The 56,930-nt window shown below is 59.9% G+C and carries 54 protein-coding genes (2 of these 54 only partly in view); 22 read left to right on the plus strand and 32 right to left on the minus strand.

Annotated elements, in window-relative coordinates; genetic code table 11:
- The 4 genes from pssA to EXN68_RS02300 all read right to left on the minus strand — a co-directional run.
- Positions 1-517, minus strand: the 5' portion of a protein-coding gene (gene pssA / locus EXN68_RS02285) for a CDP-diacylglycerol--serine O-phosphatidyltransferase (protein ID WP_142839469.1). 353 nt of this gene lie to the left of the window's left edge; only the first 517 of its 870 coding nucleotides appear in the window; its start codon is at positions 515-517; its stop codon lies beyond the left edge, outside the window.
- A 24-nt stretch (positions 518-541) separates the two neighbouring features.
- On the minus strand, positions 542-1,276 hold the full coding sequence (locus tag EXN68_RS02290) for a phosphatidylserine decarboxylase (protein WP_142839938.1): 735 nt from the start codon (positions 1,274-1,276) through the stop codon (positions 542-544).
- A gap of 128 nt (positions 1,277-1,404) precedes the next feature.
- Entirely contained in the window at positions 1,405-3,291 is a 1,887-nt protein-coding gene (locus EXN68_RS02295) for an ABCB family ABC transporter ATP-binding protein/permease (RefSeq protein ID WP_142839470.1), read from the minus strand.
- 106 nt (positions 3,292-3,397) lie between these two features.
- Positions 3,398-5,431 (minus strand): LysM peptidoglycan-binding domain-containing protein, encoded by a 2,034-nt coding sequence (locus EXN68_RS02300; RefSeq protein ID WP_142839471.1) that lies wholly within the window; start codon positions 5,429-5,431, stop codon positions 3,398-3,400.
- A gap of 156 nt (positions 5,432-5,587) precedes the next feature.
- Here EXN68_RS02300 and EXN68_RS02305 point away from each other — a divergent pair, with 156 nt between their 5' ends.
- Positions 5,588-6,208 carry an LOG family protein gene (locus tag EXN68_RS02305; protein ID WP_080842185.1) on the plus strand — a complete coding sequence of 207 codons (621 nt, stop codon included), beginning with the start codon at positions 5,588-5,590 and terminating at the stop codon, positions 6,206-6,208.
- Between the two features lie 242 nt (positions 6,209-6,450).
- Positions 6,451-8,211, plus strand: a complete 1,761-nt coding sequence (locus EXN68_RS02310) for a peptidoglycan D,D-transpeptidase FtsI family protein (RefSeq protein ID WP_142839472.1) — start codon at positions 6,451-6,453, stop codon at positions 8,209-8,211.
- 54 nt (positions 8,212-8,265) lie between these two features.
- Here EXN68_RS02310 and rarD read toward each other — a convergent pair whose 3' ends face one another.
- The 14 genes from rarD to alr all read right to left on the minus strand — a co-directional run bounded on the left by rarD (position 8,266) and on the right by alr (position 20,448).
- Positions 8,266-9,174, minus strand: a complete 909-nt coding sequence (gene rarD / locus EXN68_RS02315) for an EamA family transporter RarD (RefSeq protein WP_142839473.1) — start codon at positions 9,172-9,174, stop codon at positions 8,266-8,268.
- A gap of 241 nt (positions 9,175-9,415) precedes the next feature.
- Positions 9,416-10,372 carry a prolyl aminopeptidase gene (gene pip / locus EXN68_RS02320; protein ID WP_142839474.1) on the minus strand — a complete coding sequence of 319 codons (957 nt, stop codon included), beginning with the start codon at positions 10,370-10,372 and terminating at the stop codon, positions 9,416-9,418.
- On the minus strand, positions 10,369-10,854 hold the full coding sequence (locus EXN68_RS02325) for a GFA family protein (RefSeq protein ID WP_142839475.1): 486 nt from the start codon (positions 10,852-10,854) through the stop codon (positions 10,369-10,371). The genes pip and EXN68_RS02325 overlap by 4 nt, the downstream gene beginning before the upstream one ends.
- Positions 10,854-11,315: a GFA family protein gene (locus EXN68_RS02330; RefSeq protein WP_142839476.1), complete on the minus strand. Its 462-nt coding sequence runs from the start codon at positions 11,313-11,315 to the stop codon at positions 10,854-10,856. The genes EXN68_RS02325 and EXN68_RS02330 overlap by 1 nt, the downstream gene beginning before the upstream one ends.
- Positions 11,312-11,788, minus strand: a complete 477-nt coding sequence (locus tag EXN68_RS02335) for a GFA family protein (protein ID WP_142839477.1) — start codon at positions 11,786-11,788, stop codon at positions 11,312-11,314. Before EXN68_RS02335 ends, EXN68_RS02330 begins: the two co-directional genes overlap by 4 nt.
- Positions 11,785-12,153, minus strand: a complete 369-nt coding sequence (locus tag EXN68_RS02340) for an endonuclease domain-containing protein (RefSeq protein WP_142839478.1) — start codon at positions 12,151-12,153, stop codon at positions 11,785-11,787. Before EXN68_RS02340 ends, EXN68_RS02335 begins: the two co-directional genes overlap by 4 nt.
- A gap of 251 nt (positions 12,154-12,404) precedes the next feature.
- Entirely contained in the window at positions 12,405-13,790 is a 1,386-nt protein-coding gene (gene cysS, locus EXN68_RS02345; RefSeq protein WP_142839479.1) for a cysteine--tRNA ligase, read from the minus strand.
- A gap of 216 nt (positions 13,791-14,006) precedes the next feature.
- Complete coding sequence (locus EXN68_RS02350) at positions 14,007-14,747, minus strand: SDR family NAD(P)-dependent oxidoreductase (RefSeq protein WP_142839480.1); 741 nt, start codon at positions 14,745-14,747, stop codon at positions 14,007-14,009.
- 146 nt (positions 14,748-14,893) lie between these two features.
- Positions 14,894-16,402, minus strand: coding sequence for an amidophosphoribosyltransferase (gene purF / locus EXN68_RS02355; protein WP_003502024.1), 1,509 nt, complete (start codon positions 16,400-16,402; stop codon positions 14,894-14,896).
- 138 nt (positions 16,403-16,540) lie between these two features.
- Positions 16,541-17,128 carry a CvpA family protein gene (locus EXN68_RS02360; protein ID WP_046798795.1) on the minus strand — a complete coding sequence of 196 codons (588 nt, stop codon included), beginning with the start codon at positions 17,126-17,128 and terminating at the stop codon, positions 16,541-16,543.
- Between the two features lie 89 nt (positions 17,129-17,217).
- Positions 17,218-18,624 carry a DNA repair protein RadA gene (radA, locus tag EXN68_RS02365; RefSeq protein WP_142839481.1) on the minus strand — a complete coding sequence of 469 codons (1,407 nt, stop codon included), beginning with the start codon at positions 18,622-18,624 and terminating at the stop codon, positions 17,218-17,220.
- A gap of 6 nt (positions 18,625-18,630) precedes the next feature.
- Positions 18,631-18,921, minus strand: a complete 291-nt coding sequence (locus tag EXN68_RS02370; RefSeq protein ID WP_142839482.1) for a type II toxin-antitoxin system RelE/ParE family toxin — start codon at positions 18,919-18,921, stop codon at positions 18,631-18,633.
- Positions 18,922-18,937: 16 nt separating this feature from the next.
- Positions 18,938-19,207 (minus strand): type II toxin-antitoxin system ParD family antitoxin, encoded by a 270-nt coding sequence (locus EXN68_RS02375; RefSeq protein ID WP_142839483.1) that lies wholly within the window; start codon positions 19,205-19,207, stop codon positions 18,938-18,940.
- Between the two features lie 65 nt (positions 19,208-19,272).
- Positions 19,273-20,448, minus strand: a complete 1,176-nt coding sequence (gene alr, locus EXN68_RS02380) for an alanine racemase (protein WP_142839484.1) — start codon at positions 20,446-20,448, stop codon at positions 19,273-19,275.
- 86 nt (positions 20,449-20,534) lie between these two features.
- Here alr and EXN68_RS02385 point away from each other — a divergent pair, with 86 nt between their 5' ends.
- The 3 genes from EXN68_RS02385 (at position 20,535) to EXN68_RS02395 (ending at position 22,488) form a co-directional block, all read left to right on the plus strand.
- Entirely contained in the window at positions 20,535-21,392 is an 858-nt protein-coding gene (locus EXN68_RS02385) for an AraC family transcriptional regulator (protein ID WP_161991166.1), read from the plus strand.
- 92 nt (positions 21,393-21,484) lie between these two features.
- A complete protein-coding gene (locus EXN68_RS02390) occupies positions 21,485-22,189 on the plus strand; it encodes an AzlC family ABC transporter permease (protein ID WP_142839485.1) in 705 nt (234 codons plus the stop codon).
- Positions 22,186-22,488 carry an AzlD family protein gene (locus tag EXN68_RS02395; protein WP_142839486.1) on the plus strand — a complete coding sequence of 101 codons (303 nt, stop codon included), beginning with the start codon at positions 22,186-22,188 and terminating at the stop codon, positions 22,486-22,488. Before EXN68_RS02390 ends, EXN68_RS02395 begins: the two co-directional genes overlap by 4 nt.
- Positions 22,489-22,590: 102 nt before the next feature.
- Here EXN68_RS02395 and EXN68_RS02400 read toward each other — a convergent pair whose 3' ends face one another.
- Positions 22,591-24,078, minus strand: coding sequence for a replicative DNA helicase (locus EXN68_RS02400; RefSeq protein ID WP_046798803.1), 1,488 nt, complete (start codon positions 24,076-24,078; stop codon positions 22,591-22,593).
- 309 nt (positions 24,079-24,387) lie between these two features.
- On the opposite strand from EXN68_RS02400, the gene EXN68_RS02405 reads away from it, so the two are divergent.
- The 3 genes from EXN68_RS02405 to EXN68_RS02415 are packed head-to-tail and all read left to right on the plus strand — an operon-like array spanning position 24,388 to position 27,672.
- The gene (locus tag EXN68_RS02405) at positions 24,388-24,843 is read left to right on the plus strand and encodes a MarR family winged helix-turn-helix transcriptional regulator (RefSeq protein WP_046798804.1); all 456 of its coding nucleotides are present in this window, start codon (positions 24,388-24,390) and stop codon (positions 24,841-24,843) included.
- Entirely contained in the window at positions 24,840-26,585 is a 1,746-nt protein-coding gene (locus EXN68_RS02410; RefSeq protein WP_161991167.1) for an MFS transporter, read from the plus strand. The genes EXN68_RS02405 and EXN68_RS02410 overlap by 4 nt, the downstream gene beginning before the upstream one ends.
- 19 nt (positions 26,586-26,604) lie before the next feature.
- On the plus strand, positions 26,605-27,672 hold the full coding sequence (locus EXN68_RS02415) for an HlyD family secretion protein (RefSeq protein ID WP_142839487.1): 1,068 nt from the start codon (positions 26,605-26,607) through the stop codon (positions 27,670-27,672).
- 265 nt (positions 27,673-27,937) lie between these two features.
- Here EXN68_RS02415 and rplI read toward each other — a convergent pair whose 3' ends face one another.
- The 5 genes from rplI to EXN68_RS02450 all read right to left on the minus strand — a co-directional run bounded on the left by rplI (position 27,938) and on the right by EXN68_RS02450 (position 31,753).
- Positions 27,938-28,513: a 50S ribosomal protein L9 gene (rplI, locus tag EXN68_RS02425; RefSeq protein ID WP_046798806.1), complete on the minus strand. Its 576-nt coding sequence runs from the start codon at positions 28,511-28,513 to the stop codon at positions 27,938-27,940.
- Positions 28,514-28,527: 14 nt separating this feature from the next.
- Positions 28,528-29,502 carry a DUF2232 domain-containing protein gene (locus EXN68_RS02430; protein WP_142839489.1) on the minus strand — a complete coding sequence of 325 codons (975 nt, stop codon included), beginning with the start codon at positions 29,500-29,502 and terminating at the stop codon, positions 28,528-28,530.
- 191 nt (positions 29,503-29,693) lie between these two features.
- Positions 29,694-29,942 carry a 30S ribosomal protein S18 gene (gene rpsR / locus EXN68_RS02435; RefSeq protein WP_003496832.1) on the minus strand — a complete coding sequence of 83 codons (249 nt, stop codon included), beginning with the start codon at positions 29,940-29,942 and terminating at the stop codon, positions 29,694-29,696.
- 13 nt (positions 29,943-29,955) lie between these two features.
- The gene (gene rpsF, locus EXN68_RS02440) at positions 29,956-30,417 is read right to left on the minus strand and encodes a 30S ribosomal protein S6 (protein WP_003496829.1); all 462 of its coding nucleotides are present in this window, start codon (positions 30,415-30,417) and stop codon (positions 29,956-29,958) included.
- 292 nt (positions 30,418-30,709) lie between these two features.
- Positions 30,710-31,753 (minus strand): aldo/keto reductase, encoded by a 1,044-nt coding sequence (locus EXN68_RS02450; protein WP_142839490.1) that lies wholly within the window; start codon positions 31,751-31,753, stop codon positions 30,710-30,712.
- 221 nt (positions 31,754-31,974) lie between these two features.
- On the opposite strand from EXN68_RS02450, the gene fabD reads away from it, so the two are divergent.
- The 7 genes from fabD (at position 31,975) to gmk (ending at position 39,031) form a co-directional block, all read left to right on the plus strand.
- On the plus strand, positions 31,975-32,919 hold the full coding sequence (gene fabD / locus EXN68_RS02455) for an ACP S-malonyltransferase (protein WP_142839491.1): 945 nt from the start codon (positions 31,975-31,977) through the stop codon (positions 32,917-32,919).
- Between the two features lie 96 nt (positions 32,920-33,015).
- A complete protein-coding gene (gene fabG, locus EXN68_RS02460; protein ID WP_006314577.1) occupies positions 33,016-33,753 on the plus strand; it encodes a 3-oxoacyl-[acyl-carrier-protein] reductase in 738 nt (245 codons plus the stop codon).
- Between the two features lie 349 nt (positions 33,754-34,102).
- Positions 34,103-34,339 (plus strand): acyl carrier protein, encoded by a 237-nt coding sequence (locus EXN68_RS02465; protein WP_003502080.1) that lies wholly within the window; start codon positions 34,103-34,105, stop codon positions 34,337-34,339.
- A 252-nt stretch (positions 34,340-34,591) separates the two neighbouring features.
- Entirely contained in the window at positions 34,592-35,854 is a 1,263-nt protein-coding gene (fabF, locus tag EXN68_RS02470) for a beta-ketoacyl-ACP synthase II (protein WP_142839492.1), read from the plus strand.
- Positions 35,855-36,182: 328 nt separating this feature from the next.
- The gene (gene mltG, locus EXN68_RS02480; RefSeq protein ID WP_142839493.1) at positions 36,183-37,403 is read left to right on the plus strand and encodes an endolytic transglycosylase MltG; all 1,221 of its coding nucleotides are present in this window, start codon (positions 36,183-36,185) and stop codon (positions 37,401-37,403) included.
- A 72-nt stretch (positions 37,404-37,475) separates the two neighbouring features.
- A complete protein-coding gene (locus tag EXN68_RS02485) occupies positions 37,476-38,363 on the plus strand; it encodes a YicC/YloC family endoribonuclease (protein WP_142839494.1) in 888 nt (295 codons plus the stop codon).
- Positions 38,364-38,368: 5 nt separating this feature from the next.
- Complete coding sequence (gene gmk, locus EXN68_RS02490; protein WP_142839495.1) at positions 38,369-39,031, plus strand: guanylate kinase; 663 nt, start codon at positions 38,369-38,371, stop codon at positions 39,029-39,031.
- Between the two features lies 1 nt (position 39,032).
- Here gmk and EXN68_RS02495 read toward each other — a convergent pair whose 3' ends face one another.
- From EXN68_RS02495 to lptF, 7 genes are all read right to left on the minus strand, one after another.
- Complete coding sequence (locus tag EXN68_RS02495) at positions 39,033-39,656, minus strand: alpha/beta hydrolase (protein WP_142839941.1); 624 nt, start codon at positions 39,654-39,656, stop codon at positions 39,033-39,035.
- A 70-nt stretch (positions 39,657-39,726) separates the two neighbouring features.
- Positions 39,727-40,557: a 16S rRNA (adenine(1518)-N(6)/adenine(1519)-N(6))-dimethyltransferase RsmA gene (gene rsmA, locus EXN68_RS02500; protein WP_046798814.1), complete on the minus strand. Its 831-nt coding sequence runs from the start codon at positions 40,555-40,557 to the stop codon at positions 39,727-39,729.
- A complete protein-coding gene (pdxA, locus tag EXN68_RS02505) occupies positions 40,557-41,579 on the minus strand; it encodes a 4-hydroxythreonine-4-phosphate dehydrogenase PdxA (RefSeq protein ID WP_142839496.1) in 1,023 nt (340 codons plus the stop codon). The genes rsmA and pdxA overlap by 1 nt, the downstream gene beginning before the upstream one ends.
- 26 nt (positions 41,580-41,605) lie before the next feature.
- The gene (locus EXN68_RS02510; RefSeq protein WP_142839497.1) at positions 41,606-42,553 is read right to left on the minus strand and encodes a SurA N-terminal domain-containing protein; all 948 of its coding nucleotides are present in this window, start codon (positions 42,551-42,553) and stop codon (positions 41,606-41,608) included.
- A gap of 299 nt (positions 42,554-42,852) precedes the next feature.
- Positions 42,853-45,234 carry an LPS-assembly protein LptD gene (locus EXN68_RS02515; RefSeq protein ID WP_142839498.1) on the minus strand — a complete coding sequence of 794 codons (2,382 nt, stop codon included), beginning with the start codon at positions 45,232-45,234 and terminating at the stop codon, positions 42,853-42,855.
- Positions 45,234-46,322, minus strand: a complete 1,089-nt coding sequence (lptG, locus tag EXN68_RS02520; protein WP_142839499.1) for an LPS export ABC transporter permease LptG — start codon at positions 46,320-46,322, stop codon at positions 45,234-45,236. The genes EXN68_RS02515 and lptG overlap by 1 nt, the downstream gene beginning before the upstream one ends.
- Complete coding sequence (lptF, locus tag EXN68_RS02525) at positions 46,319-47,488, minus strand: LPS export ABC transporter permease LptF (RefSeq protein ID WP_142839500.1); 1,170 nt, start codon at positions 47,486-47,488, stop codon at positions 46,319-46,321. The genes lptG and lptF overlap by 4 nt, the downstream gene beginning before the upstream one ends.
- Positions 47,489-47,819: 331 nt before the next feature.
- Here lptF and EXN68_RS02530 point away from each other — a divergent pair, with 331 nt between their 5' ends.
- From EXN68_RS02530 to EXN68_RS02540, 3 genes are all read left to right on the plus strand, one after another.
- A complete protein-coding gene (locus tag EXN68_RS02530) occupies positions 47,820-49,313 on the plus strand; it encodes a leucyl aminopeptidase (protein WP_142839942.1) in 1,494 nt (497 codons plus the stop codon).
- A 25-nt stretch (positions 49,314-49,338) separates the two neighbouring features.
- Complete coding sequence (locus tag EXN68_RS02535; RefSeq protein ID WP_142839501.1) at positions 49,339-49,788, plus strand: DNA polymerase III subunit chi; 450 nt, start codon at positions 49,339-49,341, stop codon at positions 49,786-49,788.
- Between the two features lie 141 nt (positions 49,789-49,929).
- Positions 49,930-50,958 carry a sensor domain-containing diguanylate cyclase gene (locus EXN68_RS02540; protein ID WP_142839502.1) on the plus strand — a complete coding sequence of 343 codons (1,029 nt, stop codon included), beginning with the start codon at positions 49,930-49,932 and terminating at the stop codon, positions 50,956-50,958.
- A gap of 24 nt (positions 50,959-50,982) precedes the next feature.
- Here the strand turns inward: EXN68_RS02540 and EXN68_RS02545 are convergent, their stop codons facing one another.
- Positions 50,983-51,909, minus strand: coding sequence for a Gfo/Idh/MocA family protein (locus EXN68_RS02545; RefSeq protein ID WP_142839503.1), 927 nt, complete (start codon positions 51,907-51,909; stop codon positions 50,983-50,985).
- 404 nt (positions 51,910-52,313) lie between these two features.
- Between EXN68_RS02545 and EXN68_RS27560 the strand changes: the two genes are divergently transcribed.
- The 4 genes from EXN68_RS27560 to EXN68_RS02565 all read left to right on the plus strand — a co-directional run.
- Positions 52,314-52,583, plus strand: coding sequence for a hypothetical protein (locus tag EXN68_RS27560; protein WP_193559491.1), 270 nt, complete (start codon positions 52,314-52,316; stop codon positions 52,581-52,583).
- A gap of 54 nt (positions 52,584-52,637) precedes the next feature.
- A complete protein-coding gene (locus tag EXN68_RS02555) occupies positions 52,638-54,578 on the plus strand; it encodes an EAL domain-containing protein (RefSeq protein WP_142839504.1) in 1,941 nt (646 codons plus the stop codon).
- Positions 54,579-54,948: 370 nt separating this feature from the next.
- Positions 54,949-56,415, plus strand: coding sequence for a sensor histidine kinase (locus EXN68_RS02560; protein ID WP_404944517.1), 1,467 nt, complete (start codon positions 54,949-54,951; stop codon positions 56,413-56,415).
- On the plus strand, positions 56,412-56,930 hold the 5' portion of the coding sequence (locus EXN68_RS02565) for a response regulator transcription factor (protein ID WP_142839505.1). The gene runs 90 nt beyond the window's last position; only the first 519 of its 609 coding nucleotides appear in the window; its start codon is at positions 56,412-56,414; its stop codon lies beyond the right edge, outside the window. The genes EXN68_RS02560 and EXN68_RS02565 overlap by 4 nt, the downstream gene beginning before the upstream one ends.

Consider the following 56,930-nt stretch of genomic DNA (forward strand, 5'->3'; position numbering starts at 1 on the left):
CAGGCAGAAGCACCAGCATGGCGCCCATGGGAGCCGGAACACCCACGAAGAATTCGTTCTGCCAGGGCGCTTTCACCGGCCGTTCGATCATCACGTTGAAGCGCGCCAGGCGCAGGCCGGCGGCAATGACATAGATGAGCGCGGCGATCCAGCCGATGGAGCGCGCCTGATCGAGCAGATAGGCATAGACCACGAGGGCAGGGGCGACACCGAAATTGACGATGTCGGCCAGACTATCCATCTGTTCGCCAAATTTGGAGGTCGCCTTCATCATGCGGGCGATGCGCCCGTCGATACCGTCGAGGAAGGCGGCGAGCAGCACCATGCCGACGGCCAGCTCAAAGCGGCCTTCGATGGCGAGACGCACGCCGCTCAGGCCCGCACAGATGGCCAGAACGGTGATGAGATTGGGTATTACGAGGCGGAAGGGAATTTCCCGCAGACGTGGTCCCCGGCCGCTATCCTTGTGGCCCTCCTGTTTTCCGTTCTGTTGCGGCTCGGCGATCGGCGTTTCCATGGCGCATGCCCTTCCTGATTGTCATCAGCCGCGGCGGCTGATGACCGGGCCTTTGGCGGAGCCGAATTCGGCAAGTACGGTTTCACCGGCAACGGCCGTCTGGCCGACGGAAACGCGTGGCTGGAAACCTTCCGGCAGGAAGATGTCGAGACGCGAACCGAAACGGATAAGGCCGAAACGCTCACCGGCATCAACTGGTTCATTCGGCTTGACCCAGCAGACGATACGGCGGGCAACCATGCCGGCGATCTGCACCACGCCGACCTTGCCATGCGCCGTCTCGATGACGAGGCCGTTACGCTCGTTGTCTTCGGAAGCCTTGTCCACTTCCGCATTGAGGAAGAGGCCGGGGCGGTAAGCGACATTGACGATGCGGCCACGCACCGGCGCGCGGTTCACATGGCAGTTGAACACGTTCATGAATACCGAGATGCGCACCATCGGCTCCTTGCCGAGTTCCAGCTCCAGCGGCGGAACGACGGTCTGGACGGCGGAAACCTTGCCATCGGCGGGGCTGATGATCAGGTCGTCATCCTGTGGTGTGACGCGCTCGGGGTCGCGGAAGAAATACGCGCACCAGGCCGTCAGTACGAGACCGACCCAGAATAGCGGTTCGGAAATCCAGCCGAGCACCAGCGATGCGACGAAGAAGGCGGCGACAAAGACGTAACCTTCCTTGTGGATCGGTACGATGGTGTTGCGAATGGTGTCGAACAGACTCATGAGATTCCTTGCTCCGGTTTCCGTTGTCGCGTCTATATGTGGTCGTGATACGACACGATCCACACGGCAATGCGACAAATTTTGCCTAGCTGGTTACAGCCAAACGACCCGCCCGGCAATGGCCCGGTGGATCTGCGCCCCCGGTTATCAGGGGTTTATGCCCGTCAATGCGCCGGTTCGCCGCGGTCCACGACGCCGAGATCGTCGGTTTCGCGAACATGGCGCAGCATCTCTTCCGCCCGGATGGCTTCGCGCTGACGGCTCCACATCGAGGCGTAGAGGCCGTTCTGCGCCATCAGCGAGGCGTGTGTTCCGCGCTCGGCGATCAGCCCTTCCTTCAAGACGATGATCTCATCCGCGTGGATGACGGTGGAAAGACGATGGGCGATGACCAGCGTGGTGCGGTTTTTCGAGACGATGTCGAGCGCGCTCTGGATCTCCTGCTCGGTATGCGTATCGAGCGCCGAAGTTGCCTCATCGAGAATGAGGATCGGCGGGGCTTTGAGAATGGTTCGGGCAATCGCCACGCGCTGCTTTTCACCACCCGACAGTTTCAGGCCCCGTTCGCCGACCATGGTCGCATAACCCTCCGGCAGTTTGCCGATGAAGGCGCTGATCTGCGCCGCTTCCGCTGCGGCCATCACCTCCTCCTGCGTTGCCAAGGGGCGGCCGTAACGGATGTTGTAGGCCAGCGTATCGTTGAACAGCACGGTATCCTGCGGCACCATGCCGATCACCGAACGCAGGCTCTTTTGCGTCACGTCGCGAATATCCTGCCCGTCGATTGTGACGGCGCCTTCCTGGATATCGTAGAAACGATAAAGCAGCCGCGAGATCGTCGATTTTCCCGCACCCGAAGGCCCGACGATCGCCACCGTCTTTCCGGCCGGTACGTCGAAGGAAACACCCTTCAAAATCGGCCTTTCAGGATCATAGGCAAAATGCACGTCGCGGAACGAGATGGCGCCCGGTCCGGCGCCAAGCGGTTTTGCATCCGCCCGGTCGGTAACCTCGGCCTCGACCTCGAGAAGGTCGAACATCTGCTCTATGTCGGTCAGACCCTGACGGATTTCGCGATAAACGAAACCGATGAAGTTCAGTGGCACGGAAAGCTGCAGCAGCAGCGCATTGACGAAGACGAAATCGCCGATGGTCTGTTCGCCGCGCTGCACGGCGAGCGCCGACATCACCATCATGACGGTGGAACCGATGCCGAAGATCACGCCCTGGCCGAAGTTCAGCCAGCCGAGCGAGGTCCAGATCGAGATCGCCGATTTTTCGTAACGCTCCATCGCAACGTCGAAGCGCTTTGCCTCCATCTCCTCGTTACCGAAATATTTGACGGTCTCGAAATTCAGAAGCGAGTCGATTGCCTTTGTATTGGCGTCGGTATCGCTGTCATTCATGGCGCGGCGGATGGAGATGCGCCAGTTGCTGGCCCGGACGGTGAACCAGATATAGGCCCAGACGGTGATGACGGTGACCAGCACATAGGAAAAACCGTATGACGCCCAGAAAATAACAGCCGTCAGCAGGAATTCGATGAAGGTCGGCGCGGTGTTGAGAATGGTGAAACGGACAATGGTTTCGATGCCCTTGGTGCCACGCTCGATAACCCGCGAAAGCCCGCCGGTCTTGCGTTCCAGATGGAAACGCAGGGAAAGCCGGTGCATGTGCACGAAGGTTCGATAGGCCAGCTGGCGCACCGCATGCTGGCCGACGCTGGCAAACAGCGAATCGCGCAGCTGGTTGAGCCCGACCTGTATCAGCCGCGTCAGATTATAGGCGATGACCAGTGCGACTGCGCCGAGCAGGAAGGCCGGAACCAGCCCTGCCATGTCTAGTTTGCCGTTCAGTGCATCCGTTGCCCATTTGAAGAAATAGGGAACGGCGATCAACACCAGCTTGGCGACGACAAGGAACACGGTTGCCCAGATCACCCGCATCTTCAGGTCCCACCGGCCCTCCGGCCACATATAGGGCCAGAGATTGATCAGGGTCTGGGTCGGATTGCTGGAATCCGCTGAAATGGTTTTTTTCTTCGTGGCCATCATTCTCTCCGGTCACTGCCGGAAGCCGACAGCATGACGGCGGCTTTCGCCGCCGTGCTTGTCACAGATGGGATTGTCGCGGCTTAACCGCAACCTCTTCGGCGCTTTAGGAGCCGCCCTTCAGCCGTTTGCGGTGGAGTTCTTCCGCATTCGGCAGGGCCTTTTCCGGTACACCGAAAATCTGGCCGGGCTCGATGAGGTCAGGATTTTTGATCTGGTCCTCATTGGCGAGGTAGATCGTCGTGTAACGCACGCCCTGTCCATAAACGCGCCGGGAAATCTGCCACAGCGTATCGCCGCGGCGGATGATGACGCTGTTTTGGCTTTCGGCGAGCGGTGCCTGCTCGAAGGTCTGCGGGCCGGCAGGTGCCTGCGGCGCGGGCGCGGCTGGTGCGGTAATGTGCAGTTCGGTCAGTCGGCTTGCGAGCGATGCGATGCCCTTGCCGATGGCCGCCACATCATTCGGCCATGCCTCGACCGATGCCAGCAGATCGCGCGCCTTGGCGGTGATGCCACCTGCAAAGGCGGTGAAGGCCGGCTCTGTTGCCGCGGCGGTGCGGAATTCGGAGAGCGACTTCAGGGCAATCACTACCGCGGAGCGGCCGGCAATCGCCTGATCCAGCGCCGGTGTCGCCTGATCCCTGTAGAGATTGGAAAGAATGCCGAAAGCCTTGGAAACGTCGTCACGCAGCTTTTCAAAGGCGGCGCGGTCGATTGCCGTGCTCTGGTTTTCAGCCGGCGCGGCTGTGGTGGCGGCGGGCGAGGCGGTCGTCGCCTGCATGGCAACGGTTGCCTGATCGGTCTGTGGCCGCTCGAAGGGAACACGCACGCGCAGCTTCACCGTGCCGTCGGCATTCAGTTCCTCGACGGTGATGATATGGCTGCCAACGGCAAGATCGACATCACCTTCGACGACGAAATGACCGGAGGCTTCCGTAATGCTCTTGCCGATTTCCCGGTCATCGACCAGCGCACGCACCGTCGAACCGGCAGGTGCGGAACCTGCGACAAAAATCTTCGATCCCTCAAATTCCACGGCGGTGACCTGAACGGTCGAGGCAGCAGTCTGAGCCGGAGCGGAACCGGCCGGAGGGGGAGCCGTCACTCCGGCAACGGCTGCAGGGGGAGGGGCGGCATTGCCGGTTTCGGCGGTTGCGGCTGCGGGCTGTCCCGATTGTGCGGTCTGCAGTGCTGGAGGTGCAGCCTCCGGCATTGCCAGCACGCGGCTTGCCTCGCCGGGCTTGGAAACCATCGCCAGAAGTTCGCCGGCCTTGCCGTTGGGCACCGAGACGGTTGCCACTTCTTCGGATTGTGTCGCCTTGCCGCTGGTGTCGGTGGAACGCAGCACCAGCTCATGGTCGCCCGGCGGCAGGGGATTGTCGAAAACCGCGGCGAAATCGCCGGTGCCGTCGATGGTCGTCTGGGCGATCACCTTGCCGTTGCTGAGAATTTCGAGCTTGGCACCCGGCTGCGCCTTGCCGGCGACCACGGCCGAACCATCCGGCTCGACGCGCAACACGTCAAAGGTCGGCACGCCGGGCGTTGCCTGCGCAGCCCCGGCAGGAGCCGTGGTGGCAGGTGCAGCGGCGGGCTGTGCCGGCTGCGCTGCGCCATCGTCGGTGCCGGCAAAAACGCCTGCCAGGCGGCGGATCTGGGCTGCGGCGGCTGCCGCATTGTCGGGCAGACCGCGCAGGAAGGCCGTGGTGCGCTCGGCCGCCGTGCGCGCGGTGGTGATCAGCCGCGAGGTCGTTTCGTCCAGCGATTCCGGGATTTCGATATTGGTCAGTTCCTTGAGCGAAGCTTCGACCTTTTTGCGCGCCGCTGCGAAATCGGCGTCGGAGGGAACCTTGCTGTCGGCGAAAAGCGTGGTCAGATCCTTGATCGACTGGGTTGCAGAGGCCGCCAGCCGCCCCACCTTGTCGGCGATATTGGCGGTTTCCTCAGCGGCGTCGGACAGGATGTCGCCCGCCTTGTCGCCACCCATTTCAACGCTGTTCTTCACCGCATTGCCGGCCTCGTTGATGGCCTCGCCGATCGGTTTGCCGTCGTTGGAAATCCTCGGCAGGACGAAAAAGATCATGAGCAGGGACGCAACGCCCAGCACGATCAGCGCCAGCAAACCGGCTTTATTGTTTTTCATCCTGGAATCTCCGGGTATTTCAAGCTTTTCACACGAGTTGAGATTGCTAGCGTCTTACCTGGCGCCAGACAAGCGGCGTGTGGCCAAAAGGCCATATTTACAAGGGATTTCCCAAATTTTCTTGACGTGCAGCATCCCGCATAGTTCCTTCCTCTCATGACGGACAAAAATACAGCGATTCGATCCATCTGCGTTTATTGCGGCTCGCAGCCCGGGCGTGATCCAGCTCACATGGAAGCAGGCCGCGCGCTTGGGAAATCCATTGCCGAAAACGGCATCCGCCTCGTTTATGGCGGCGGCACCAAGGGCATCATGGGCGCGGTTGCCAGCGGCGTTCTTTCCAACGGCGGCGAAGTGACGGGTATCATACCGGAATTTCTGGTCGATATGGAGGCAACGCGCCATTCTCTCGGACAATTGAACGAGCTTGTCGTCACCAAGGACATGCATGAGCGCAAACATATGATGTTTGAGCGCTCGGATGCCTTCGTGACCCTGCCGGGCGGTGTCGGCACCCTGGAAGAGATCGTCGAGATCATGACCTGGGCGCAGCTTGGCCGCCACGCCAAGCCGATGGTCTTTGCCAATATCAACGGTTTCTGGAACCCGATGCTGGAGCTGGTGCAGCACATGCGCGACCAGGGCTTCATCCATCGCGCCCACCTCTTGAACCCGCTTGTCGTCGACGAGGTGAAAGACATCGTGCCCGCCATCATCGACCGGGCGCTGGCGCAGCAGAACCCGGAAGGCGACCCTTCGGTCATTTCCCGCCTCTGAAACTTGTTGCCCTGGAGCGCGCAGCGTTTTCGGGGTAACGGCATGCATCACGCATGGAAAAATCGTTAATGAACCGCCGCGCGGTTCATTATAATTTTAAGTGTATATTAATACAGATTTAACAGCGGCATTGCTCCGCCCGCTCTTTTCATGGCCCCGCGACTGATCCTGTGCCAGCGTCACCAGGACGTTGGCTGTCGCGGAATCTCTTTTCGCCGCCATGAGATTGGGTGCATCAGGAAATGATTGCTTTTGTGGTGCGGCTTAAAAGCCGGGCGCATTTCATTATTCAGAGAAGCCCGCTGAGGGGCAGGGAAGGCGTGCTTGGTTCCGCCGCCCGCCGCCGGGTGGATACGCGCATGCGGCTTGGTATCCTGATCGCCGTCTTCGTCGCCATCTATGCCGTCGTGGCTGCGCGCCTCGTTCAATATGGGCTTGCGCAACCCGTCGCAACCGCCTGGATCAACACCGGCGCCACCGCCGTCGCGTCGCGGCCGGATATCGTCGACCGCAACGGCAAGCTGCTGGCCACCGATCTCAACATGGTGTCGCTTTATGCCGATCCGCGCCGGGTTGTCGATCCGGACGAGGTGGTGGAGAAGCTGGCGACCGTCATCCCCAATCTCGACTGGCGCGACACGCATCGCAGATTGCGTTCGGATAGCGGTTTCCAATGGCTGCGACGCCAGCTTACGCCCCGTCAGCAGGCGGATATCCTCAATCTCGGCATACCCGGCATCGGCTTCCGGCCGGAAAAGCGCCGGTTTTATCCGGGCGGCCCGACGGCCTCGCATATTATTGGCCACGTGAATGTCGATAATCAGGGCCTCGCCGGCATGGAGCGTTATCTCGACCAGCAGGGGCTCGCCGATCTGCGCGCCACCGGTCTTGCAAGCGGCGTGGCGCTGGAGCCGGTGAAACTGTCGATCGATCTGCGGGTGCAGAACATCGTCCGTGAGATCGTCATGAAGGCGAAAACCGACTATCAGGCGGAAGCGGCGGGCGCGGTGATCCTTGACGTGGAGACGGGCGAGGTGCTGGCCATGGCCTCGGTGCCGGACTACGACCCCAACGAACCGTCCCGTACGCTTGCCGATGGCAGCATCGACAGGGAGTATGAAAAGGGCTGGTTCAACCGCATGAGCAACGCCACCTTCGAGATGGGCTCCACCTTCAAGAGCTTCACGCTCGCCATGGGGCTGGAGGCAGGCGCGATCACGCTGAATTCGGTGGTTGACGCGTCGCGGCCGATCCGCATGGGCGGCTTCACCATCAAGGATTTCTGGGGCAAGAACCGCCCGCTTTCAATCGCGGAAGTGTTTCAATACTCATCCAACATCGGCACGGCGGCGGTTGCCGACATGGTCGGTGTCGAAGGCCACCAGCAGTTCCTGACGAAACTCGGGCTGCTGTCGCGCATGGAGACCGAGATGCCGGGCGTGGCCACGCCAACCCAGCCGAGGACATGGAAGAAGATCAATTCCGTCACTATTTCCTTCGGGCACGGTATAGCCACCACACCATTGCAGACGGCGGTTGCCGCCGCAGCGCTTATCAATGGCGGAAACCTGATTTCACCGACTTTCCTGTCGCGTTCAAGGGAAGATGCGGCAACGGTTTCCCGTGCCGTCATCAAGGGAAAGACCAGCGCCGATATGCGTTATCTTTTCAACTGGAATGGTATCAAGGGCTCCGGCAGGCGTGCGCAGGTCGAAGGATTTCACGTCGGTGGCAAGACCGGCACCGCTGACAAGGTCATCAACGGCCGCTACGCCAAGGATATCAATTTCAACAGCTTCGTCGCCGCCTTTCCGATGCATAAGCCGAGATATGTCGTGCTGTCGATGATCGATGCGCCAAAGACGGGTGAGAACGGCGGCCGCACGGCAGCCTCCACCGCAGCGCCGATGATCCGCGAAATCGTCGCCCAGACGGCAGCGCTCCTCGGTGTCAAACCGCGTTTCGGTTACGAAGCGGATCCGCAATTGCTGATGGATTATTGATGTCCGCCTCTCCTCGTTCCCGCAACGGGCACAGGAACGAGGGAAGGAGCCGGATTATCGCTTGAACCGCATCAGGCTTGAGCCGGTATAGATCGCCAGCGCCACCCAGATCATCGCAAACGCCGCCATCCGCACCGTGTCGAAGGGTTCCTTGAAGATGAAGATGGCGATGAGGAAGATCATCGTCGGCGCGATATATTGCATGATGCCGATGGTCGAAAGCCGCAGCAACTTGGCGCCATTGCCATAGAGAATGAGCGGAACGGCGGTGATCACGCCGCTTGCGGCCAGAAGCCAGGTGTCGGCAGAATTGCCGCCCATGAAATGCGCCTGTCCGCTGAAGCCCAGCCAGGCCATGACCAGCACGGCGGGAATGGACAGCAGCATGACTTCGAGCAGGAAGCCCTGCGTCGCGCCAATCGGCAATGTCTTGCGGAAAAAGGCGTAAAAACCCCAGGACATGGTGAGCGCGATGGACACCCACGGCAGGCTGCCCGCATGCCAGGTGAGGATCGCCACCGCGACCGCCACGAGGCCAATGGCGGCGATCTGCGCCGGATAGAGTTTCTCCTTCAGGAGCACGGCACCCAGAAAGATGCTGAACAGCGGATTGATGAAATAACCGAGTGCGGCATCCAGCGCGCGGCCGGCGCCGATCGCCCAGATATAGATGCCCCAGTTGATGCTGATGAGGGCGGCGGTGAGGCTCGCCATGGCCAGCATCTTCGGGCTTTTCAGTGCCGAGCGGATTTCCGTTGTCCGGCCGAGCGCAATCAGCACCGCCGCCGCGATCGGCACCGACCAGATGACGCGATGCACGATGACCTCGATCGGCGAGATATGCGCAACCGCCTTCATGTAGATGGGGAGGAAGCCCCACAAGAGATAAGCGGAGAGCGCGAAAGCAAAACCGCGCGCGCTGTCGCCGCCCTCTTGGGCCGGGAGCGATTTGTCGAGTGCCATGGGGAGTACCGCCAAAATTGTTCGGATGGCGTTTTATAGCGGATCGCCACAGGGGCGGCCAATTCATTTCCGTGAAGGGTTCATGAGAAAAACTGCATGAATAACAGGCGCTTTGCTCTTGAAATAAGCTGCCATCGTAACTGTCCGGATGCTCCACGCGGGAAGCCGCGCGTGGAGCCTTATAGGCACCCCCCCATGAATCATTGTCTCATCCGGCCGTTTCAAACCGCTGAAAAGACTCTTATTTCCCGGCAAAGCGATCGTTGGCGCGGATCAGCTGGTTGAGAATGCCGGGCTCACTCATCGCGTGTCCAGCCGCCTCGATAATGTGGAAATCCGCCTTCGGCCAGGCCTTGGCCAGCTGCCAGGCATATTTCAGCGGGCAGGGCATGTCGTAACGCCCATGCACGATGACGCCGGGAATATCCTTGAGCTTGCCGGCATCGCGCAGCAGTTGCCCTTCTTCCAGCCAGCCGGCATTAACGAAGAAGTGGTTCTCGATGCGCGCAAAAGCGATGGCATATTTATCCTCGCCGAAATCCTCGACGCGGTCAGGATCGGTAACGAGCGCGATGGTCGCGCCTTCCCACTGGCTCCATGCCTTGGCGCATTCAAGCTTCTTTGCCTCGTCAGCGCCGGTGAGATAGCGATTATAGGCCTGCATCATCTCGCCGCGCTCGGCTTGCGGGATGGGCGCGATGAATTTTTCCCACTGGTCCGGATACATTTCGGAAACGCCGAACTGGTAGTACCAGTCCAGTTCCGGCCGGGTGACGGTGTAGATACCGCGCAGGACAAGTTCGCTGACGCGGTTCGGATGGGTCTCGGCATAAGCGAGTGCCAGCGTCGAACCCCAGGAGCCGCCGAAAACCAGCCATTTTTCAAAGCCGCAGAGTTCACGCAGCCTTTCAATGTCGGCGACCAGATGCCAGGTGGTGTTGGCCTCCAGTTCCGCATGCGGTGTGGAACGGCCGCAGCCGCGCTGATCGAACAGGATGACGTCGTAAAGTGCGGGATCGAAAACGCGGCGATGCGTTGGGTTCACCCCGCCGCCCGGGCCGCCATGCAGGAAAACCGCCGGCTTCGCGCCGCGTGTGCCCACCCGCTCCCAATAGATCACGTGCCCATCACCGACATCGAGCATGCCGGTCTCGAAAGGTTCGATCTCGGGGTAAAAGCCGCGCAATTCTTCGGTCATGGATTATTGTCCTCTGATGGCCATCTGGCCGTGTCGTGATCCGGGTGCTGCCGGCTGTTCACCGGCGCGGGCGCGTCATCCGTTGCAGGTTCCGGCTCGACCGGCAAGCCGTCAAGCTCGGAAAACCAGTGCAGCTTGCTGGCAAGATTGGACTGCGCCTCCGGTTTTACCCGCTCTGGCTCATCCAGTGAACCAAGGGTAATATTGATGAAATCGGCGCCCGTAACGTCGTAAAAAAGCGGCGTGCCGCAGCGGCCGCAAAAACCGCGGCGCACATGGTCGGAAGACTGGAACCATGATGCTTCGCCGCGGGTCATCTCAAACTGCGTGAGGGTACTTGCTGCAAGCGGCATGAAATAATTGCCCGATGCCTTCTGGCACATGCGGCAATGGCACAGATGCGGATAACGCAACCCGCCCTTGACCCGATAACGCACTGTGCCGCACTGGCATCCGCCACTGAAGTCCGTCACCTCGTCCATCAGCGGCCTTCTTCAGGAGGCCAGACCTGCGTGTCGTGATCCGGGTGCTGATAGGAGTTGATCTCCGCCTCGTCCACGCCCTGTTCCACGGCTGGTTTGGAAAACAGCTGCTCGATCCACGGCATGCGCTTGTGAAAATTGACCTGCACCTGCGGTTCGATCTGCTCCGGGTGATCGAAAGCGCCGATGGCGATCTCCACGCCTCCCGGATAATGATAGGTCAGCGGCGTGCCGCATTTGTTGCAGAAACCGCGATGGATCTTGGTCGAGGAGCGGAAGAGGGCAGGCTGGCCGCGTGTCCAGACCAGATGCGCCTGATCGGCGCTGACCAGTGCGCCGAAGAAATTGCCGAAATGTTTCTGGCACATGCGGCAATGGCAGATCGAGGCCCGGCCAAGCTTGCCGGCGTGAAAACGCACGGCGCCGCACTGGCAGCCGCCGGAAAAGCCCGCTTCATTCATTTTCCGCTCTCCGGTGGCCAGCTTTCGGTGTCGTGGTCGGGGTGCTGATAGGAGACGAGGTTGGTGAGATAATCCACCGAGGTCAGGTCGTCTTCCGTGGGAACGGCAGGCAGCGTGTGGATGCTGTCGACGAAATCGATCTTGCGCTCCACGCCCCACTGAATGGTTGGCGGCAGCGCCGCTGGATCGTCGAATGCCCCCGCTGCCACCGCCACGCCATCCGGCGCTTCATAGGTCAGCGGCGTGCCGCATTCCGGGCAGAAACCGCGCTTGACGACGCTGGAGGACTGAAAGCGCTTCGGCTCGCCGCGCGTCCATTCGAATTCGACCTCACGCACGGAGACTAGCGGCGCATAATAGGCCCCGAAAGCCTTCTGGCACATGCGGCAATGACAGACGGAGCTGTCTTTCAGATCGCCGGTCGCGCGAAAACGGATCGCGCCGCACTGGCATCCGCCGGTATGGGTGGTCATGCTTGGTTCTCCTTTACCGTTCGGATAATGTGGAGACAAACGTTGTCGATGTCTCCGAGGATATCATCGTTCCAGAAACGGAGGACGGTCCAGCCAAGTTCCTCAAAGGTCTGTGTTCTCTGCTGGTCATAGTTTGCCGCAGCATCTTCCGTGTGCTGAAATCCATCCAGCTCGATGATGATCTTATGAGATGGGCAGGCGAAATCAACGATGTATCCGGCGACAGGCAGCTGGCGTCTGGAAGAGAGGCCGTCTAGGCGGTGAGCACGGACGGCGCCCCAAAACTTCAGTTCTGTGTCGGTCATAGCCTTTCGCATTTGCCGCGCATATTCCCGATGTTGGGGTTTGACCTTGGCGTAGGGCATGAGCGGCTCGCGGCTTGAAGGGATATTGTGAGACTGGAATATGGTATGGGGGAAGCAAGGGCCTGTCGCGTGGCTTTACCCCCCTCTGCCCTGCCGGGCATCTCCCCCTCAAGGGGGGAGATCAGCAAGACGCGCTACTTCAACTTCACTCTCTCACCGTGAGATGGGCGAGACCTCGCCGCAAATCGATCTCCCCCCTTGAGGGGGAGATCCCCGGCAGGGCAGAGGGGGGTAAGCCGCGAATCGCAGCCTTACCGCTTAATCTCCCACGTCGTCGTCCGCTCGCCCGTTTCCTTGTCCTTGCCATCCTTCAACTGAATGCCCTTCTCCGAAAGCTCGTCGCGAACACGATCCGCCTCCGCAAAGTTCTTCGCCTTCAGCATCTCGAGCCGCAATTGCACCAGCGCATCGACAGCCGAAACGATGGCCTCATCCATTTCCGCCTTCTTCGGCAAGACACCGAGCAGTGCAGCGCTGGCGGCAAAGGTCGGCAGCCTGGAAGGGTCCACATTGGCGGCGTGGGCCAGCGCGTGCAGCGCCTGGACGGCGGCGACCGTGTTGAGATCGTCCGCAAGCGCCTCGAGCACGGTTTCATCCGGTGCCGCATCGGAGACATCGGCCGCGGGCCACTTGGCAAGCAGGCGTTCGGCCTCTTCCAGGCGCTTCACCGAAAAATCTATCGGTTCGCGGTAATGCGTCATCAGCATGGCAAGGCGCAGAACCTCGCCCGGCCATTGGCGGCCGCCGAACTTCTCCGTGTGCAGCAATTCGTAGATGGTCACGAAGTTGCCCTCGGACTTCGACATCTTGCGGCCTTCCACCTGCACGAAGCCGTTATGCATCCACACATTGGCCATGACATGCGTGCCGTGGGCGCAGCGCGATTGCGCGATTTCATTCTCGTGGTGCGGGAAGATGAGATCGAGCCCGCCGCCGTGAATGTCGAAGACCTCGCCGAGGTAACGACCGGCCATGGCCGAGCATTCGATGTGCCAGCCCGGACGGCCACGGCCCCAGGGGCTCTCCCAGCCCGGCTCGTTATGCGAGGACAGTTTCCACAGCACGAAATCGCCCGGGGTCTTCTTGTGGGCTTCCACCGCTACGCGTGCGCCCGCCTGCTGCTCGTCCAGAGGCCGCTTCGAAAGCTGGCCGTAATCGGCCATCGAGCGGGTGTCGAACAGCACCTCGCCGCCCGCCGTATAGGCGTGGCCGCGGGCGATCAGTTTTTCGATGAGATCAATCATCTCGGCGATATAATCGGTGGCGCGCGGTTCGACGGTCGGCGGAAGGCAGCCGAGCATGGCCACATCGTCGTGGAACTGGTCGGCGGTCTTTTTCGTCACCGCATGGATGGCGTCGTTGAGCGGCAGGTGCGGATAGTCGCGCAGCGCCCGCGCATTGATCTTGTCATCGAGATCGGTGATGTTGCGGGCATAGGTCACGTGGGTCTCGCCATAGACGTGACGCAGCAGCCGGTAGAGAACATCGAACACGATGACCGGGCGCGCATTGCCGATATGGGCAAAATCATAGACCGTCGGGCCGCAGACATACATGCGCACATTATCAGCGTCGATTGGCGCAAATTCCGCCTTTTCGCGTGTCAGGGTATTGTGGAGTTTGAGGCGCAAGGACATGCGGGTGTTCCCTAAAGGCAGTCAATTGTCCTGACCGGACCGTTTGTCTGTTGGACCTTGCGGGGAGACGAAAACGATCTGGCCGGCGGCGAACCAGCAAAATTTATTCAGCAGCAGGTGCAGATCGTTGTTTTCATGTCTTGCCTTATGGCGCGGCGGTGCCGTGCGGTCAAGAGCATCCGTGGTGACCGCATCGGCTGCCGAGGCATGAAACAGTCACTCCGGCTGGCGGTAGTCGACGAATTTCCTGTCACGCACGACAAAGAGCTTGCCGGTTTCGGTAAGCTCCGGCGAGGCAAGCGGAAGAATGGCGGCGGCAACCTCTGACGGGTGCGGCACGGTGGCCGGGTCCTCGCCGGGCATGGCCTGGGCCCGCATGGCGGTGCGTGTGGCGCCGGGATTGATGCTGTTGATGCGCATCGCGCTTTTTTCGGTCTCTGCAGCCCAGGTGCGGGCGAGTGCTTCCACCGCAGCCTTGGAGGTGGAATAGACACCCCAGAAGGGGCGACAGCTATGGGCGGCACCCGAAGACAGGATCAGCGCGCGGCCGGCATCCGATCTCAGCAGCAGCGGCTCAACCGAGCGGATCAGTCGCCATGTGGCGGTGACGTTGATGGTCATGACCCGCTCGAAAACCTTGGCCTCGATATGGCCGACCGGCGAGATGACGCCGAGAACGCCGGCATTGGCGACCAGAATATCGAGCTTGCCCCAGCGCTCGAAGATATTGGCGCCCAGCGCATCGATGGCATTCATGTCGGAAAGATCGAAGGGAACCAGCGTCGCAGTGCCGCCAACGGCCTTGATGGCGTCGTCAAGTTCCTCAAGGCCGCCGACCGTGCGGGCGCAGGCGATGACATGCGCGCCAGCCTTGGCCAGTTCCAGCGCCGTGAAATAACCGATACCGCGCGAAGCGCCGGTGACGAGCGCGATCCGGCCCTTGAGATTGATGGTCATGTTGCCCCTCCGAAATGATTGCGCCTCCTTTTACGAAGCCACAGCGGCCGGCTGCAAGCGATTAAATCGTCGCATGGGACGGCCTGAACAAAAGGCAAGAAAAAAGCGGCCCCCGGAAGCCGGCGGCCGCTTGTTCATTCGGGCTATCAGCCGTTGCTGGCCAGCATGGAAATCTTGCTGCCCATCGCCTCGCCGTTCTGGTCGAGAAGGCGGGTCGGATAGTCGCCGGTAAAATAATGGTCAGTGAACTGCGGCCGCGCATGGTTGCGGTTCTCGCCGCCGACGGCGCGGTAAAGTCCGTCGATCGACAGGAAAGCCAGCGAATCGGCTCCGATGAACTTCGCCATCGCCTCGACATCGGCATATTGGTTGGCGAGCAGCTTGTCGGCATCAGGCGTGTCGATGCCGTAGAAATCCGGATGGAAAATCATTGGGCTCGCAACGCGGATATGAACTTCTTTGGCGCCGGCTTCGCGGATCATCTGCACGATCTTGACCGAAGTGGTGCCGCGCACGATGGAATCATCCACCAGCACCACGCGCTTGCCTTCGATCATCGCCCGGTTGGCGGAATGCTTGAGCTTGACGCCGAAAGCACGGATCTGCTGCGTCGGCTCGATGAAGGTGCGGCCGACATAGTGGTTGCGGATGATGCCGTATTCGAAGGGAATGCCGCTTTCCTGCGCAAAACCGAGTGCTGCCGGCGTGCCGCCATCGGGAACCGGGACAACGACGTCAGCTTCCAGCGGCGCTTCCTTGGCAAGGTTCATGCCCATGTTCTTGCGCGTCGTATAGACGTTGCGGCCGCCGACGACGGAATCGGGGCGGGCGAAATAGACATATTCGAACAGGCAGAGACGCTCCGGCTGCGGCTTAGAGGGCTTGCGCGCATCGATGGTGATCGAACCATCGGGCTGGATTTCGCAGATGATGACTTCACCGTTTTCAACGTCGCGCACGAATTTCGCGCCGATGATATCGAGAGCGCAGGTTTCGGAGCAGAAGATCGGCTTACCGTCCAACTCGCCCATGACCAGCGGGCGGATGCCGATCGGGTCACGCGCGGCGATCAGCTTGGTGCGCGTCATCGCCAGCATCGAATAACCGCCTTCCATCTGCCTGATAGCATCGATGAAACGATCAGCGGTGGAGGAGTGGCGCGAGCGGGCGATGAGGTGGAGAACGACTTCGGTATCCGATGTCGACTGGCAGATTGCGCCGGTGGCGATGATCTGGCGGCGCAGCGTCAGGCCGTTGGTGAAGTTGCCGTTATGGGCAATGGAAATACCGCCTTCTTCCAGCTCGGCAAACAGCGGCTGCACGTTGCGCATCGCCACTTCGCCGGTCGTGGAATAACGGGTGTGGCCAATGGCGATGGAGCCGGGCAGGCGGGCAAGCGTTGCGGGATCGGTATAATGATCTCCGACGAGGCCCATATGGCGTTCCTGATGGAAACGCTTGCCGTCGAAGGAGACGATACCAGCCGCTTCCTGGCCGCGATGCTGAAGCGCATGCAGGCCGAGCGCGGTCAGCGCCGAGGCGTCGGCATGGCCGAGAATGCCGAAAACGCCGCATTCTTCATGCAGCGTATCGCCGTCGATCTCTTCCTTGAAAGTGGCCCCAGGGAACGGGGAATGCGAAAGCGGCTCAATCATCCGGCTTGCCCTTGCTCTCTACCGAGAAAAAAGAAAGACCTCTCCGGTGAGCGTGTCTCCCGGTTGGCCTGTCTGTGTCGTGCTTGATATTTAGCACAAATAGCGCGCCTTGCATGCATTGCAAGGCGCACCCTCGTGTCAATTATTCGTTGCTGGCGGATTTGTTGCCGGCACATCTTCCGCAGGGGCCTGCGCGGCCGTCGGTTCCTGCGGTTTTCCAAGGATACGGGCGCGAATCTGCGGCTCGATATCGTCAGGCAGAACCGCTTCCAGCTTGCCCACCAGCCCATCGAGGAACGGCTTGGACTTGGCCTGCGTTACCCACTCCGGCTGCGTCTTCACATCCACCAGCCAGTTCCAGAAGGCGACCGCGACGACCAAAAGCAGAATGCCGCGCGCCGCGCCGAACAGGAAACCGAGCGTGCGATCCAGCGCGCCGATGCGGCTGTCGATGATGAAATCGGCAATGCGCGAGGTGATGAAGGAGATGACGATCAGCGAGACCAGAAAGACAACGCCAGCCGAACCGGCAATGGCGATCTTGTCGTCATCGGTATAGTTGCGCGCATAGGGCAGCAGAACCGGATAGAGATAATAGGCGGCGGCGACCGAACCCGCCCAGCTCGCGATCGACAGAATCTCACGGGAAAAGCCGCGCACCATCGCAAGAACGGCGGAGAAAAGAACAACGGCGATGACGATGCCGTCGAAAATTGTAATGGGCATATACCAACTCCGGAGGTGCGACGCCTTGTCAGACGCTGCCTTGCCAATTTTGCGATCCTCTTACACCACTGTTTCCCTTGGCGAAAGGATCAATATTCGTCGTCCTCAACCTGTTTGAACCGGTTGCCGGAGCCGGCGATGCGCGCCACGAGGTCCGGAAGGCTTTCAATTTCCGTCCAGCGACCCTTGCCCGCTTTCGGCAATTCAGCTGAACCAGACGGCAGAAGTGCGGCGGAAAAACCAAGTTTTTCAGCTTCTTTCAATCGCTGCACGGTGTGCGCCACCGGACGTACCGCACCCGACAGGCTGATTTCGCCGAAATAGACGCAATCGGCGGGCAGGGCAAGACCGGCAAGCGAGGAAACCAGCGCCGAGGCAATCGCCATATCCGCCGCCGGTTCGGAAATGCGGTATCCGCCGGCCACGTTCAAATAAACGTCATGCTGGCCGAGCTTCACGCCGCAATGGGCCTCCAGCACGGCAAGGATCATGGCAAGCCGCGAACTGTCCCAGCCGACCACGGCGCGGCGCGGCGTGCCAAGGGAAGTGGCGGCGACCAGCGCCTGCACTTCGACGAGCACGGGGCGGGTGCCTTCGATGCCGGCAAAAACCGCTGCACCGGGCGATTTTTCGTTGCGCTCCCCCAGAAACAGTTCGGAGGGATTGGAGACTTCCCTGAGGCCGCGATCGGACATTTCAAAAACGCCGATTTCATCCGTCGGTCCGAAGCGGTTCTTGACGGTGCGCAAAATACGGTAGTGGTGGCCGCGGTCACCCTCGAAATAGAGCACGGCATCGACCATGTGCTCGACCACGCGCGGACCGGCGATCTGGCCTTCCTTGGTCACATGGCCGACAAGCACCATGGTCGCGCCCGTCTGCTTGGCAAATCGGATCATCGCCTGCACGCCGGTGCGCACCTGCGTCACCGTGCCGGGCGCGGAATCGGCCGTGTCGCTCCAAAGCGTCTGGATGGAATCGATGATGATGAGATCAGGCCGTTTGCCCTCGGAAACCGTCGCCAGAATATCCTCGACATTGGTTTCAGCCGCCAGCAGCACATCGGTTTCCGCCGCCTCCAGACGCTGGGCGCGCAGGCGCACCTGCGCCACCGCCTCTTCGCCCGAGACATAGATGACGCGATGCCCGCGCCGCGACAGGGCCGCCGCCGCCTGCATCAGCAGCGTCGATTTGCCGATACCAGGATCGCCGCCGATCAGGACCGCCGAACCGCGCACGAAACCGCCGCCGGTCGCCCGGTCCAGTTCGCTGATGCCGGTCGGAATGCGCGGCGCTTCCTCGATCTCGCCGGAAAGCGAGGTCAGCGTGACAGGCCTGCCCTTCTTCGGCACCTTGCCCGGCCCGGAGCCGATGCCGCCCATCGGATCCTCTTCGACGATGGTATTCCACTCGCCGCAGCCTTCGCATTTTCCCGCCCAGCGGGTGTGAACCGTGCCGCAGTTCTGGCACACGAATTGGGTCTTGGCTTTGGCCATCTTATGTCAGTTTTCTTCTTGTTTGAAATCTTTGGCGGAAATGTCCTGATGGCCATGCAGCACGCGCAGAACGGTAAGCTCATTCTCGTCGACACGAAAGAAAATGACGCGCTCACGATAAGCGATGCTGCGAAGCCCGGCTCCATATCCGCTTCTTGAGACACCGGATAAGCCCAGTGCCGCTATCGATTCGATTTTATTGAAGATATCGAGGACGAGGCGATCGGCAGCAAGGGGATTTTCAGTCTCGATATAGGCGTGGTCTTCGGCAAGGTCGCGCCTTGCGCGCGTGGTCAAGGTTGGAGTCCGGATTTTAATGGCCGGTCCCCGTTTTTAGCTGCGCGGAAACTCTTTTGATATCGCTCAGAAACTCGTCCTGTGAGGCATAACGGTGAACCCGGCCCGCCTCGGCGTCGTCGATGCCCTCCTGGATCAGCAACTGAAGCGCGGCTCTTTTACCTTCCTCACTGCTTAGCAATTGCAGGCTCGCATGAATGACGGCGTCCGCGTCGCTGTAGACACCCGCCGCCACCTGCTCCTCGATGAACTTCTCGTCCTGCTCGCTCAAATGGATTTCGGGCATTTCGATCTCCTTTTGTTCTCTTGTAGCACAGGTCACGTCGGCTTTCCAAGAGCCAAAGGCAGCTCTCAGTCGTCGGCCATCAGATATTGCCGTTCGTAGCGCAGGCCAAGCCCTGTCAGCATCTCGTAGCCGATGGTGCCGGCCGCCCGTGCGGTCTCGTCGACGGGCACGTTCGGGCCGAAAAGCTCGATATAGTCGCCGCTGCGAATGGCATTAACAGGCACATCCGTGACGTCGAAAATGGTGAGGTCCATGGTCACGCGGCCAGCAACGGGCACTTTATGGCCGTTAACCACACCGTAGGCGCCGCCATGGCCCATTTCGCGCAGCGGAATGCCGGAGCCGGACAGCGAACGCTGATACCCATCCGCATAACCGACGGAAGCAATGGCAAGCCGGCTTGCGCGCTTGAGCAGGAAGGAACCGCCATAGCTGACGGTCTGGCCTTCACCCGCCTCGCGTATCTGGATGATCCGCGCCTCGGCCTTCGCCACAGGCCGCATCGGGTTGGCCACATCGTTGACCGCTTCGCCGCCATAAAGGGCGATGCCGGGGCGGGTGAGGTCGAAATGATAATCTGAGCCGAGGAAAATGCCGGCGGATGCCGAAAGGCTTGATTCGATACCTTCGAAAGCAGCGCTAACCTTCCGGAATGATTCGAGCTGAACCCTGTTCATCGGCGAGGATGGTGTGTCGGCGCAGGCGAGATGCGACAGAACCAGAACCGGGTCGAAACTCGCCGGTCGCGTCACGTCGTCGGCAAGAAACAGCGCGTCGTCGAGCGGTAGTCCGAGGCGATTGAAACCGGTGTCCACATGCAGCGCGCAGGGGTGGTCGCCCCGCTCGGCCACCGTCGCCATCCAGAAGGACAGCTGTTCCTCGGAGGCCAGCACCGGCACCAGATCATTGTCGAAGACCTGCCGTTCCTGGCCCTGCCAGATGCCTGACAGAACGAAGATGCGCGCTTCCGGGGCGTAGGAGCGTAACGTCGCGCCCTCGGCCACCGTCGCCACGAAGAAATCCCGCGCACCGGCATGATAGAGCGTCGCGCCGCAATCCTCGATACCGAGACCATAGGCATCGGCCTTGACGACAGCTGCTGTCCGCGCTTTGCCGGACCGCTTCTTCATGTCCCGCCAATTGTCGGCCAGCGCGCCGAGATCGACGGTCAGCCTCAGCGGCGCGTGTTCGAAAGCGTCGGTTTCATTTTCAGCAAATGTATCTTCGAAGTCGTCTGTCATGCCATGCGTCCGGTTGATTTTGGAACCGGCCAGACCCTAGCACTTTTGTTCAAGACGGTAAGGATCGAATGCTTTAAACTCGGCTCATGCACAATGTTTCGCAGGAACAGGCCATAGATGTCATGCCGATTGCCGCGGCGGAAACGACGCGTTTCTGGCGTGACCGGCGTTTCGGCGGCATGGAATGTCTGAGTGCGACGTTTCTCACCCATGAATATTCGCCGCACGCGCACGACACGTTCTCGATTGGCGCGATTGAAAGCGGCTCGCAGATCTCCACCATTCAGGGCACCACCGAACAGACGGGGCCCGGGCATCTTTATCTCATCAACCCGGATGAGATCCACGATGGTGCGCCGGGCGGTGGCGGTTATCGTTATCGGATGATCTATCCCGATAGCTTGCTGCTGCGTGACGTCATCGAGGATGTCACGGGCAGAGCCTTTCACGGCACACCGTCTTTCCCAAGGTTTCTGCCGCGTGACCCGCAGATGGCCGCAGCCTTCCAGATGGCGCACCGGCGGCTGGAGGCGAAATCCGGCGCTCTGGAAGCGGATGAGGGCATGTTTTCGGTACTTGCAGCTCTCTTCGGCAGGCACGGCAGCGCCATTATCCTTCCCGTCGAAACCCGCGAAAAAACGGCGGTCTATACCGCCCGCGACTATCTTGCCGATAATTACGAAACCGATATCGGTCTTGAGGAACTGGCGTCCATCGCCGGTCTCAGCCGTGCCCACCTCATCCGGGCTTTCCGGAAGGAATTTCACATTACCCCGCATGCTTATCTGACGGATGTGCGCATTCGGCAGGCGCGTCGCCTTTTGCGCGCCGGCGAGATGCCGGCCGAGGTGGCGGCACTGTGCGGTTTTGCCGATCAGGCGCATTTCACCCGGCATTTCAAGGCGCGCACCGGCGTCACGCCGGGGCAATTCCGGACGGCTTGATCCGCTGCCCTGTTTTCCTGCCCGATGTCACTTTCATTCAAGACCGGATGACTTTCCAGGCGTAATCGCAGTCTTCTGAAAGGGAGGATGGGATGTCCGCATCGGAAAAACGTGCCGAATTTACCGCCGGGTTGAGGGCCGCTGCCCCGCTGCTGGTTGCCATGGTGCCGATTGGCGTCGTGTTCGGCGCGGTCGCCATCGCCAAGGGCCTGTCGCCGCTCGAAGCGTCGCTGATGTCGCTTCTGGTCTTTGCCGGCGGCTCGCAATTCGTCGCCATGGATCTCTGGACCCATCCGGCAAGCTGGAGCGCACTCGGTTTTGCCGCGTTGCTGGTCAATCTGCGCCATGTGCTGATGAGCGCTTCGATCGCCGGCAAGCTGGATGATTTTACCGGCTGGCGAAAATATGCGGCCATGCTGGTGCTGACGGATGAATCCTGGGCGCTGTCGGAGTTTCGGGCGATGACTGCAAATTTGACCGCAGCCTTTTTTATCGGCGCGGCGCTGCCGATCTATCTGCTCTGGAATCTAAGCACCCTTGCAGGTGCGCTGCTTGGCGCGGTCATGGGCGACATGTCGATCCTTGGTCTGGATTTTGCTTTCCCGGCCGTCTTCATCGTGTTGCTCATGGGCTTCTGGAAGGGCAGGGAGACAGGCTTCGTGCTGCTGGCAAGCGCAGCTGCTGCCTGTCTCACCCATGCGCTGGTTCCGGGCGCCTGGTATATTGCAGCCGGTGCCCTGGCGGGGCTTGCCGTCGCCGCCTTCAGTCACGAAGAACAGGCGGAGCAGCCGGCATGACACTTGATGCAAATACCCTGCTGACGATCCTTGCCATGATGGCGGCAACAGTCACCACCCGGCTTGGCGGCCTGCTGCTGGTCAGTCATTTCACCCTGACGCCGCGCCTGAAGAAGGCGCTCGGTGTGGTGCCGCCCGCCGTTCTGATGGCCGTTGTCACACCGACAGCACTTGCGAGCGGGCCGGCAGAAACCATCGCCTGCGCGGTAACGGCGATTGCGGCGCTGCGTCTCAGCCTGCTGCCGGCAGCCACGCTCGGCGTCGTTACCGTGGCGCTGCTTCGCGGAATCGGATTGTAAGAAAACCCTGCCAAGGCGCTGAAAAGACTCCATCCGTTTCCATATTGAAATGGGGGAGGTTGTGAGGGCGAAAACCGTTTCGCCCTCACCATCCTGTTCGGATCAATGCTCTTCGTACTGGCTGAAGGACGGGTCGGCCAGATCGGCAAAGCGAGTGAATTCGGACTGGAAGGCGAGCTTCACCGTGCCGGTCGGTCCGTGACGCTGCTTGGCGATGATGACATCCGCCGTACCCTTCACCCGGTCGAAATGGTTTTCCCATTCGGCATATTTCGGGTCGGCCGGGTCGCGTGGTTCCATGTTCTTGACGTAATATTCCTCACGGAACACGAACAGCACCACGTCGGCGTCCTGCTCGATGGAGCCGGATTCACGCAGGTCGGAAAGCTGCGGGCGCTTGTCTTCACGGCTTTCCACCGCACGGGAGAGCTGTGACAGCGCGATGATGGGAACGTTGAGTTCCTTGCCAAGTGCCTTGAGGCCCGTGGTGATCTGGGTGATTTCCTGCACGCGGTTTTCGCCGCCCTTGCCGCCGCCGGTCATCAGCTGAATATAGTCGACGACAAGGACATCGAGGCCGCGCTGGCGTTTCAGGCGGCGGGCGCGGGCGGAAAGCTGGGCGATGGAGATACCACCCGTCTGGTCGATGTAAAGCGGCACCTTCTGCATCATCTGGGAGCAGGCGACGAGCTTTTCGAAATCCGCCTCGGTGATGTCACCACGACGGATTTTCGAGGATGACACTTCCGTCTGCTCGGAAATGATACGGGTTGCCAGCTGTTCGGACGACATTTCGAGCGAATAAAAGCCGACGACGCCGCCGTTTTTCGCCTTGAACGAGCCATCAGGCTGCACTTCCTGATCGTAGGACGCCGCAATGTTATAAGCGATGTTGGTGGCCAGCGAGGTCTTGCCCATACCCGGACGACCCGCAAGCACGATAAGGTCGGAGCGCTGCAGGCCGCCCATGCGGGCGTCGAGCGAGTGAATGCCGGTGGAAATGCCGGAGAGATTGCCGTCACGCTCGAAAGCGGCGCCGGCCATGTCGATCGCCAGCGCCACCGCATCGTTGAATGACTGGAAGCCGCCGTCGTAACGCCCGGTTTCCGCCAGCTCGAACAGACGGCGCTCGGTGTCTTCGATCTGCGCCTGCGGCGGCATGTCCAGCGGCGCGTCAAAGGCGATGTTGACGACATCTTCGCCGATCTGGATCAGCGCGCGGCGCAAGGCCAGGTCGTAGATCGCCCGGCCGTAATCCTCGGCATTGATGATCGATACGGCTTCTGCGGCCAGGCGCGCAAGATATTGCGCCACCGTCAGGTCGCCGATCTTGTCGTCGGCGGGCAGGAAGGTCTTGATCGTCACCGGATTGGCGGTCTTGCCCATGCGGATGATATCGCCCGCCACCTCGAAAATCTTGCGATGCAGGGCTTCGTAAAGATGCACGGGCTTCAGGAAATCCGACACACGGTAATAGGCGTCGTTATTGACGAGGATGGCGCCCAGCAGCGCCTGCTCAGCCTCGATATTGTTCGGCGCTTCGCGGTAATGCGGTTCTGCGGGGGTGATCTTTCTCACAGCGTCGTTCATGGTTTGCGCGATCTCCCTTGCCTTGTCCTTAAACCTTGGGTTTGGCTTCCTGGGGCATGGCAGTCAATGATATTGTTGCAACACTATACGGCAGGCTTACGTCCGCTCTGTAAAGCTGGATCACATCTTCAGTTGTCCCCAGCAATCCACAGGCGGGTGGGGACAGGGTGCCGGAATTTTCCGGCAACGTGATTCGCTGCCATGAGTTTACCGCATGGCAGACCCGGCATGAAAGAAACTTGAAAATCGTCAGGCTTGCGAATAAATAGGCAGTAAATAAGTAGTGTGCTAATTATAAGGCTTGCTGACATGTCCCGCGAGACCGACAAGGAACAGCTTCTCGATGAAGTCTCCGCTTTCACCCGCAAACTGCGCGCGTTTTTTGATGCACGGGTAGGGGAAAGCGGCCTGACGCTGGCGCGTGCCCGTGCGCTTTTTGCCCTGTCGCGGCGCGGCCCGCTGACGCAGACCGAGCTTGCCGAAGAAATGGAAATCGAAACTCCGACGCTGGTGCGGGTTCTCGATGGCATGGAAAAACAGAACCTCATCGAACGTCGCTCCGACGAAAACGACCGCCGCGCCAAGCGCATCCACATGACGGAAGAGGGTGAGAAGACCTCCGGCACGGTGCAGGCGGTGGCAAAGACGCTGCGCTCGGAAATCACCGCCGATATTTCCTCTGAGGATCTGGCCATGGCGCTGGATGTGATGCGCCGTCTCTCAGCCAATCTGCAAAACCTTGCGGCCGGGAGGGTGCAATCGTGAGCACCGTGTTGCCGCAGACCACGGACGAGGCTGCCTCTGAAAAGGATGTGGCTGTTGCCAGGCCAGAGGAAGCCGTGGCTGCCTCCCAAACAGTGAGCGATGCCGATGGTGGCGAGATCGCGCCGGAACCTGCTGTTCCCGCCGCACCGCAGCCGGTTGAGCGGCCGGTGTGGCTGCGGCTGTGTTTCATCTTTGCGGGCCTGTCGTTCTTCATAACCCAGGGTCTGGGCATGAACCTCGTCATGGCCAATATCTACCAGTTACAGGGCGAATTTTCCGCCACGGTGGCTGAGGTGGCATGGCTTTCCGCTGCCTATATGGCGCCCTATGCCACCTTCTCCATCGCGCTCTTCAAGATCAGGGCGCAATATGGCCTGCGGCCCTTTGCCGAACTCTCGATCATCGCCTTCGTGGTTGCCTCCTGTCTCAACCTCTTCGTGACGGACCTGCATTCGGCAACCGTGATCCGCTTTGTCAGCGGCATGGCCGCCGCGCCGATCTCGTCACTCGGATTCCTTTATATTCTCGAGGCCTTTCCGCCGGCGCGAAAATTCTCGCTCGGTTTCAGCATCGCACTGACCGGCACGTTGCTGTCGGCACCCATCGCGCGCATCGTTTCGCCCTCCCTGCTGGAAATCGGCGGCTGGAACGCGCTCTATTCCATGGAAGTGGGTTTTGCGCTGATCTCCTTCGCCATGATCTATGTGCTGAAAGTCACGCCGCCGCCGCGCGCCAAAGTCATCGAGCGCGTGGATATTCTGAGCTATCTGCTGTTTGCGGGCGGTCTCGGCTGTCTGGCGGTCATGCTGACACTCGGCCGGTTCTACTGGTGGTTCGAAACATGGTGGCTGGGCGTGCTTCTGGCGACGTCGATTGCGCTTCTGACGCTCATGGCCTTCATCGAATTGCCGCGCAAGAACCCGCTGCTTGACCTGCGCTGGATTTTCTCGAAAACCAACCTGCATATCATCGCTGTCCTGCTCGTTTACCGCGCGGTTTCCTCCGAGCAATCCTCGACGGCAGTCGGCTTTTACCAGCAGCTTGGCCTGCTGAACGAACAGACGACAACACTTTATGCACTGGTGCTGCTGGCGACTGTGCTTGGCGGCGCGGCCTGCGCCTTTCTGATGCTGACGAAATATGTCGATACGGCCCATGTGATCGCGCTGACGCTGATTGCGGCCGGCTCGTTCATGGACAGCCAGTCCACCAATCTGACGCGGCCGGGTGAAATGTATCTCAGCCAGATGATGATCGCCTTTGGTGCCGCCATGTTCCTGCCGCCCGTCATGTCCAAGGGTTTTGCCGCAGCACTTGCCAGAGGCGCACCTTATCTGGTGAATTTCATCGCCATCTTTCTGTTCACCCAGATCACGGGTTCGATGCTGATGACCGGGCTGCTCGGCAGTTTCGTGACGCTGCGCGAAAAATTCCATTCCAATGTTCTGGTGGAAAATATCCTGCTCACCAACCCCATGGTCGCCCAGCGCGTATCCCAGCTTTCTGGTTCTTACAGCCATGTCATCACCGATCCGGCGCTGCTGAAGGCGGAGGGGCTGTCGCTTCTCGGACAGCAGGTCAGCAGGGAGGCCTATGTGCTCGCCTATAATGACACGTTCCTGCTGATATCAGTTGTTTCGGCGCTGGCACTGGCCGCGCTTTTGCTCCACCTTGCCTGGATGCGCATCCGTCCATTCCTTCTCCGGGATAATGTCGATGCCGCACCGGCACCACAGTCTTGAACCTTCCAAGAGTGACAAAATGCTGAAGAAGTTTTTTACCCCCGTTTCCATTCTCGTTCTGCTCGGTGGTCTCGCCGGCATAGCACTCGTACTTTACGCCTGGCGGCTGCCGCCGTTTCTTTCCACGGTGGAAATGACCGACAATGCCTTCGTGCGTGGGTACGTCACGACCATGAGCCCGCAGGTCAGCGGTTATGTCGTGGATGTGCCGGTCAAGGACTATCAGGAGGTCAAGCAGGGTACGTTGCTGGCAAAGATCGATGACCGCATCTACCGCCAGAAACAGGCGCAGGCGGCTGCATCGCTCGATACGCAAAAGGCAGCGCTCGATAATTCCCGCCAGCAGGAAAACGCCGCCAATGCCAATATTCTCTCCAGTCAGGCGGCTGTCGACAGCGCCGAGGCCTCGCTGAAACAGGCGCAGCTCGCATCCGACCGCCAGGATAATCTCATCAAAAGCGGCGTCGGAACCTCCAGCCTGCAGGAAGAGGCACATGCCGCGCTTGAAAAGGCCCGGGCCTCCCTGTCGCAGGCGAAAGCCGCGCTCGAAGTGTCGCGTCAGGACTTGCAGACCATCATCGTCAATCGCAGTTCGCTGCAGGCGGCGGTCGCCAATGCCGAAGCCGCTGTCGAACTCACCAGGATCGATCTCGACAATACCGAAATCCATGCGCCGGTGGACGGCAGGCTGGGTGAGGTCGGCGTGCGCACCGGCCAATATGTCACGGCCGGAACACAGTTGATGGCTGTCGTGCCGCATGATGTCTGGGTCATCGCCAACTTCAAGGAAACCCAGCTTGCCGGCATGCAGGTCGGCCAGCCGGTAACGATCTCGGTCGATGCGCTGCATCGCCGCAAGCTCAACGGCCGTGTCGAGCGGTTCTCGCCGGCCACCGGATCGGAATTCGCCGTCATCAAGCCGGACAATGCGACCGGCAATTTCGTGAAGATCGCCCAGCGCCTTGGCGTTCGCATCGCTATCGATGCGGATCAGCCACTGGCGGCGGAACTGTCGCCGGGTATGTCGGTGGTGGTGCATGTGGATAAGAGCGCGGCGCCGGAGGGGGCTGAGACGGCGGCGAGGTAGTGGGCGTTGAGGGTGCAGAGAGGTTTACCCCCCTCTGTCCTGCCGGACATCTCCCCCTCAGGGGGGGAGATCGACTCGCGGTCAGGTTTCACCCATCTCAACAGTTGCCAATGGAGTGTTGGCAGCGCCTCTTGCCGATCTCCCCCCTTGAGGGGGAGATGCCCGGCAGGGCAGAGGGGGGTATCCAACAACACACTCCAACCCCACAAACAAAAAACCCCGGATGCTTCCATCCGGGGTTTTCCTATGGCCGTTAAGCCAGATCTTATTCGTCGTCGCCGTTGCCGTCAGCTTCCGGATCGAAGAAGTCTTCCGGACGCAGTGCGTCTTCGTCAACGCCGTAGATGGCGTCGGCGGAGGTGAGGCTTTCGCCCTTGGACTGGCGTTCGGCTTCTTCGGCGGAACGGGCAACGTTCAGTTCGACCTGAAGCTCGACTTCGGCGTGCAGGTGCAGGGTAACGTTGTGCAGGCCGATGGTCTTGATCGGCGTGTTCAGTTCAACCTGGTTGCGGCCGATGTTGAAGCCTTCTGCGCCGAGGATTTCGACGACGTCGCGGGCAGCAACAGAACCGTACAGCTGACCGGTTTCGCCAGCCGAACGGACGACGATGAAGGACTTGCCTTCGAGTGCTTCGGCAACCTTCTGGGCTTCCGACTTGCGCTCGAGGTTACGGGCTTCAAGCGTTGCGCGCTCGGTTTCGAAACGGGTCTTGTTGGCGGCGTTGGCGCGCAGCGCCTTGCCCTGCGGCAGCAGGAAGTTACGTGCGTAACCGTCGCGAACCTTGACGGTTTCGCCCATCTGGCCGAGCTTGTTGATGCGTTCGAGAAGAATAACGTCCATCTTCTTGATCCTTTCTAGTTGTTGGTTTCGTTCGAATTGTCGGTTTTCCGTGCAGGCGTCAGCGAGATCGTGCTTCGCACGTCGCTCAGGCCGAGCACGAGAATGATGAACAGCGGAAAGACAAAGACCGCCGAGAGATAAGCGAGGATGAGAACCGGCAGACGCCAGTCCTTTCCGCGCGCTTTTTTATGCAGCGAGGCATAACCTGCCATCAGGAAGCCCGCGCCGAAGGTGCCGCAGATGACCGCGCCAACCATGGCGGCGACGCCCCCGAAGAACATGGCGACGATGCCGCCGAGAAAGATGAAGATCGCGTTGCGGTGCATGCGCAGCGCCGAAGCGATGTCCTCGCGCGGGCGAAGACCCTTGCCGAAGGAACCGACCAGCCGGCTTGCGAAATAATAGGCCGCAAACAGCAGGATGACCCACAGGCCGCCCTGAACGATCGGCAGCATCAGCACCAGCAGCGATTTCGTCTGGGCCAGCGCCTCGGCATTGGGCTCGAACAGGGGTTCGCGGTTCTGTACCGAGGTCATCATGATATCGACCATGCGGGCAACGAGATCAGGGCCGTAGCCGATCATCCAGCCGAGAATGATGACGGCGATGCAGACCAGAATGCACAGATGCAGGACGATGCCGGACAGCGGATACCAGGCGAGCAGATCATCCGGACCGCCGAGTTCGGAGGCCGGGCGCGCCAGATTGGCAAGATGTGAAAGCCAGCCCGCCGGGATCAGCGTGAAAATGGCGATGGTCAGCGCAAAAAGCGGCGACATGACCAGCGCGCCGATGATGGCCGTGGTGATGATCGCGACGATGGCGGCGCGATTGCCCCAGCCCATCCCGGCGATGAAGATCGGCATGGCCGACCCGGCATAAAGCAGGAAGGAAAAGGACGACTGTGCCGTTGCGCCAAGCGTTAAAAACGCGGCGCATATGCCGGCGAGAACGCCGGAGATCAGCACTGTCTGATTCAACTTTTGCACTTCGCTGTCCTGCTGAAACTTGAGCAGTTAGAGGACCGTTCCTTAAGGAGCGTCGTCCCCAACATGGGTTTTATGGTATCGATCCGCGCCCAACGCGGAAGGATTTAGAAACCTTCAACCTACTGCTTAGAAGGCAGTAGCTTCAAAGGAGAAAACGAGGCCGCACCAAAGCGCAGCCTCGCTTCAATTCATTACGCTACGACGTAAGGCAGCAGGCCGAGGAAACGGGCGCGCTTGATCGCCTGGGCGAGTTCGCGCTGCTTCTTCTGGGAAACGGCCGTGATGCGGGAAGGAACGATCTTGCCGCGCTCAGAGATGTAGCGCTGCAGCAGACGAACGTCCTTGTAGTCGATCTTCGGAGCGTTGGCGCCGGAGAAGGGGCACGTCTTGCGACGGCGGTGGAACGGGCGGCGTGCCTGGGAAGAGGATGTATCAGCCATTGGTCAATTCTCCTTATGCACGGTCTTCGCGCGGACGGCGCGGACGGTCTTCGCGGTCGCCGAAGCCACCTTCGCGCGGTGCGCGGGGGCCACGATCTTCACGCGGGCCACGGTCCGGACGGTCGCCGTCACGGCGCGGACGGTCGTCGCGATCGCGCTTCTGCATCATCGCGGACGGGCCTTCTTCGTGGGCTTCGACGGCGATGGTCATGTAGCGAAGAACGTCTTCGTTGATGCGCATCTGGCGCTCGACTTCATGAACTGCAGCCGCCGGAGCGTCGATGTCCATGAGAGCGTAGTGAGCCTTGCGGTTCTTCTTGATGCGATAGGTGAGGGACTTCAGACCCCAGTTCTCGACGCGTCCGACTTTACCGCCGAACGATTCGATAACGCCCTTGTACTGCTCGACAAGTGCGTCGACCTGCTGGGCAGAAATATCCTGCCGGGCAAGGAAGATGTGTTCGTAAAGAGCCATTTAAGCTTTGCCTTTCTTGCGTTTCGTCCTTCACCCGGCAACGGCGCTAAGCCTCAACGACTGCTCTTGGGTGAGGCCGTGAGGCCTTAAAGCAAGAAAAGCGTTGTTCGAGACGGTCGAGAGCGGAGACACGGGAGGCCGGAAAAACCTTATGGTTCCTGCTGTTTCGTTACCGAAACCAGCCCTCCGTTCAGCCACCAGCCAATTGGACCGGGTGTTGTGAACAGCGCGCTTATACCCATTTTTGCCCGGAATGCAAGGACACAGGGTAAAAAAGCGCGCCGTGATGGTGTCAGATCGCCATCGGATACTTGCGATGGATCGCCGCGATCCCTTTGAGCACGTCATCCGACAAGGTCACGTCGGCGGCGGCAATATCCGCCTTCAGCTGTTCCATTGTTGTCGCGCCGATGATCACTGAAGCCATGAAGGGGCGGGTGAGGCAGAAGGCGATGGCGAGTTGTGCCGGATCGATGCCATGCTCGGCGGAAAGCTCCAGATAGGCTTTGACCGGCGATTCCTGATGTGGCTGCAGGCGGCCGCCGAGCTCCCTGTTGATGGTGCCGCGGGATCCCGCCGGGTAGGCGCCGTTCTGGTATTTGCCGGTGAGAAGCCCGGCCGCCAGTGGCGAATAGGCGAGCAGACCGACATCCTCGTGATGGGCGACTTCCGACATGTCCAGATCGAAGCTGCGATAGAGCAGGTTATATTCGTTCTGGATGGTGGCGACACGTGGCAGGCTGCGGGCCTCGGCGATGTCGATATATTTCTGTGTGCCCCAGGCGCTTTCGTTGGAAAGGCCGATGGCGCGGATCTTGCCAGCTTTCACCAATTCGCCGAGCGTATCGAGCTTTTCGGTAATTTCAGCGAGCGTGCGCACCTTGTCCTGACCGGAGGCATCGAAACCCCAGGCGCCGCGGAAGTGATAGGTGCCGCGATTCGGCCAGTGAATCTGGTAAAGGTCGATATAATCGGTCTTCAGGCGCTTGAGGCTGGTATCGACGGCCTCGCGGATGGCGGCGGCATCGATATCGCGGCCACCGCGAATGTAATCGCGCCCCGAGCCGGCAACCTTGGTGGCGAGCACGACCTGATCACGCTTGCCGGTCCTTTCGAACCATGTGCCGATATATTCTTCCGTCCGCCCCTGGGTTTCGGCGGAAACGGGGGTGGTGGGGTAAAGCTCGGCCGTATCGAAGAAATTGACGCCGTTCTCGATGGCGTAGTCCATCTGCCCATGGGCATCGGCTTCGGTATTCTGCGTGCCCCACGTCATGGTGCCAAGGCAAATTTCGGACACGGAAATACCCGTGCGGCCCAATAGTCTCTGTTTCATGGAAATGTTCCGGTGCTTGGCGAGATGTTTTGAAGGGTGGCATGAAAGTAATCGGGAATTGCCGCAGTGCAAGAAAAAATATGACTAAAAGAAAGGCTGAATAGGGTGGCAAAACCCTGCGGATGCGCCTGCCGCAGGGCGTCAAGTCTTGACACCGCTGGCCGGAATGTGAATGGAAGTCGCTGGAATAAAGGCAAGCCAGACAAGAAGGACCACATCCCATGGGTATTGCATTCACATTTCCCGGTCAGGGAAGCCAGGCCGTCGGCATGGGCAAGGAGCTTGCCGATACCTACGTCGAGGCGCGCGCCGTGTTCGAGGAAGTGGACGAGGCGCTTGGCCAGAAGCTTTCCGATATCATGTGGAACGGCCCGGAAGAGACGCTGACGCTGACGGCAAACGCCCAGCCGGCACTCATGGCCGTGTCCATGGCGGTCATGCGCGTTCTCGAAGCGCGCGGTCTGAAGCTTTCCGACGCTATCTCCTATGTCGCCGGCCATTCGCTTGGTGAATATTCGGCGCTCTGTGCTGCCGGCACGTTTTCGATTGCCGATACCGCGCGGCTTCTGCGCATCCGCGGCAACGCCATGCAGGCCGCAGTGCCGGTCGGCGAAGGCGCCATGGCAGCGATCATCGGGCTGGAACATGATGCGGTTTCGGCAATCTGCGAGGAGGCCGGCATTCTCGGCGTCTGCCAGATCGCCAATGATAATGGCGGCGGCCAGCTGGTCATCTCCGGCTCCAAGGCCGCTGTCGAGAAAGCCGCCGCGATCGCTTCCGAAAAAGGCGCCAAGCGCGCCATCATGCTGCCGGTTTCCGCGCCCTTCCACTCGGCGCTGATGGCGCCGGCTGCGGAAGCGATGCGCGAGGCGCTGGCCAAGGTCGAAAAGAAGGCGCCCGTCGTGCCCGTCATCGCCAATGTGCGCGCCGCGCCGGTTTCCGATGCCGACGAGATCGCCGCCCTGCTGGTCGAACAGGTGACGGGTCAGGTGCGCTGGCGCGAAACGGTTGAGTGGTTCGCCGCCAACAATGTCACGCAGCTTTACGAGATCGGCTCCGGCAAGGTGCTGACGGGCCTTGCCCGCCGTATCGACAAGACGGTGAACGGCGTTGCCGTCAACGGTGCAGCCGATATCGACCAGCTTCTTGCCACTCTTATCGGCTGAGACGGGCTTCGCCCCGCAACGGCTTTATTTTTGACAATTCCCGACGCAGAACCGCAAAAAGCTCCTGCAGGATTTGCTCTAAAGAAGGAACGGACCATGTTAGATCTGACAGGCCGCAAGGCTCTCGTAACCGGCGCGACCGGTGGCATCGGCGAAGAAATCGCCCGCCTTCTGCACAAACAGGGCGCAACCGTCGGCCTGCATGGCACGCGCGTCGAAAAGCTCGAGGCGCTGGCGGCGGAACTTGGCGATCGCGTCAAGATTTTCCCGGCTAACCTTGCCGACCGCGCCGAGGTCAAGGCTCTCGGCGAAAAGGCCGAAGCCGAGCTGGAAGGCGTCGATATTCTCGTCAACAATGCCGGCATCACCAAGGACGGTCTCTTCGTGCGCATGAGCGACGAGGACTGGGACAACGTCATCGAAGTGAACCTGACCGCGATGTTCCGCCTGACGCGTGAGCTGACGCATCCGATGATGCGCCGCCGTTTCGGCCGCATCATCAACATCACCTCCATCGTCGGTGTCACCGGCAATCCCGGCCAGGCCAATTATTGCGCCTCCAAGGCCGGCATGATCGGTTTTTCGAAGTCGCTGGCGCAGGAAATCGCCACCCGCAACGTCACCGTCAACTGCGTGGCTCCGGGCTTCATCGAAAGCGCCATGACCGGCAAGCTGAACGACAAGCAGAAAGACGCCATCATGGGCGCCATCCCCATGAAGCGCATGGGCACCGGCGCTGAAGTCGCCTCCGCCGTTCTTTATCTGGCTTCCAATGAAGCCGCCTACATGACCGGCCAGACCCTGCACGTCAACGGCGGCATGGCGATGATCTGACGCGCTTCCAGCCGTCATGAAAAGGATTGCGGCGCTATTTCAGCACCTTCTTGGGTAGCTCGCGCCGCAAGGCTCCGCCGACCGGTTTCCGGCTAAATTGCCTGTCATACGCTGTGCTTAGCGCGTTTTCAGGCTTTTCGACCGATTGAAACCGTGTTAAGCGGGCCAAGACTGTGAACAGTCGTCCCGGAGAGACAGGAAGCCGTTGCGATTTTGCGTGACGATGTCTAGCTTGGACCGGGTTGAACGGGTTTGCCAGCGGTGCCGGATTTGAACGGCGCATGAGGGCTTCTAACAGGGCAGGGTGCCGCAAGGCATTCCCTTCAAAATAAAGGTCGAGGAAACCGACATGAGCGATATCGCAGAACGCGTAAAGAAAATTGTAATTGATCATCTTGGCGTTGACGCCGACAAGGTTGTCGAAGGCGCCAGCTTCATTGACGATCTGGGCGCTGATTCGCTCGACACCGTTGAACTGGTCATGGCTTTCGAAGAAGAATTCGGCGTTGAAATTCCCGACGACGCAGCTGACTCGATCCTGACCGTTGGCGACGCCGTCAAGTTCATCGAGAAGGCCCAGGCCTGATCGACCTTCATGGGGGAGGTGCAATATCCTCCCCATCTTGGCCCGGCTCGTCCGGGCCAATGTTTTATAGAGAGACGGTACGTGCCCGAACCGGCGCGCGTTCCAGGCTCTGCATAAGTTCCCCGGCCGGAAACGGTGCGCGGCGAAAATTATGCGGACATTTGAAATGCTGCAGCGTCTCGCAAACGTCAGTCCATGGCGTCCGGCATTGCAGAAAAGACCGATGATTTGGATAAGGGCGGAGCATTGGCGATGAGGCGTGTCGTTATCACCGGTACCGGCATGGTATCTCCTCTTGGATGTGGAACGGAAGTCACCTGGGAAAGGCTGCTCGCCGGCCAGAATGGCGCCCGTCTCGTGACTGAATTCGAAGTCGAGGACCTGCCCGCAAAGATCGCCTGCCGCATTCCCGTCGGTGACGGTTCCAATGGCACGTTCAATGCAGATGACTGGATGGAGCCCAAGGAACAGCGCAAGATCGATCCTTTCATCCTGTACGGCATGGCCGCCGCCGACATGGCGCTTGCCGATGCGGACTGGCATCCGGAAACGGATGAGGACCAGATCGCGACAGGCGTGCTGATCGGCTCCGGCATCGGCGGCCTGGAAGGCATTGTCGAGGCGGGTTATACGCTGCGCGACAAGGGCCCGCGCCGCATTTCACCATTTTTCATTCCCGGCCGTCTGATCAATCTCGTATCCGGCCAGGTTTCCATCCGCCACAAGCTGCGCGGACCGAATCATTCCGTGGTAACGGCCTGCTCGACCGGTGCGCATGCCATTGGCGACGCCGCCCGGCTGATCGCGCTTGGCGATGCCGACGTCATGGTTGCCGGTGGTGCCGAATCGCCGGTCTGCCGCATCGCGCTTGCCGGTTTTGCCGCCTGCAAGGCGCTTTCCACTCAGCACAATGACGACCCGCAGAAGGCATCCCGCCCCTATGACCGCGACCGCGACGGTTTCGTCATGGGTGAGGGCGCAGGCATCGTCGTTCTGGAAGAGCTGGAACATGCCAGGGCGCGCGGCGCGAAGATTTACGCCGAAGTCGTTGGTTATGGCCTTTCCGGTGATGCCTACCACATCACGGCCCCGTCCGAGGACGGCGAAGGCGCCTATCGCTGCATGTTGATGGCGCTGAAGCGCGCTGGTCTTACGCCTGACGATATCGACTACATCAACGCCCACGGCACCTCCACCATGGCCGATACGATCGAGCTTGGCGCAGTCGAGCGGCTTGTCGGCGATTCGGCCTCGAAGATCTCCATGTCTTCCACCAAGTCGGCCACCGGCCATCTGCTGGGTGCGGCGGGTGCGATCGAAGCGATTTTCGCCACGCTCGCGATCCGTGACAACATCGTTCCGCCGACGCTGAACCTCGACAATCCCGATGTCGAGACGAAGATCGATCTGGTGCCGCACAAGGCGCGCAAGCGGCAGGTCAATGTGGCGCTCTCGAACTCTTTCGGTTTCGGCGGCACCAACGCCTCTCTCGTGTTGCGTCGTTACGAAGCATAATTGCGGCGGCGGCTTGCCGCCGCTGGCGCCCTCCCACCGGGTGCTGACAAAGGACGTTCTTTCCTTTGAAGAACGCATTGCGGCTTGCGAAAGCCATTCCGGTTTTCGCGCCGATATTGTAGTCGTTTATGGGAAGCGTTTGCCGGTTCGGGGTGATTTCCGGCCGCAGGCTGCTTCCTCCATCGGCTTTGTCCGAAACGATGTTCGTGAAGCGGAATAGCAAGCCTTCACGATATCTCTATGTGGTGCAGGAAGATATTCCGAACCTGTTTTTGCCGCATTACCTGCGCAAAAAGCGCTGACAACGCCGAACTGAAAAGGACCGACGGTGAGCGACACGAACCAGAACAGCCAGGGACCATACGGACAGAACGGCGCGGGCGAATCCAATCGCGGCCCGATCATTCCGAAATCCCCAACCGAGGCGCTGCGCCCGGAAAAGGTGCCGGCCCCGCCGAAGCGCTCCCGCAAGGCCCATGGCCAGCTGGTGATCTTCCTGAATTTTCTGATGACGCTTGCGGTTGCCGTCTGTGTCCTGGCCATTGCCGCTTTCTATTACATGATCAATGCGTTCCAGGAGCCCGGTCCGCTTCAGACGAACACACATTTCACGGTGCGCAACGGCGCTGGCATTATCGAGATTGCCAATAATCTCGAGCGCAACGACGTCGTTTCGAATGCCCGCATTTTCCGCCTGATGACCGGCAGCTACCTGCAGAAGGACCAGACGCTGAAGGCGGGTGAATATGAGATCAAGGCCGGCGCATCGATGAAGGACATCATGATGCTGCTGGAATCGGGCAAGTCGATCCTTTATTCCGTGTCGCTGCCCGAAGGTCTGACCGTCAAGCAGATGTTCGCGCGCCTTGCCGCAGACGAGGTACTGGATGGCGAATTGCCCTCCGCCCTGCCGGAAGAGGGTAGCCTGCGCCCCGACACCTATCGCTTTACCCGCGGCACCAAGCGCGAAGAGATCATCAACCAGATGAGCGCGGCGCAGGACAAGCTGATCGACATGATCTGGGAACGGCGCGACCCCGACCTGCCGATCAAGACCGTCGAGGAATTCGTCACGCTTGCCTCGATCGTCGAAAAGGAAACCGGCAAGGATGACGAGCGCGCCCATGTCGCCTCCGTCTTCTATAACCGCCTGAAGAAGGGCATGCGCCTGCAATCCGACCCGACGATCATCTATGGTCTGTTCGGCGGCGACGGCAAACCCTCCGACCGGCCAATCTATCAGTCGGACCTGCAGAAGCAGACGCCGTTCAACACTTATGTCATCAAGGGCCTGCCGCCGTCTCCCATCGCCAATCCGGGCCGGGCAGCACTTGAGGCGGTTGCCAATCCGTGGCGTACCGACGACCTTTATTTCGTTGCCGATGGCACGGGCGGCCACGTCTTTGCCAAGACGCTGGACGAGCACAACGCCAATGTCCGCCGCTGGCGCAAGATCGAGGCGGAAAAGGCGGCAGCCGGCGCCAATCCGGATGTGGCCGTGGATGGCCAGCCGGGCGGCGCAGAGGCGGAAAAACCGACCAACAACTGATTGATGATCCTGACCGGGCCCTGCCAAACGCGAGGCCCGGTTTTGTACGGCATGACGGGGGGGCTTCCAGATATGACATTACAATCGATGACCGGCTTTGCGCGCAGCGAAGGAACATCCGGCCGTTACCGCTGGGCGTGGGAACTGCGCTCGGTAAACGGCAAGGGGCTTGATATGCGCCTGCGCCTGCCGAGCGGTCTGGAAGCGCTGGAAACGGCCCTGCGGGAAATCGCGGGCGGGCACCTTTCCCGTGGCAACATTCAGGCGGGGTTGACGCTGGCCATTGCGGAAAACCGGCTGGAGGCCGTCATCAATCGTGATGCTCTCGCCGCTGTTCTGGCGCTCAAACAAGAGCTTGGCGATATCGTGGAAGACAAGCCGCTGAGTTTTGATACGCTGCTGTCACTGCGCGGCCTCGTCGATTTTCGCGAGGCGGAAGATGCCGCTGAGGCACAGGCCGAACGCAACGCCGATGTGCTTGCCGGTTTTGCAGTTGCCATCGAGAAGCTGAAGGACATGCGCGAGCGGGAAGGTGCTTCGCTGTTTGCCATCCTGTCCGGACAGATCGACAGGATCGAGATGCTTGTGGAGCTTATTGAAAATGATCCTTCCCGCCAGCCGGAACAGATCGCGGCAAGGCTTGCCCAGCAGATCGCCCTGATCGGCGAGGGCATGCACGGGCTCGATCGTGATCGCCTCCACGCCGAGGCGGCGCTGATCGCCACCAAGGCGGACCTGCGTGAAGAGCTGGACCGGCTGCGCGCCCATGTGCAGGCGTCGCGCGAGCTTTTGACGATTGGCGGGCCTGTCGGCCGCAAGCTCGATTTTCTTGCACAGGAATTTAACCGCGAGTCGAATACAATCTGTTCCAAATCGAACGCCAGTGCGGTAACCGCAGCAGGCATAGAGCTGAAAGTGGTTATCGACCAGTTCCGCGAGCAGGTCCAAAATCTGGAGTAGACCCCATGGCCCCGGTGAATGATTCTCCCGTCACGATTGCCCGCAGAGGGCTGATGCTGGTGATTTCTTCACCATCGGGCGCAGGCAAATCCACGATTGCCCGCAACCTGCTCGACAAGGACAAGAATATCGGTCTGTCCGTCAGCGTCACGACGCGCCCGCGCCGCCAGAGCGAGATTGACGGCATCCACTACCATTTCATTTCCAAGCGTGAATTCGAGCGCTTGCGGGATAGCGATGCGCTGCTGGAATGGGCAGAGGTTCATGGCAATTTTTACGGCACCCCGCGCGGGCCGGTGGAAGACGCCATGGCTGTCGGCCGCGACATGCTGTTTGACATCGACTGGCAGGGCGCCGAGCAGCTGCAGGACAAGATGAAGGCGGACGTCGTTTCGATCTTCATCCTGCCGCCGACCATGACCGAACTGCAATCGCGCCTGCACCGCCGGGCAGAAGACACCGAAGAGGTCATCAAGACGCGCCTCGTCAATTCCCGCGCCGAAATAGAGCACTGGCGCGATTATGACTATGTCATCCTCAACGACGACCTGCAGGCGGCCTTCGAAGCCGTGGAGGCCATCGTAAAAGCCGAACGCGTCCGCCGCGACCGCCGTCACGGCATGTTCGATTTTGTGCGGGCGCTGCTCGAGGAAGAGCCGCAGCTCTGATTTACGCTGCGGGTCCACGCGCCAGCCATTGACCGGTCAGTCGCTCGTCCATGGCATCTTCTGCCCATCCATGGCCCGCGTCGATCGTTTCCAGAATGACCTCCGCACCGGCTGCAGCCAGTTGACCGGCCAGATGCGGGGCATCGGAGGGGTGACGCCGGTCGTCACGGGCGCCCGCAAGCAAAAGTATGGGATACCCTGCGAGGTTTGGAAGAGGCTGTTCACTCCTCGGAGATAGTGGGCGAAGCAGGATAGCGCCCTTTGACGGATGGCGGTCCTGACATATCGTTTCAGCCGCAATGATCGCACCGTTCGAATATCCGACGAGAACGGGTCTTTGCCCCGTCTGCTGAAACACGAAGGTGACAAACCGGCATAGTCTGGCAGCTTGATGTTTCAGATCGTCGATATCGAGCTGTCTGTCAGGCCTTCTGCGAAAAAACGCGAAGCCATTCTCCCAGGGAACAGCCCCTCTCGGCGCATATAAGACGCCCTTAGGAAAGGTGGCGCGGCCAAAGGAGATGAGGTCCTCTTCCGTTCGTCCCGATCCATGCAGCAGGACAACCGCGCAGTCGGGTGTTTCGGTGGGAACATCGAGCTTGTAGTGAAAACCGGCATTCTCCACGCTTGTTCCTCTAATCGCAGGGTCCACGAACCTGTGTCCCACCGTCCAGAACAGTGCATCACAGAGCGTGTTACAGGCAATTCGCCAATGTCACGAATTCCTCCACCGACAGCGTTTCCGCCCGTCGCGTGGGGTCAATGCCCGCTTTTTCCAGCAGCGTTTCGCCGCCAAGGCTCTTCACGCTCTGGCGCAACATCTTGCGCCGCTGACCGAAGGCGGCCTCGGTCACTTTTTCAAGCTTGGCGACATCGCAAGGCAGCGGCTTGTCCTTGGGCAGCAGGTGCACGACGGTGGACGTCACCTTCGGCGGCGGGCTGAAGGCCTGCGGTGGCACGTCGAAGGCCATTTCCGATACCGTGCGCCAGCCGGCGAGAACGCCAAGGCGGCCGTAATGATTGTCGCCTTCCTCAGCCACGATGCGCTGGCCGACTTCCTTCTGGAACATCAGCGTCATGGAGAGCCAGAAAGGCGGCCACGCTTTTGGCAGAAGCCAGTTGACCAGCAATTGTGTGCCGACATTGTAAGGCAGGTTGGCGATGATACGCACCGGTTCACCGGCGGGAATCATCGCCTCGAAATCGGTCTTGAGGGCATCGCCCTCAATCACCTCGAGACGCCCGGGATAATGCGCTTCGATTTCCGCCAGCGCCGGCAGGCAGCGGCTGTCGCGTTCGACGGCGATGACCTTTTTGGCACCGAGCGAAAGAATGGCGCGGGTGAGGCCGCCAGGTCCCGGGCCGACCTCAATCACCGTCACGCCTTCAAGCGGCCCCGCTGTCCGGGCGATCTTCTGGGTGAGGTTGAGATCAAACAGGAAGTTCTGCCCAAGGGATTTCTTCGCATCGAGCCCATGGCGCTGGATGACATCGCGCAGCGGCGGCAGTCCGTCTATGGCCGCCATTATGCGACGGCCCGACTGCGGGCGGAAATTTCCGCCGCCATCTTCAGCGCCGCCACAAGGCTTGCCTCATTGGCGATGCCCTGACCGGCAATGCCGAAGGCGGTGCCGTGGTCCGGCGAGGTGCGGATGAAGGGCAGGCCGAGCGTGACATTGACCGAATCGTCAAAGCCGAGTGCCTTGGCCGGAATGAGTGCCTGATCGTGATACATGCACACGGCGACATCATAGCGCTTGCGGGCGGCGTCGTGGAACATGGTATCGGCGGGCAGGGGGCCGAAAGCATCGATCCCGTCTTTGCGTAGCCGCATGGTCGCCGGATGAACCACGTCGCGGTCCTCGGTGCCAAGCGCGCCGTCCTCGCCCGCATGCGGGTTAAGCCCGGCAACCGCCAGACGCGGAGCTTCTATTCCGAATTTCTGCCGCAGATCGGCATCGACGATACGGCATGTCTCGACAATCAGTTCTTCGGTCAACGCTGCCGGCACGTCTTTGACGGGGATGTGGATCGTGACCGGGACGACGCGGACCTTGGGACCGGCAATCATCATCACCGGCATCACCTGCTCACCCTTGAGGCGCAAAGCGAGATCGGCCAGAAATTCCGTATGACCCGGAAATCCGAAACCCGCTTCGTAAAGCACGGATTTTGCAATCGGATTGGTGACGACGGCTGCAGCCTTGCCCTCAACAGTCAGGGAAACGGCGGTTTCTATCGCCTTGATCGTCGCATGCGCTGCTCCGACATGTGGCTGGCCCGCCTGAACCTCGAACCCGACGGGAAGCGGCAGGATTGGGAAAGCGCGATCAAAAACGCTTACGGCATCCGCCACATCGCAGGTCTCGATATTGACCGGCATGCCGATCAGTGCCGCACGGCTGGTCACTACGTCGGGATCACCGATAAAGATAATCGGCGGCAGACCGTTCTCCTGACGCCTGGCCCAGGCGGCAATGGCGATATCGGGGCCGATACCGGCTGGATCTCCCTGTGTCAGGGCAAGCGGCAGGGATGCATGTGTCACGGAAAGACCCGGCTTTCGTATCAGTATCAGGTGTTGACGATCTGCGCCTTTTTGCGCAGCTCATCCATATACTTCTTTTCGTTCGGGTTTTCGCCGTCCTTGGCCTTCATCAGGTCTTCGGACTTGAACACCATCTCCGCCGCATAGTCGTCGGAAACCTGACGCTGCTTGCAGATGGCCAGATATTCGACACCCTTTTCGGTCACGCGCGTTCCGGTGGTGCCGCCTTCCTTGGTCTTTTCAACCAGCGCCTTCCAGTCTTCCGGCAGCTCAGGCGCGAGAATGCGGCCAAGATCCTTGATCGCCACGTCGCGCATGGTTGCTGCAAAGGTCATGGCCTGGTCGCAGCCGGGATAACGCTTGCGCGAAGCTTCAGCCTCGGATTTGCGTTTGCCGGTAATGGAATTGCGCTTGGACTCCGGGATGACGAAGATGACCTGCTGCAGGAAATATTCGGTCGTGACCGGCTTGTTGCCACGTTCCTGCAGGCGGGTAACGAGGTCCTGGTTCGACATCTTGCCGCGTGCGCCATAACGGGCGTTGACAAGGCGAGGCCAGCTCATCTGCACGGCGATGAAGGCTTTGAAATGGTCAGCGCCGACGCCCGCCTGTGCCAGCACCTTCGACAATTGATCCGGTTTCATCTTGTTGTTGCCGGCAAAACGCGCAAAAGCGGCATCGACCTCCTCGGTACTGACCGACATTTTCACCCGGCCGATTTCCTCGCGTTTCAGTGCCTCATCGACCAGCTGCTCGCGCGCCTTTTCGTTGAGATTGCCGGACTGGCGCTGCAGCTTCAGGAAGGCGACGCGTTTGGCGATATCGTCATTGGTGATCGGTGTCTTGTTGACGACGATCTTGACCGTGGCATCGGCGAAAGCCTGGCCGGTATAGGGCACGGCGGCCATGGGAACGGCAAATATCGCAAAGGCGAAAGCAGCGCCACGCAAAGCCGTCTTTCCGAAATTCATCATGTCCTTCTCCCTTTCGTCGGGCAGGGGCCTGTCTCCCTGTCCCGCCAGTCTGTTCTGCCTGACGGTGGAAATTTCACATTCCCCGGCCTGTCAGACCTGCATTTGCGCGTCCGCGCCGCGATTTTGCCACGTATATATCATCGCGATCCGTAGGACGGCAATGTGTCGGTTTGTTGAAAGAAAACCCGATAGAGGTTTATACCTGGCCGACACTGGCGTGTTGTTGCGGCGAAACCGTGACTTTTACTGGCTGAATGGCAAAAAGGCGGGTCACGATGCTGCGTGACCCGCCTTTAAACTCAGTAATTATTCGGCTTCCAGCCGATATCCATATCGGCCCAGTCTTCATTTGCGGAGCCGACACTGATATCGCCGAGCGTGCGGAACGCCAGACGGGCGTTGATCGACCAGTCATTGGCAGACTGTCGGCTGGAGTTGATGTTGCCTTCGTCGGAATAGCTTACAGTGAAGATCGTGCACTCATCCTGATAGAGAATGCCAACCCGGCGCTCTGCAGCAAACTTGCCGTTCAGGTCGTAATTGATCGAGCCGAATAGCGACCAGTTGTCGTCCATGCGCAGCATACCGGAAGCCTGAACAATGTCGCGGTCCTCGTTATAGCCATATTTCGGCTGTGCCTTGACCTGCGTATAGCTGAGCTTGCCGGTAACGCGGCGGTCAGAATAGCTGAGTCCCGTCTCCGACCGATTGATGTCGAGGTCGTCCTTGTCAAGGCGCAGGCTCGATGACAGCGAAAGGCCGATCGGCGCATCGAAAGCGGCCATGGCGACGTAATCCGAACGGTCGGATTCGAGGCCGGAATCAGCACCGACATTCGCCAGATCATAGGATGCGAAGGAATTTTCGCCCGCCAGATGGAAAGACTGGCCGACAACGGCGCGAACGCCGTAACCGTTGTCGAACGTGCCATTGTAGCGGAAGCCAAGATTGGCGCGCGTGCCGCCTTCGATCCGGTCGAAACCGGAGAATTTGTCACGCTCGAACAGATTGGTCGCATCGAACACGAAAGCCTGCGCATCTTCATTGGGAAGACGGCCGGAATATTGCTCATTCGGACGCACGAAGATCTGTGCGATCGGTTCGATCACGTGGCTGCTGTTAAGCGCCGTGAAGAGCCAGGGATAACGCACCTCAAGACCGCCGGTGACCATGCCGCGGAACGCCGCGTCATCATGCATCATGCCTTCATAGGCATAAGACGTGCCGCCAGAGGTGAAGCTTGCCGGGGACATGTCCGTCCACAGAGCATCGCCACGTGCAGCGAGGATCGGTGTGATCTGCAGACCGCTATCCATGGTGAAGGTGCGTTTCCACTCGGCTTCGGTGGAAAGGCGCGTATAGTCACCCTCAAGTCCGTTAAAGCGCGAATATCCGCCAAGAGCGTATGCGTCCTGCTTCAGGCGGGTGATGCTGGTCAGGTTGGTGGTCAGCGAAAGCTCGCCACCATAGATCGGATCCGGAACGAAATAACGGTAGTCTACGACCGGATGGACGATGGCCTGCTTACGTTCGAGAGATTCAGTATTGTCCGTGTCCTGAACGTTGAAATAATAACCACGCGCATCGAAATTGTTCCGCTCGCCCGTGCCCGTCAGATAAATCTGGTTGGTCTGGACGTCGTTCTTGTAACCCTTCAGCCCGTAGGTGCGTGAAAAGTTATTGTCGGTCTGCACCATGGCATCCCAGCCGAATGCCCAGCGCGGATTGATGGTGAAGTCGCCCTTGCTGGCGATCATGCCGCGATTGTCGTTGAGCGCGTCGCTGGTTCCGGCCGTGAAGGTGTCGGATTTCAGCTGACTGATGCCGGCGACCGTGACCGTATGCATGCCGGTTTCGAAACGCTGGCGCAATTCCGCCTGCAACAGCAGACCCTGCGTCGTGTAATAGGTCGGCGTAACCGTCACATCAGATGTGTCGGACAGGACCTGGAAATAGGGAACGCCGATGCCAAAACCGAGATTGTCGGTAATGCTCATCTGCGGGAACAGAAAGCCGGACTTCCGCTTCACCGTATTGTCCGGAACCGTCAGGAACGGCACATACGCGATCGAATGGCCAAAAAGCTGCAGGCGGGCTTTTTCCAGCCGGATCGTATGGGTCTTGCCGTCCTGGACAACGCGCTCGGCCTTGACCTGCCAGAGCGGCGCCTTTTCAGGCTTTGCGGCGCAGGGCAGACAGGCGGTGTAGACGCCGTTGTTGAGGACCATCAGGTCGCCTTCGAGACGCTCGGCGCTTTCACCCGCGATGCGGGTATTATCAGGGGTCTCGACGCGCAGCGCGTTGACGAATCCCTGGCCAAAGTCGTCGGTAACGTCCATCTCGTCGGCATAGATCTTGTTGCCGCCGGGTTCGATCAGCTCGATATTGCCATGCGCGATCACACGGCCGGTCTGCTGATTATATTCCACTTGCTGGGCCACCATGCGGTAGCCCGAATATTTCATGCGAACCACGCCCTTCGCGATGACGCGCTGGGAGTCGCGATTATAGGTCAGTTCATTTGCTGTAAGCAGGAGTTTCGAATCGTCTTGGCTTGCAGACGCAAGCAACCCGCCCTGGCCAAAAGCGACCGGGCTTGATGCCAAATACGCGCACACAGCGGCACCCGTCAGAAGGGCCGTCCAAAGCCGCCTGATATTCCCGCGGTCATATACCGCCACTAGCCGTCCTCCTGATGAAGCAGAATGGTTGCCCCCAAAGCCAACGCCACGACGACTGGAACCCAGACCGCGACGGTGGGAGGGACAACACCACCACTCCCGAATGCCCTTACGAGCACGGTTACTACATAAAGCACGAAGCCGGAAACGATTCCACCCAGAATCACGGAACGCGATTGGGCGAAGCGGCTGAACTTTAATGAAACGGTCGCGGCGATCAAGGTCATCGCAACCAGAAGCAGGGGCGTCGATAGCAGGAAATGATACTGCGTCTCAAGCGCTTTTGAAGACAGTCCAAAAGACTTTGCAACTTCGATCTTGTGAGAAAGATCAAAGAAAGCAACGGTTTCCGTCTGTGTCATGCGTTCCTGCACGAATTCGCGTCTCAGATTGGTACTGATCTGCGTGCTCTCTTGCCGAACTGGCACATGCCCGGCGCGCGTTTCCGTCACATCGTTAAGAAGCCAGTAACCATCTTCCAACTTTGCCGACTTGGCATCCTGCCGCGAGACGATGTTTCCGTCCTTGTCGAGGTGGATCAGAACCACATCGAGCAGCATCGTTCCGTTGTCCTCGAAGCTCTTGGCGCCGATGATCGTATCCTGGCCGCCGCTTGCCTGACGCATCCATGGAATGATCTGCTGCTGGCGGCCGCCATTGGCTTCGTTGCGCCATCCCGCTTCCATAGCCAGCGACCGATTCTGGCCCCATGCGGCGATGGGGTTCAAAACGACGACGGACAGAATGCCGAGAAGGACGGATCCGAGGACGAAAGGAAGGATGAATTGCCAGGCGGAAACACCTGCTGCGCGCGTGACAACCAGTTCGTAACGTCGATTGAGCGAGATCAGCGTCGTCATGCCCACGAAAAGGGCGATGAAGGGAACGGTCTGTTGCAGAATCAGCGGCAGGCGAAGTGCTGTCAGGCCAAGTGCGCCCGGAACCGAATAGCCCGGCACACTGGACATGCGCCGTGCCGTCTCGCTGAAATCCGCGAGATAGATGATCGACGATACGCCAAGCACGAACCAGACGGCCGTCATCAGATATCGTTTCAGGAAATATCGGGCGAGGGTGTTGAAAATCATGCGTTGCCGTTCCCCGAATTGCGCGCCAGCCGGCTGGAGAACAGACGGCGCATCCGGCCCGCCGCATCCGCGATAATCTTCGGCATCTTCGGCTTGCGACCGGTTATCAGGATGAAGGCGGCCGCACCGCCGCTGAGACCCGGCACGGCATAGACAAGCGGAATGAAAGCCGCACTCTGCTTGACCTGGTTGGTGACGTAAAAACCGAGCCAGCGCAGCATGAAGGCCGTTACCAGCGCGGCGACCATGGGATGCATGCGCGCCTCGCGATGCGAACGGGCATCGGCGGCGATGACCAGCGATATCAACGCGAAGGCAAAGGCGAACATCCAGTCCGACAGGCGCTTGTGCAGCTCGCTGCGGAAGTTTTCCGGCGACCGCTTGTAGCTCGCATTGTTCTCGTCAGGCGACAGAAGGAAACCGAGGCTGGCATCGCCCGGAGACAGCGAGGGTTCGGAATCCTGCTTCTCCGACATGGTCGAAAGGTCGAAGGCGTAGGACAGGAACTTGACGATCGACACCTTGCCGTCAGGGGTCTTCTGCTGCACTTCGCCGTCGCGCATGGTCAGCGATGTGCCGCTCTCATCGATCATGCCTTCCTTGGCATAATAGATGAGATCGAAATTCGGATCGCGCCGGTCGGCGACGAAAAGGCCCTTGAGGATACGGCCCTGCCTTTGGGCGATCTGCACATAGAGACCATCCTGAATGGTACGGAAGGTCTTTTCTTCGATCACCGAGGACAGGAGGTCGGCATAGGCCGCAGCCACCATCTGCCGGGCGGAGTTACGCGCCGGCGGCTCGATGAAATTGGTGATGGTGAAGGAAAGGGCGCTCAGAACTGCGGCCAGAATGAGAACCGGGCGAAACATCACTGAGCGCGGCGATCCGGCCGCATCGATGATGGCAAGCTCGGAATCATTGTTCATCGCCGTGAATGTCTGGGTGATGCCGATGACGAGGGCAAAAGGCAAAACAACGGGGATCAGCGTCGGCAGGATCAGGGTCGCGAGCGCCATGAAGGAGCCCATCGACTGGCCCGTATCGGTGACGAGATTGATTCTCTGGAGAACCTGGATGGTCCAGATGATGGCCAGCACCGGCAACAGCGCGACCAGAAACATCTGCGTTGTCCGCCGCAGGATATAGTTCTCAAGAAGCTTCATACGGCCCTGTTCGACATTGTTTTCCCGTGCGATTGCCCGCCGGATTTCCGCCTATCTAATCGCATCGTTTGCAATTGGCTATTCCGGCGTGCTCACAAATATGTTTTGCACGACGATTTTTCCATCGCCTGTGTCTTTTTGTGGAACAAGCTGTCGGTTTCATGACGTAATCGGCCCAGCCGCAAAAATGTCATTCCTTTAACGAATGTGGACCTTTAAGGAATGTCGGCCTTTAAACAAATCAGGCCATAAAAAATGTAGGGTTGCGCCGGGGGCTGAAAAGGCCATGATCGTGCGCATCATGCAATTTGACCATGAAGAGCAGGAAAACATGTCCGCCAAATTCGATATTTCTTTCGCCAATTCCGCTTCGCTTGAAAACTCGCTGGCCGTTGTGCTGCAGGCCTCCGGTGAGGCGCAGGCCGCCGCCGGTGCTTCCGAGGCAGATCCGGGTGGCGTGATCGAGAGGGCGGCGAAGATTGCGGGATTTGCTGCCAAATCCATGACGACGCTCGATGTGATCGCGCCGCAGGGCTCGAGCGCAGACCGATTGCTCGTCATCGGCCTCGGCAAGCCGGCGAAACTTGTTGCGCATGACTGGCTGCGCGCCGGCGGCACCGCCGCCGCAAATTTCCGTAAAACCGACAAGGTCGCCATCTATCTCGACGCTCCGGGCGTCGAAATCAGCGCGCAGGCCGCTGCGGATTTCGCGCTGGGCCTTCTGCTGCGTGCCTATAGCTTCGATGCCTACAAGACCAAGAAAAAATCCGACGACGAAAAGACACCGAAGAAAGTCGATGTCGTCATCATCACGGCCGCTCATCAGGAAGCGGAAAAGGCCTTTGCCGTCTCCGAGGCTGTTGCGGGCGGCGTCGTTCTGGCGCGCGACCTCGTCAACCTGCCGCCGAACGTTCTCGGCCCCGTCGAATTCGCCGAAAAGGCGGAAGAACTGCGCAAGCTGGGTGTCGATGTCGAGATTCTCGGCGAAAAGGACTTGAAGAAGCTTGGCATGAACGCGCTGCTCGGCGTGGCGCAGGGCTCGGCCCGTCCGCCGCGGCTTGCCGTCATGCAGTGGAATGGCGGCTCCAAGAAGGATGAACCCATTGCTTTCGTCGGCAAGGGCGTGGTTTTTGATACTGGCGGCATTTCGCTGAAGCCCGGCCTCAACATGGAAGACATGAAGGGCGACATGGGTGGCGCCGCAGCCGTCACCGGCCTCATGCATGTGCTTGCGGCCCGCAAGGCGAAGGCAAATGTCATCGGCGTTATCGGTCTCGTGGAAAACATGCCTGATGGCAATGCCCAGCGTCCGGGCGACATCGTCACTTCCATGTCCGGCCAGACCATCGAGATCATCAATACCGATGCCGAAGGTCGCCTGGTTCTGGCGGATGCGCTCTGGTACACCAAGGAGCGTTTCAGCCCGAAATTCATGATCAACCTCGCCACCCTCACGGGTGCGATCACGGTTGCGCTCGGCAATCTTCAGGCCGGCCTTTTCTGCAATGACGACGAGCTTGCGACGCGCCTCGCCCAGGCTGGTGACGCGACGGCGGAAAAGCTGTGGCGCATGCCGCTCGGCAAGGATTACGACAAGATCATCGATTCCAAATTCGCCGACATGAAGAACAGCTCGGGCCGTCTGGCGGGCTCCGTCACCGCCGCGCAGTTCCTCAAGCGCTTTGTGGGTGAAACGCCGTGGGCGCATCTCGATATTGCCGGCACGGCGATGGGATCGCCCATGACCGAGATCAACCAGTCCTGGGGATCGGGTTACGGCGTGCGGCTTTTGAACGAACTCGTTCGCGCCCATTACGAAGATTGATGCGAGCGGAGTTCGAAGTCTGCGGATGACTGAAATTCTGTTCTACCATCTGACGGAATCGAAGCTCGAGGATGCGCTGCCGCCTTTGCTCGAAAAATCGCTGGAACGCGGCTGGAAGGTCGCGATCCAGACGGTGGACGAGGAGCGCCGCGATTTCCTCGACGCGCATCTGTGGACCTTTCGTGACGACAGTTTTCTGCCGCACGCCACGGATGCGTCTCCGGCACCGCAAAGCCAGCCGATTCTGCTCACAGCCTCGGAAGTCAACGGCAACGGCGCAAATGTCCGCTTTCTGGTGGATGGCGCCGAACCGCCAACGGTAGAGGCCTATGAGCGCATCGTCTTCATGTTCGACGGATATGATGCCTACCAGCTCGAAATGGCGCGAAATCACTGGAAAAGGCTGAAGACTGAAGGCCATGCGCTGACCTATTGGCAACAGTCGCCAGAGGGGCGCTGGCAGAAAAAGGCGTAGTTGCCGGCAGGTGTCGAGACCGACCGCGTGCGGAAGCCCACAAACAGACCGACAACAATTCGCATGTGGCGCCGCATATCGGTTTTTGCATTATGTGCCGGCCGGACGAGGCTTCATACGAAATAGCAGAAGGACATCATCATGGGACAGGCGATATCACGACCGGAAGGGGAAACAGAGCGTCTGGTCGCGGTAAGGTCCATCATGTCCTTCAAGAATGCGGAAATACCGGAACTAAAGGTGCTTTCGCAGCTGGGGCAGGGCGTGTTCGGCGTGCCGCGCGCCGCCGTTCACATCGTCGATGAGGATTGGCTGCATATCGCCGAACAGGTGGGAATGCAGCTGTCGGAATGCCCGCGCGATCTGTCCATCTGCAACCGTGTCATTACCCGACGGGATGTCGTGGCCATTTCCGATCTGACGGAACACCCGGATTTTCGCTTCATGTCCTATGTGAAAGGCGGCCCCGAACTGCGTTCTTATGCCGGTGCGCCGATCGAACTGGAGGCGGGCCTCGTTGTGGGAGCCTTTTGCCTCGTCGATACGGTGCCGAGAAAATTTTCCCGCGCCGAAATCGACAATCTCAGGCATTTCGCGCTGCTGGCGGCGGCGCTGTTGCGTCTCCAGAAAGCCAATTTCACCATGAGTCTCGCCGAGCGCGAACTGCGCGACGCGGCAATGACCGATCCGCTGACCGGGTTTTATAACCGCAAAGCGCTGGAGGCGATCGTTGATGGCCAGCTGGGTGCGGCGCTTCAGGCAAATGAAACCTTCGGCGTTCTCTATCTCGATCTGGATGGCTTCAAGACGATCAATGATACATTCGGCCACCCGGCGGGCGACTGTGTGCTGACTGCCGCTGCCGGGCGTATTCGCGATGCTATCCGCAGTGAAGATATCGTGGTGCGCATGGGCGGCGATGAATTTGCAATCTTCATACCGCATCCCAACTCGTCGGTGTTGATGAACGGATTGGCCGACCGGCTTCTGTCCGCCTTCCGTGAACCCTTCGATGTCGATGGTCATGAGGTCGCAGCGCGCCTCAGCATCGGCGGTGCGATTGCCCCGCAGGCGGGGGCGGATCGCGCGGCGCTGTTGAGCAGCGTCGATGAGGCTTTGTATCAAGCCAAAAAATCAGGGCGCGACCGTTTTGTCAGCCGCGCCCTCTGAGAAGTTCTGAAAACGGCCTTTTTGTCAGTCGTAGAAGGAATCCACGAATTTGTGGCGGCCGAGCAGGAAGGCGTCGGCCACATGGGTCAAGGGCGCCAGATCCACATCGGAGCGGCCGGCCTTGATGATCTCCGCGAAACGCTCGTAAAGGGCGGGATATTCCCGCTCAGGCTGGGAGAGCTTCTCTTCGCCGTTGATCGAGAGTTTGGCACCGCCTTCCGAAAGCACCATCCGTCCGCCGGCCGTTTCGGCGATGATATCCCAGCTCTGCTTGCCGGTCTGGCGCCAGTCGAACTCGGCCCGCATAGGCATTTTCGTCACGTCGGAAAAATGCAGGTCCGCAGCGATCGGCGCATCGCGGTTTTCCGGGAATTCCAGCGTCGCCTTGGTCAGGAACAGCGCGCGGGGCAGGATATGGGTGATGATCGAAAGTGCGTTGATGCCGGGGTCGAAGACACCAAGGCCACCCGCCTGCCAGATCCATGCCTGGTTCGGATGCCAGTGGCGCACATCCTCCTTCCAGATCACATGCACGCTGTCGATTTTTGTGGAAGCCAGAAATGCCTTGGCCGCTTCCACCGCCGGCGCGTAACGCGAATGCCAGCTTGCAAACAGCGAAAGTCCATTCGAATCCGCAAGGCGGACAAGATCCTGCACTTCAGAAAGCGTAGCACCCGGCGGCTTTTCAAGGAAAACATGCTTGCCGGCATTCAGAGCCGCATAGGCTGCCTCGTAACGAAACTGCGGCGGCATGCACAGGGACACGGCCTCGATCTGCGGAACCGCTTCCAGCATTGCCTCGATGGTGCCATAGGAGGCAACGCCATCCACGGTGCCATGCCGGCTCGCCGTGGCGATCAATTCGAAATCCGGATTGCCCGCGATGGCTGGAAGATGCTGGTCGCGAACGATTTTACCGACGCCGACGATGGCAAGCTTGGTGGCTGACATGGAGAGGTACCCGTGTGCGTGCTTCATGAAATAAAGTGTGACTTTATAAGTTTCTAGCAGAAATGGCCGAAGGGGCAAGGTGATCGTCCCGGCCGGGAATGGCTTTTTTGATGAACAGTACCGGAAAATAAAACGCTGAATATGTCGTTTCGGAATAAAGTAATATCTGGAATTATAGGTGATGTTTCAAGTTTAAATCATAAATCCGGCTTTTCAATATTTTTTAATGGTAATTTTGTAGTTGTTTTGAATAATTGCTGAAATTTGGAACTTTATTTTTTTCTTAAGGGTGTATCAAAGAGTAATTGGATGGTATTTTTATTTGAAGATGATCGGTTTTCCGGGTTCATTCGTAAACTCAATGAAAGCAACCATCGGTTCAATACGTGTGGATTAATTTCGGCATGGTTGTCTATAATCGGTACCTGTTTGTGGATACGGACTGGGTGCCGGAGATTATCTGGCTGGATGTTGCCGTCCGGTTGTTTGTTGTCACGCCGCTCCTGTTCCTTTATTTCCCGGCGCGGCATTATGCGGTGCTGGTCGCCCCACAGGCGGGAGCGATTGTCGCTCCGGAGAAAATTACCGGGATGCGGATTGCGGCGGCGATATGGGCCGGCCGTGGCAGCAGGCTCTGTGTTATAGTCCGTACCTCGCAGATACGGGAATTGTGAAAGGCGAACGCCGGAACTCCGGCGGCGAAACAAATAATAACCGGGGATTTGCAGATGATGGAATTGATCGCCGTTCAGGCAGCGGCCGCTGCCGCCGAGCTTCCATTCCTGTTGCTCCAGGCAGCTGCGGTGATCGGCATGGTATCCGTGTTGATCCTCATGCGCCGCAAGATCGCCCTCGATGATCCGCGTTATAAGATTTATTACGGTGTCATTTTCGGCGTGGCCGGATTTCTGCTGACGCTTCTGGTTTCCGAGTTTATCCAGCTGCCTTCCAAACCCTATATCCGCTCGGATCTGCTGTTTCTGGCGGGGCTTCTTGGCTCATGGCAGGGTGGCGGAATAGCGTTGCTTCTCGTTGCTGCCGGGCGCTACGTGATCGGCGGCCCCGTGCTGTTTCTTGCCGCTTTTCAGGACATGGTCGTCATCTCGGCTTTCGGGATATTGATGTATGGCTGGATGCGTCGACGCCGTTTCACTGAATTGGGAATGCGCGATATTCTCGCCGTTTTTGGTGTGCGGTTTCTTGCGGCGCTGTTTGCCATCTCCATCTCGTTCGGTCTGGGCCTTATCGATCAGGCGCTGTTCTTGAGCGGCGTCGGCCGCCGCACCCTGGGGGCGGTCGTTGTTGGTCTGCCGATGATCACCTGCCTGTTTCTTGTTCTGCGCAGCGAGGCGCGGGCGCGGGAGGAAGTGAGGAAGCGTGATATCGCGGCGCGGACGGATTCCCTGACCGGCCTGCCCAACCGTCGCGCCCTCAAGGACCACATCGAAACGATGGCAAGGCGGGAGCCGCCCGTGCCACACGCGCTCCTTCTTATAGAAATCGTCAATATTGCCGATGTCGCCGCCTGCGAAGGCGAGGACTGGGCCGATCTTTTCTGGCCGCGACTGGCGCGGGAAGTATGTGATGGTGACAGCAGCCTGTTGTCACACTCTAATGCGCCGCGCAGCTTCATGTTCGGCGATACGACACTTGCGGTGGTCATCGAAGGGGTCTCGCTGGAAAAGTCGGAAAGCGCACGGCTCATGATGCATCTGCATGAAGGGCTGAGCGCATTTTGCCGCTCCGCGGAGGCGGGGCCTGCCCCGCATCTGAAGATCGGCGCGGCCAACCTGGACATGCTTTCTCGGCAGAACGTGGCGTCCTTTCTCAGGCATCTCAGCTTGGCGCTGAGGAGAAGCGAAAATCCGGTGCAGATTTTCCCCTTCTCCTTTGCCGAAAAAGCCAGCCGCGACGAGGGTGTTCGGCAGATGCTGGTCCATTGGGTCAAATCCGGCAGGCCGCCAATATGCTACCAGCCGAAATTTGAAATGCACAATCGCCGCATGATCGGTGCGGAGGCGCTTCTGCGGGCAACCGATGCGCGCGGGCAGGCGCTTTCGCCCTATTATGTGCTGGAGATTGCCGAGCGTCACCGGCTGCTGGTGGAATTCGAGTGGTCGACAATCGAGGCGGTCGTCCGCGACCTCAGCAATCTGCGGAGCCTTGAGCCGGATTTTCATTTGTCTGTGAATATTTCCGCCTCGTCATTTTCGACCCCGCATTTCGGAGACCGGGTCGTGACGTTCCTCAGTGAAATGGCGGTTCCGGCGCATCGGCTGTCGATCGAGGTGACGGAAATGAGCCGTGTACCGGCCATCGATGTCGTGCAGCAGAATTTCGACAGGCTGAGCGAAGCAGGCGTACGGCTGTCGCTTGATGATTTCGGCACAGGTTATGCCGCGCTCACCCTGCTCGCGAGGTTCCCCTTCGAAGAGGTCAAGATCGACCACTGGATGACGTCCCGGCTCGATCAGTCACGCTTCAAGGACGCCATCGCGCTCGCATTCGAAAGCGCCGAGCGTTACGGCGCCAAGCTGGTGACGGAAGGCATAGAAACGGAGGAGCAGAGCCGGCTTCTCATGCAGATGGGCATCCGTTTTGGTCAGGGTTATCTCTATTCGCCCGCTGTGCCGCTCGATCGCCTGCAGCCCCGCAGGGAATGCGCCTAGAGCGTTTGCGGCGAGCCATGTCGTACCGCTCTGTCGCCGCGTTCTGGCTGCGTTGGCATGGCAGCCGGCGTCTTCCGGATTGAATCTTTGCCCGGTCTATGCTGAGGAGGTGCTTTGAAGAACCAGAGTTCCGACCGTGTTTTCCGGTCAGGCGAGCGAACCAATGCTTGAAAAAAACGACGTAGGGAACAGACGAGCCGGAATATCCGGGCAATCGCCGTCAGGGGAAACCGCGGCAAGGGCGGGTAGCGTCACGCAATCGCTGCGCACCATCGCCGATGCCGTATCCGGCCATAGGCCATCGTCGGGCGATCTGCGTCCTGCGCCCGTATTGTCGTTTTTCCGGGTGTTTGCGGTCTGGGCATTGTTGATGGTCGCGGTCGTGTCCGCCCTGGCGGCCTATCAATATGGTAGCCTGCTGGGCGAGCTGGAGCGGCAGAGCGACGCCTTGCAGGCCGAGGCTACGCGCCGGGCAGATCAGCATGATGCCCATGTGACGGCGCTGTCTGCGGTGGCGCAGGCGGAGCAGGGATCGGATCACGGCCTGCTGCTTGCCATCGCCGCACCCATTCTGCAATTTTATCCGCGCATCGATGAAGTCCAGCTCGTCTCGTTGACGGAGGGTGGTCCCGCAGCCGGAACCAGACCGCTGGAAAATGAACTGGCGGCGGATATCCGCAACGCGTCATCGGTGTTTACGGGCAAGCCCGCATTGCTGGCAAGTGCGCTGAGGCCCGGCCATTATCTCATCGTCAAGCGCAGCCCCAATAGCGAGACGGCACGGCAGGCGCTGGTGCTGGCTGTCGACGCGGCGCGGCTGCTGGCATCCGATTCCCCCTTCTGGTCGGCGCAACGGGCAGTGATCCGCCTGAAGATGCCGGATGGCACCCTGTTATACGGCCCGCCGCAACTGCCCGTGGAGCCGCAATATGCCCGGCAGCTGAGCAGTGACAGCCAGCCTTTGCTTCTGGAAGTGGCGCTTCCCATCACCTGGCGGGAACTTCTGCCGGGCGGCGCCTTGCTGGCGGCGCTGGCCGGTGCCAGCGTCATTTTTGTGTTCGGCATCGTGATGGCAAGGCAGAGAACACGTATACGCGCCGCCGAAAGACGGGCAGAGCTAAGCGGCATGGAGGCGAGGCTGACCCACGCCTCGCGCGTCAATGCGCTTGGAGAAATGGCGAGCGGCCTTGCCCATGAACTGACCCAGCCTCTGACGGCAATTCTGGCGCAGGCGCAGGCCGGGCGGCGGCTTCTTGCCCGCCAGGATGTCGCGACACTTTCCGGCGCGCTGGACGATATGATCGAGCAGGCGCGATGCGCCGCCAACATGCTTGACCGTTTCCGCAACTGGTCGCTGCCGCACCGCCATCCGGCCACGGCCCATGATCTGCGCGTTGCGCTGCGTAATGTCGATGCACTTCTGACCGGCGAGGCGGCGCGCCAGCAGGTCGTCATCGATATCCGCCAGCCAGAGGTGCCACTTCTGGTTCGGGTCGATCCGGTGGAAATGGAGCAGGTGATGTTCAATCTGCTGCGTAATGCCCTTGATGCGCTGGCCGGTGCCGAGGGCAAGGGCGTAATCACCGCAACGCTCACCCGCGAGGGCGATCTTGCCCTGTTCGAAGTCGCCGATAACGGCCCCGGCGTGGAGCCGCAATTGCGCGACCGGCTTTTTACCCCCTTCGCAACCACCAAAAACAACGGCATGGGACTTGGTCTTGCGCTCAGCCAGCGGCTGGTGGAGCGCGCCGGCGGCGAAATCCTCTTTATCGAGCAGGATAATGGCGCGTTGTTCCGCGTTGTCCTGCCGGTCACCACGGAGGCAATGAAACCATGACGTTGCCCGTCTATCTCGTTGATGACGACGACGCCGTGCGCAAGGCGCTGATATTGCTTTTGTCCACGGTCGGCATCAAGGCGAAGGGATTTGCCGATCCAACGGCTTTCCTCAGCCATTTGCCGGGTCTCGAGCCGGGCTGTCTGATCTTCGACATCCGTATGCCCGCCATTACCGGCCTCAAGCTTCAGGAAAAGCTGGTGGAGGAAGGCATCGACTGGCCGGTCATCATCATTTCCGGCCATGGAAATATCGAGGCTTGCCGCCGCGCCTTCCGCAACGGTGCCGTGGATTTCCTGTCGAAGCCCGTGGATGAACAGGATCTTATCGACGCGATCCAGAAGGCGCACCAGACGCTTGCCCGCACGCTGGATGCACGGGCATTGCAGGCGGAAACGGCGGCGTTGCTGTCGCTTCTGACCGCGCGTGAGCGTGAGATACTCGAGCGCATCGCACTCGGTTTCACCACCCGCCAGATCGCCGATGGGCTTGGCCTGTCACCACGCACGGTCGAC

Origin of the sequence: Martinezella rhizogenes (assembly GCF_007002745.1) — a bacterium.
Lineage (GTDB): Bacteria > Pseudomonadota > Alphaproteobacteria > Rhizobiales > Rhizobiaceae > Agrobacterium > Agrobacterium cucumeris.

Coding starts and splice junctions, on each gene's coding strand:
- cysS (WP_142839479.1), bottom strand. CDS start 13,790: ATGTCCTTGCGCCTCAAACTCCACAATACCCTGACACGCGAAAAGGCG.
- EXN68_RS02385 (WP_161991166.1), top strand. CDS start 20,535: ATGCACAATGTTTCGCAGGAACAGGCCATAGATGTCATGCCGATTGCC.
- rpsR (WP_003496832.1), bottom strand. CDS start 29,942: ATGGCTGATACATCCTCTTCCCAGGCACGCCGCCCGTTCCACCGCCGT.
- EXN68_RS02400 (WP_046798803.1), bottom strand. CDS start 24,078: ATGAACGACGCTGTGAGAAAGATCACCCCCGCAGAACCGCATTACCGC.
- EXN68_RS02375 (WP_142839483.1), bottom strand. CDS start 19,207: ATGCCCGAAATCCATTTGAGCGAGCAGGACGAGAAGTTCATCGAGGAG.
- rsmA (WP_046798814.1), bottom strand. CDS start 40,557: ATGGCGGCCATAGACGGACTGCCGCCGCTGCGCGATGTCATCCAGCGC.
- EXN68_RS02405 (WP_046798804.1), top strand. CDS start 24,388: ATGTCCCGCGAGACCGACAAGGAACAGCTTCTCGATGAAGTCTCCGCT.
- lptG (WP_142839499.1), bottom strand. CDS start 46,322: ATGATTTTCAACACCCTCGCCCGATATTTCCTGAAACGATATCTGATG.
- pip (WP_142839474.1), bottom strand. CDS start 10,372: ATGACCGAAGAATTGCGCGGCTTTTACCCCGAGATCGAACCTTTCGAG.
- alr (WP_142839484.1), bottom strand. CDS start 20,448: ATGACAGACGACTTCGAAGATACATTTGCTGAAAATGAAACCGACGCT.
- EXN68_RS02560 (WP_404944517.1), top strand. CDS start 54,949: ATGGTCGCGGTCGTGTCCGCCCTGGCGGCCTATCAATATGGTAGCCTG.
- EXN68_RS02300 (WP_142839471.1), bottom strand. CDS start 5,431: ATGAAAAACAATAAAGCCGGTTTGCTGGCGCTGATCGTGCTGGGCGTT.
- EXN68_RS02330 (WP_142839476.1), bottom strand. CDS start 11,315: ATGAATGAAGCGGGCTTTTCCGGCGGCTGCCAGTGCGGCGCCGTGCGT.
- EXN68_RS02450 (WP_142839490.1), bottom strand. CDS start 31,753: ATGAAACAGAGACTATTGGGCCGCACGGGTATTTCCGTGTCCGAAATT.
- rplI (WP_046798806.1), bottom strand. CDS start 28,513: ATGGACGTTATTCTTCTCGAACGCATCAACAAGCTCGGCCAGATGGGC.
- EXN68_RS27560 (WP_193559491.1), top strand. CDS start 52,314: ATGGTTGTCTATAATCGGTACCTGTTTGTGGATACGGACTGGGTGCCG.
- EXN68_RS02340 (WP_142839478.1), bottom strand. CDS start 12,153: ATGCCCTACGCCAAGGTCAAACCCCAACATCGGGAATATGCGCGGCAA.
- EXN68_RS02395 (WP_142839486.1), top strand. CDS start 22,186: ATGACACTTGATGCAAATACCCTGCTGACGATCCTTGCCATGATGGCG.
- EXN68_RS02510 (WP_142839497.1), bottom strand. CDS start 42,553: ATGATGAATTTCGGAAAGACGGCTTTGCGTGGCGCTGCTTTCGCCTTT.
- EXN68_RS02325 (WP_142839475.1), bottom strand. CDS start 10,854: ATGGACGAGGTGACGGACTTCAGTGGCGGATGCCAGTGCGGCACAGTG.
- EXN68_RS02350 (WP_142839480.1), bottom strand. CDS start 14,747: ATGACCATCAATCTCAAGGGCCGGATCGCGCTCGTCACCGGCGCTTCG.
- fabD (WP_142839491.1), top strand. CDS start 31,975: ATGGGTATTGCATTCACATTTCCCGGTCAGGGAAGCCAGGCCGTCGGC.
- EXN68_RS02310 (WP_142839472.1), top strand. CDS start 6,451: ATGATTGCTTTTGTGGTGCGGCTTAAAAGCCGGGCGCATTTCATTATT.
- gmk (WP_142839495.1), top strand. CDS start 38,369: ATGGCCCCGGTGAATGATTCTCCCGTCACGATTGCCCGCAGAGGGCTG.
- EXN68_RS02530 (WP_142839942.1), top strand. CDS start 47,820: ATGTCCGCCAAATTCGATATTTCTTTCGCCAATTCCGCTTCGCTTGAA.
- lptF (WP_142839500.1), bottom strand. CDS start 47,488: ATGAAGCTTCTTGAGAACTATATCCTGCGGCGGACAACGCAGATGTTT.
- EXN68_RS02360 (WP_046798795.1), bottom strand. CDS start 17,128: ATGCCCATTACAATTTTCGACGGCATCGTCATCGCCGTTGTTCTTTTC.
- purF (WP_003502024.1), bottom strand. CDS start 16,402: ATGATTGAGCCGCTTTCGCATTCCCCGTTCCCTGGGGCCACTTTCAAG.
- rpsF (WP_003496829.1), bottom strand. CDS start 30,417: ATGGCTCTTTACGAACACATCTTCCTTGCCCGGCAGGATATTTCTGCC.
- EXN68_RS02335 (WP_142839477.1), bottom strand. CDS start 11,788: ATGACCACCCATACCGGCGGATGCCAGTGCGGCGCGATCCGTTTTCGC.
- EXN68_RS02390 (WP_142839485.1), top strand. CDS start 21,485: ATGTCCGCATCGGAAAAACGTGCCGAATTTACCGCCGGGTTGAGGGCC.
- EXN68_RS02415 (WP_142839487.1), top strand. CDS start 26,605: ATGCTGAAGAAGTTTTTTACCCCCGTTTCCATTCTCGTTCTGCTCGGT.
- EXN68_RS02485 (WP_142839494.1), top strand. CDS start 37,476: ATGACATTACAATCGATGACCGGCTTTGCGCGCAGCGAAGGAACATCC.
- fabF (WP_142839492.1), top strand. CDS start 34,592: ATGAGGCGTGTCGTTATCACCGGTACCGGCATGGTATCTCCTCTTGGA.
- EXN68_RS02465 (WP_003502080.1), top strand. CDS start 34,103: ATGAGCGATATCGCAGAACGCGTAAAGAAAATTGTAATTGATCATCTT.
- EXN68_RS02535 (WP_142839501.1), top strand. CDS start 49,339: ATGACTGAAATTCTGTTCTACCATCTGACGGAATCGAAGCTCGAGGAT.
- EXN68_RS02540 (WP_142839502.1), top strand. CDS start 49,930: ATGGGACAGGCGATATCACGACCGGAAGGGGAAACAGAGCGTCTGGTC.
- EXN68_RS02305 (WP_080842185.1), top strand. CDS start 5,588: ATGACGGACAAAAATACAGCGATTCGATCCATCTGCGTTTATTGCGGC.
- radA (WP_142839481.1), bottom strand. CDS start 18,624: ATGGCCAAAGCCAAGACCCAATTCGTGTGCCAGAACTGCGGCACGGTT.
- EXN68_RS02555 (WP_142839504.1), top strand. CDS start 52,638: ATGATGGAATTGATCGCCGTTCAGGCAGCGGCCGCTGCCGCCGAGCTT.
- EXN68_RS02295 (WP_142839470.1), bottom strand. CDS start 3,291: ATGGCCACGAAGAAAAAAACCATTTCAGCGGATTCCAGCAATCCGACC.
- rarD (WP_142839473.1), bottom strand. CDS start 9,174: ATGGCACTCGACAAATCGCTCCCGGCCCAAGAGGGCGGCGACAGCGCG.
- EXN68_RS02545 (WP_142839503.1), bottom strand. CDS start 51,909: ATGTCAGCCACCAAGCTTGCCATCGTCGGCGTCGGTAAAATCGTTCGC.
- fabG (WP_006314577.1), top strand. CDS start 33,016: ATGTTAGATCTGACAGGCCGCAAGGCTCTCGTAACCGGCGCGACCGGT.